The 56,775-nt window shown below is 72.1% G+C and carries 52 protein-coding genes and 1 tRNA gene (2 of these 53 running past the window's edge); 6 read left to right on the forward strand and 47 right to left on the reverse strand.

The features are described 5' to 3' along the window. Positions 1–1,838: the 5' portion of a DNA polymerase I gene (gene polA, locus ACZ6H8_RS11910; protein WP_464147291.1), read on the reverse strand. 790 nt of this gene lie to the left of the window's left edge; the window shows 1,838 of its 2,628 coding nt (coding positions 1–1,838); it begins with the start codon at positions 1,836–1,838; its stop codon lies beyond the left edge, outside the window. Positions 1,839–1,996: 158 nt separating this feature from the next. Here polA and ACZ6H8_RS11915 point away from each other — a divergent pair, with 158 nt between their 5' ends. After that, positions 1,997–2,386 (forward strand): PaaI family thioesterase, encoded by a 390-nt coding sequence (locus tag ACZ6H8_RS11915; protein ID WP_464147292.1) that lies wholly within the window; start codon positions 1,997–1,999, stop codon positions 2,384–2,386. A 122-nt stretch (positions 2,387–2,508) separates the two neighbouring features. On the opposite strand, the gene ACZ6H8_RS11920 is transcribed toward ACZ6H8_RS11915, so the two are convergent. Together ACZ6H8_RS11920 and ACZ6H8_RS11925 are read right to left on the reverse strand one after the other, a co-directional pair. Continuing rightward, positions 2,509–2,952, reverse strand: coding sequence for an endonuclease domain-containing protein (locus ACZ6H8_RS11920; RefSeq protein ID WP_464147056.1), 444 nt, complete (start codon positions 2,950–2,952; stop codon positions 2,509–2,511). 702 nt (positions 2,953–3,654) lie between these two features. After that, the gene (locus tag ACZ6H8_RS11925; protein ID WP_464147057.1) at positions 3,655–4,299 is read right to left on the reverse strand and encodes an ANTAR domain-containing response regulator; all 645 of its coding nucleotides are present in this window, start codon (positions 4,297–4,299) and stop codon (positions 3,655–3,657) included. Positions 4,300–4,339: 40 nt separating this feature from the next. Here ACZ6H8_RS11925 and ACZ6H8_RS11930 point away from each other — a divergent pair. Further along, positions 4,340–4,421 (forward strand) — tRNA-Leu (locus ACZ6H8_RS11930). Between the two features lie 80 nt (positions 4,422–4,501). Here ACZ6H8_RS11930 and pyk read toward each other — a convergent pair. The 35 genes from pyk to aroC all read right to left on the reverse strand — a co-directional run bounded on the left by pyk (position 4,502) and on the right by aroC (position 41,883). Beyond that, positions 4,502–6,010 carry a pyruvate kinase gene (pyk, locus tag ACZ6H8_RS11935; RefSeq protein WP_464147058.1) on the reverse strand — a complete coding sequence of 503 codons (1,509 nt, stop codon included), beginning with the start codon at positions 6,008–6,010 and terminating at the stop codon, positions 4,502–4,504. A 61-nt stretch (positions 6,011–6,071) separates the two neighbouring features. After that, positions 6,072–7,526, reverse strand: coding sequence for a glutamate synthase subunit beta (locus ACZ6H8_RS11940; protein ID WP_464147059.1), 1,455 nt, complete (start codon positions 7,524–7,526; stop codon positions 6,072–6,074). Continuing rightward, complete coding sequence (gltB, locus tag ACZ6H8_RS11945; protein WP_464147060.1) at positions 7,519–12,063, reverse strand: glutamate synthase large subunit; 4,545 nt, start codon at positions 12,061–12,063, stop codon at positions 7,519–7,521. Before gltB ends, ACZ6H8_RS11940 begins: the two co-directional genes overlap by 8 nt. 55 nt (positions 12,064–12,118) lie before the next feature. Continuing rightward, a complete protein-coding gene (gene lgt / locus ACZ6H8_RS11950) occupies positions 12,119–13,138 on the reverse strand; it encodes a prolipoprotein diacylglyceryl transferase (protein ID WP_464147061.1) in 1,020 nt (339 codons plus the stop codon). A 13-nt stretch (positions 13,139–13,151) separates the two neighbouring features. Further along, entirely contained in the window at positions 13,152–13,952 is an 801-nt protein-coding gene (gene trpA, locus ACZ6H8_RS11955) for a tryptophan synthase subunit alpha (protein WP_464147062.1), read from the reverse strand. After that, on the reverse strand, positions 13,949–15,160 hold the full coding sequence (gene trpB / locus ACZ6H8_RS11960) for a tryptophan synthase subunit beta (protein WP_464147063.1): 1,212 nt from the start codon (positions 15,158–15,160) through the stop codon (positions 13,949–13,951). The genes trpA and trpB overlap by 4 nt, the downstream gene beginning before the upstream one ends. After that, entirely contained in the window at positions 15,157–15,936 is a 780-nt protein-coding gene (trpC, locus tag ACZ6H8_RS11965) for an indole-3-glycerol phosphate synthase TrpC (RefSeq protein WP_464147064.1), read from the reverse strand. The genes trpB and trpC overlap by 4 nt, the downstream gene beginning before the upstream one ends. Next, on the reverse strand, positions 15,936–16,181 hold the full coding sequence (locus ACZ6H8_RS11970) for a DUF6704 family protein (RefSeq protein ID WP_464147065.1): 246 nt from the start codon (positions 16,179–16,181) through the stop codon (positions 15,936–15,938). The genes trpC and ACZ6H8_RS11970 overlap by 1 nt, the downstream gene beginning before the upstream one ends. A 31-nt stretch (positions 16,182–16,212) precedes the next feature. After that, positions 16,213–16,803 (reverse strand): Trp biosynthesis-associated membrane protein, encoded by a 591-nt coding sequence (locus ACZ6H8_RS11975; protein ID WP_464147066.1) that lies wholly within the window; start codon positions 16,801–16,803, stop codon positions 16,213–16,215. Then, complete coding sequence (locus ACZ6H8_RS11980) at positions 16,800–18,320, reverse strand: anthranilate synthase component I (RefSeq protein WP_464147068.1); 1,521 nt, start codon at positions 18,318–18,320, stop codon at positions 16,800–16,802. The genes ACZ6H8_RS11975 and ACZ6H8_RS11980 overlap by 4 nt, the downstream gene beginning before the upstream one ends. Continuing rightward, complete coding sequence (hisI, locus tag ACZ6H8_RS11985; RefSeq protein ID WP_464147069.1) at positions 18,317–18,640, reverse strand: phosphoribosyl-AMP cyclohydrolase; 324 nt, start codon at positions 18,638–18,640, stop codon at positions 18,317–18,319. Before hisI ends, ACZ6H8_RS11980 begins: the two co-directional genes overlap by 4 nt. Then, a complete protein-coding gene (gene hisF, locus ACZ6H8_RS11990) occupies positions 18,637–19,398 on the reverse strand; it encodes an imidazole glycerol phosphate synthase subunit HisF (protein ID WP_464147293.1) in 762 nt (253 codons plus the stop codon). Before hisF ends, hisI begins: the two co-directional genes overlap by 4 nt. Further along, on the reverse strand, positions 19,395–20,234 hold the full coding sequence (gene hisG, locus ACZ6H8_RS11995) for an ATP phosphoribosyltransferase (protein ID WP_464147070.1): 840 nt from the start codon (positions 20,232–20,234) through the stop codon (positions 19,395–19,397). The genes hisF and hisG overlap by 4 nt, the downstream gene beginning before the upstream one ends. Positions 20,235–20,295: 61 nt before the next feature. Then, entirely contained in the window at positions 20,296–20,556 is a 261-nt protein-coding gene (locus ACZ6H8_RS12000) for a phosphoribosyl-ATP diphosphatase (RefSeq protein WP_464147071.1), read from the reverse strand. Further along, positions 20,553–21,218 carry a ribulose-phosphate 3-epimerase gene (gene rpe / locus ACZ6H8_RS12005; protein WP_464147072.1) on the reverse strand — a complete coding sequence of 222 codons (666 nt, stop codon included), beginning with the start codon at positions 21,216–21,218 and terminating at the stop codon, positions 20,553–20,555. Before rpe ends, ACZ6H8_RS12000 begins: the two co-directional genes overlap by 4 nt. A gap of 10 nt (positions 21,219–21,228) precedes the next feature. Then, positions 21,229–22,653 carry an RsmB/NOP family class I SAM-dependent RNA methyltransferase gene (locus tag ACZ6H8_RS12010; protein WP_464147073.1) on the reverse strand — a complete coding sequence of 475 codons (1,425 nt, stop codon included), beginning with the start codon at positions 22,651–22,653 and terminating at the stop codon, positions 21,229–21,231. Next, positions 22,646–23,557 carry a methionyl-tRNA formyltransferase gene (locus tag ACZ6H8_RS12015; protein WP_464147075.1) on the reverse strand — a complete coding sequence of 304 codons (912 nt, stop codon included), beginning with the start codon at positions 23,555–23,557 and terminating at the stop codon, positions 22,646–22,648. Before ACZ6H8_RS12015 ends, ACZ6H8_RS12010 begins: the two co-directional genes overlap by 8 nt. Next, positions 23,557–25,452, reverse strand: a complete 1,896-nt coding sequence (locus tag ACZ6H8_RS12020; RefSeq protein WP_464147076.1) for a primosomal protein N' family DNA-binding protein — start codon at positions 25,450–25,452, stop codon at positions 23,557–23,559. Before ACZ6H8_RS12020 ends, ACZ6H8_RS12015 begins: the two co-directional genes overlap by 1 nt. Continuing rightward, on the reverse strand, positions 25,449–26,639 hold the full coding sequence (gene metK, locus ACZ6H8_RS12025) for a methionine adenosyltransferase (protein WP_464147077.1): 1,191 nt from the start codon (positions 26,637–26,639) through the stop codon (positions 25,449–25,451). Before metK ends, ACZ6H8_RS12020 begins: the two co-directional genes overlap by 4 nt. Further along, positions 26,636–27,832 (reverse strand): bifunctional phosphopantothenoylcysteine decarboxylase/phosphopantothenate--cysteine ligase CoaBC, encoded by a 1,197-nt coding sequence (gene coaBC, locus ACZ6H8_RS12030; protein ID WP_464147079.1) that lies wholly within the window; start codon positions 27,830–27,832, stop codon positions 26,636–26,638. The genes metK and coaBC overlap by 4 nt, the downstream gene beginning before the upstream one ends. Further along, the gene (gene rpoZ / locus ACZ6H8_RS12035) at positions 27,832–28,089 is read right to left on the reverse strand and encodes a DNA-directed RNA polymerase subunit omega (protein ID WP_464147081.1); all 258 of its coding nucleotides are present in this window, start codon (positions 28,087–28,089) and stop codon (positions 27,832–27,834) included. Before rpoZ ends, coaBC begins: the two co-directional genes overlap by 1 nt. 77 nt (positions 28,090–28,166) lie before the next feature. Then, positions 28,167–29,024: a guanylate kinase gene (gene gmk / locus ACZ6H8_RS12040; RefSeq protein WP_464147082.1), complete on the reverse strand. Its 858-nt coding sequence runs from the start codon at positions 29,022–29,024 to the stop codon at positions 28,167–28,169. After that, positions 29,021–29,833: an orotidine-5'-phosphate decarboxylase gene (gene pyrF / locus ACZ6H8_RS12045; protein ID WP_464147083.1), complete on the reverse strand. Its 813-nt coding sequence runs from the start codon at positions 29,831–29,833 to the stop codon at positions 29,021–29,023. The genes gmk and pyrF overlap by 4 nt, the downstream gene beginning before the upstream one ends. Further along, a complete protein-coding gene (carB, locus tag ACZ6H8_RS12050) occupies positions 29,830–33,105 on the reverse strand; it encodes a carbamoyl-phosphate synthase large subunit (RefSeq protein WP_464147084.1) in 3,276 nt (1,091 codons plus the stop codon). The genes pyrF and carB overlap by 4 nt, the downstream gene beginning before the upstream one ends. Further along, positions 33,105–34,229, reverse strand: coding sequence for a glutamine-hydrolyzing carbamoyl-phosphate synthase small subunit (carA, locus tag ACZ6H8_RS12055; protein ID WP_464147085.1), 1,125 nt, complete (start codon positions 34,227–34,229; stop codon positions 33,105–33,107). The genes carB and carA overlap by 1 nt, the downstream gene beginning before the upstream one ends. Then, on the reverse strand, positions 34,226–34,723 hold the full coding sequence (locus ACZ6H8_RS12060; protein WP_464147086.1) for a PH-like domain-containing protein: 498 nt from the start codon (positions 34,721–34,723) through the stop codon (positions 34,226–34,228). Before ACZ6H8_RS12060 ends, carA begins: the two co-directional genes overlap by 4 nt. Next, on the reverse strand, positions 34,720–36,003 hold the full coding sequence (locus tag ACZ6H8_RS12065) for a dihydroorotase (RefSeq protein WP_464147087.1): 1,284 nt from the start codon (positions 36,001–36,003) through the stop codon (positions 34,720–34,722). The genes ACZ6H8_RS12060 and ACZ6H8_RS12065 overlap by 4 nt, the downstream gene beginning before the upstream one ends. After that, positions 36,000–36,938, reverse strand: a complete 939-nt coding sequence (locus ACZ6H8_RS12070) for an aspartate carbamoyltransferase catalytic subunit (protein ID WP_464147088.1) — start codon at positions 36,936–36,938, stop codon at positions 36,000–36,002. Before ACZ6H8_RS12070 ends, ACZ6H8_RS12065 begins: the two co-directional genes overlap by 4 nt. After that, positions 36,935–37,483 carry a bifunctional pyr operon transcriptional regulator/uracil phosphoribosyltransferase PyrR gene (pyrR, locus tag ACZ6H8_RS12075; RefSeq protein ID WP_464147089.1) on the reverse strand — a complete coding sequence of 183 codons (549 nt, stop codon included), beginning with the start codon at positions 37,481–37,483 and terminating at the stop codon, positions 36,935–36,937. Before pyrR ends, ACZ6H8_RS12070 begins: the two co-directional genes overlap by 4 nt. Before the next feature lie 137 nt (positions 37,484–37,620). Further along, on the reverse strand, positions 37,621–38,040 hold the full coding sequence (nusB, locus tag ACZ6H8_RS12080; RefSeq protein ID WP_464147090.1) for a transcription antitermination factor NusB: 420 nt from the start codon (positions 38,038–38,040) through the stop codon (positions 37,621–37,623). A gap of 1 nt (position 38,041) precedes the next feature. After that, positions 38,042–38,605 carry an elongation factor P gene (gene efp / locus ACZ6H8_RS12085; RefSeq protein ID WP_464147091.1) on the reverse strand — a complete coding sequence of 188 codons (564 nt, stop codon included), beginning with the start codon at positions 38,603–38,605 and terminating at the stop codon, positions 38,042–38,044. Positions 38,606–38,655: 50 nt separating this feature from the next. Beyond that, complete coding sequence (gene aroQ, locus ACZ6H8_RS12090; RefSeq protein WP_464147092.1) at positions 38,656–39,114, reverse strand: type II 3-dehydroquinate dehydratase; 459 nt, start codon at positions 39,112–39,114, stop codon at positions 38,656–38,658. 23 nt (positions 39,115–39,137) lie between these two features. Then, a complete protein-coding gene (gene aroB, locus ACZ6H8_RS12095; RefSeq protein ID WP_464147093.1) occupies positions 39,138–40,205 on the reverse strand; it encodes a 3-dehydroquinate synthase in 1,068 nt (355 codons plus the stop codon). After that, positions 40,202–40,699, reverse strand: coding sequence for a shikimate kinase (locus ACZ6H8_RS12100; RefSeq protein ID WP_464147094.1), 498 nt, complete (start codon positions 40,697–40,699; stop codon positions 40,202–40,204). Before ACZ6H8_RS12100 ends, aroB begins: the two co-directional genes overlap by 4 nt. After that, complete coding sequence (gene aroC, locus ACZ6H8_RS12105) at positions 40,696–41,883, reverse strand: chorismate synthase (RefSeq protein WP_464147095.1); 1,188 nt, start codon at positions 41,881–41,883, stop codon at positions 40,696–40,698. Before aroC ends, ACZ6H8_RS12100 begins: the two co-directional genes overlap by 4 nt. A gap of 100 nt (positions 41,884–41,983) precedes the next feature. Here aroC and ACZ6H8_RS12110 point away from each other — a divergent pair, with 100 nt between their 5' ends. Continuing rightward, entirely contained in the window at positions 41,984–43,183 is a 1,200-nt protein-coding gene (locus ACZ6H8_RS12110; protein ID WP_464147096.1) for a CDP-alcohol phosphatidyltransferase family protein, read from the forward strand. A gap of 4 nt (positions 43,184–43,187) precedes the next feature. Here ACZ6H8_RS12110 and ACZ6H8_RS12115 read toward each other — a convergent pair whose 3' ends face one another. The 7 genes from ACZ6H8_RS12115 to ACZ6H8_RS12145 form a co-directional block, all read right to left on the reverse strand. Beyond that, positions 43,188–43,964 carry a shikimate dehydrogenase family protein gene (locus ACZ6H8_RS12115; protein WP_464147097.1) on the reverse strand — a complete coding sequence of 259 codons (777 nt, stop codon included), beginning with the start codon at positions 43,962–43,964 and terminating at the stop codon, positions 43,188–43,190. A gap of 34 nt (positions 43,965–43,998) precedes the next feature. Next, on the reverse strand, positions 43,999–45,528 hold the full coding sequence (gene mltG, locus ACZ6H8_RS12120; RefSeq protein ID WP_464147098.1) for an endolytic transglycosylase MltG: 1,530 nt from the start codon (positions 45,526–45,528) through the stop codon (positions 43,999–44,001). Then, entirely contained in the window at positions 45,528–45,983 is a 456-nt protein-coding gene (gene ruvX, locus ACZ6H8_RS12125) for a Holliday junction resolvase RuvX (protein ID WP_464147099.1), read from the reverse strand. The genes mltG and ruvX overlap by 1 nt, the downstream gene beginning before the upstream one ends. Continuing rightward, positions 45,983–48,637, reverse strand: coding sequence for an alanine--tRNA ligase (gene alaS / locus ACZ6H8_RS12130; RefSeq protein ID WP_464147101.1), 2,655 nt, complete (start codon positions 48,635–48,637; stop codon positions 45,983–45,985). The genes ruvX and alaS overlap by 1 nt, the downstream gene beginning before the upstream one ends. An 80-nt stretch (positions 48,638–48,717) precedes the next feature. Further along, the gene (locus ACZ6H8_RS12135) at positions 48,718–48,897 is read right to left on the reverse strand and encodes a hypothetical protein (RefSeq protein ID WP_464147102.1); all 180 of its coding nucleotides are present in this window, start codon (positions 48,895–48,897) and stop codon (positions 48,718–48,720) included. Between the two features lie 103 nt (positions 48,898–49,000). Further along, on the reverse strand, positions 49,001–49,621 hold the full coding sequence (gene rpsD / locus ACZ6H8_RS12140) for a 30S ribosomal protein S4 (RefSeq protein WP_464147103.1): 621 nt from the start codon (positions 49,619–49,621) through the stop codon (positions 49,001–49,003). Between the two features lie 149 nt (positions 49,622–49,770). After that, positions 49,771–51,114 (reverse strand): replication-associated recombination protein A, encoded by a 1,344-nt coding sequence (locus ACZ6H8_RS12145; protein ID WP_464147104.1) that lies wholly within the window; start codon positions 51,112–51,114, stop codon positions 49,771–49,773. Positions 51,115–51,206: 92 nt separating this feature from the next. Here ACZ6H8_RS12145 and ACZ6H8_RS12150 point away from each other — a divergent pair, with 92 nt between their 5' ends. The 3 genes from ACZ6H8_RS12150 (at position 51,207) to ACZ6H8_RS12160 (ending at position 53,854) form a co-directional block, all read left to right on the forward strand. After that, positions 51,207–51,995 (forward strand): peptidylprolyl isomerase, encoded by a 789-nt coding sequence (locus tag ACZ6H8_RS12150; protein WP_464147105.1) that lies wholly within the window; start codon positions 51,207–51,209, stop codon positions 51,993–51,995. Positions 51,996–52,023: 28 nt separating this feature from the next. Beyond that, positions 52,024–53,253: a DUF349 domain-containing protein gene (locus ACZ6H8_RS12155; RefSeq protein ID WP_464147106.1), complete on the forward strand. Its 1,230-nt coding sequence runs from the start codon at positions 52,024–52,026 to the stop codon at positions 53,251–53,253. Positions 53,254–53,344: 91 nt separating this feature from the next. Continuing rightward, positions 53,345–53,854 carry a hypothetical protein gene (locus tag ACZ6H8_RS12160; protein WP_464147107.1) on the forward strand — a complete coding sequence of 170 codons (510 nt, stop codon included), beginning with the start codon at positions 53,345–53,347 and terminating at the stop codon, positions 53,852–53,854. Here the strand turns inward: ACZ6H8_RS12160 and ACZ6H8_RS12165 are convergent. Continuing rightward, the gene (locus tag ACZ6H8_RS12165) at positions 53,841–56,063 is read right to left on the reverse strand and encodes a RelA/SpoT family protein (protein ID WP_464147109.1); all 2,223 of its coding nucleotides are present in this window, start codon (positions 56,061–56,063) and stop codon (positions 53,841–53,843) included. The genes ACZ6H8_RS12160 and ACZ6H8_RS12165 overlap by 14 nt on opposite strands. A 28-nt stretch (positions 56,064–56,091) precedes the next feature. Then, positions 56,092–56,775, reverse strand: partial view of a protein translocase subunit SecF gene (secF, locus tag ACZ6H8_RS12170; RefSeq protein WP_464147110.1) — the 3' portion only. The gene runs 291 nt beyond the window's last position; only the last 684 of its 975 coding nucleotides appear in the window; its start codon lies beyond the right edge, outside the window; the stop codon is at positions 56,092–56,094.

Consider the following 56,775-nt stretch of genomic DNA (forward strand, 5'->3'; position numbering starts at 1 on the left):
CGGCCGGTGTTCGAGCCCGTCTGGTCGTACGTGGTGTGGATGCGCGCGTCGGGTGCGATGCCCTTCTGCAGCGTCTCGATGATCTGCATGAGCTTCGACGCCTCGCGGTGCTGCAGCAGCAGCCCCAGGAACGGATGCGGGCTCGACTCCTGCAGATCGGCGAGCGCCTGCGCGTCGGTCGAGTAGCCCGTCTTCGTCGCTCGGGTCTTCTGCATGCCCAGCTCGTCGAAGAGCACGGTCTGCAGCTGCTTCGGGCTGCCGAGGTTGACCTCGTGCCCGATCTCCGCGAACGCGTCCTGCGCGTGGCCGTCTGCGCGCTCGCGCATCGTGGCGTGGATGCGCGCGAGCACCGTGGCGTCGATCGTGATGCCCGCGTTCTCCATGCGGGTGAGGACGGGCTGCAGCGGCAGCTCGATGTCGGTCTCGACGCCCTGCGTGCCCTCGTCGAGCTGCTCGCGCAGCGGGCCCGCGATGCGGGCGACGTACCAGGCGATCGTGGCGATGGCGCTCGGCTCGACGTCGGGCACGAGCTGCGAGGGGTCGGGCTTGGGCATCGTCTCGCCGAGGGTCGTGAAGACCTGGTGGTCGAGCTCATACGTCTTGGCGAGCGCCGTGGGCGCTGCGAGCCATGCGGCGATGCGCGTGTCGAGCACGACGCCGTCGAGCTCGAGCCCCGCCGCCCACAGCCATCGGCGCTGCAGCTTCGCGTCGTGGAGCACCTTCGGGTGATCGCCGGCGAGCCAGGTCGCCAACGCGTCGTAGTCGCCCGTGCCCGCCTGATAGGGCACGTAGACGCTGCCCACCTGCGTCGACAGCCCGATGCCGGACAGCGCGTCGCCGGTGCGCTCCACGTGCACCGCGACCTCGTCGGTCTGGCGCTCGAGCCACGTCGCGAGCTCCTCGTCGACCATCGTGTGCACGGCAGGAGCCTGCACGGCGTTCACGGCTGGGGCGATCTCCCCCTCGGCGCCAGAGCCCTCCTGCGCGAGCACACGGTCGAGCAGCGTGCGGAACTGCAGACGCTGCGAGAACATCTCGCGCACCTTCGCCTCGTCGATCGGCTGCCGCGCGAGGTCGGCGGGCGTGACGGGAAGCTCGACGTCGTCGACGAGCCGGTTGAGCCTGCGGTTGCGCACGGCGCGATCCTGCTGCTCGCGCAGGTTGTTGCCGACGACGCCCTTGATCTCGTCGGCGTGCGCGAGGATCTCGTCGACGGTGCCCCACTGCTGCACCCACTTGACGGCAGTCTTCTCGCCGACCTTGTCGATGCCCTGCAGGTTGTCGCTCGTCTCGCCGACGAGCGCCGCGATCTCGGGGTACTGGTGCGGCTCGACCCCGTAGCGCTCGAGCACCGTCTCGGGCGTGTAGCGCTTGAGCTCGGAGACGCCGCGTGCCGACGGATACAGCAGCGTGACGTCGCCGTTGACGAGCTGGATGGTGTCGCGGTCGCCGGAGACGACGAGCACGTCCATGCCGTCGGCCGAGCCGCGCTTGGCGAGCGTCGCGAGGATGTCGTCGGCCTCGAAGTCCTCCTTCGAGATCGTGCGGATGCCCATGGCCTGGAGCGCCTCCTCGAGGAGGGGGATCTGGCCCTTGAACTCCGGCGGCGTCTCGGCGCGCGTGCCCTTGTACTCGGCGTACTCGCGCGTGCGGAAGGAGAACCGCGAGATGTCGAACGCGACCGCGAGGTGCGTCGGCCGCTCGTTCTTGAGGATGAGCAGCAGCATCGACAGGAACCCGTGGATGGCGTTCGTGTGCTGCCCCTCGCTGTTGACGAAGTTGTCGAGCGGCAGCGCGTAGAACGCGCGGAACGCCAGCGAGTGGCCGTCGATGACCATGAGGGTAGGCTTCGTGTCCGGCACGCAGCCAGCCTAGCCAGCACCGCCGACACCCCCTTCGCACCCCTCGAGGAGCCCTCGTGTCCGACGCCGCAGCGCCCGCGACTCCCCCGCATCCCATCGCCTCCGACGTCGCCGCGAGCCCGGGCGCGTCGTCGCTGCTCGGCGAGCGCGGCCGCGGCGAGCTCGCCGAGCGCATGCAGATCGAGTTCCTCGAGCTGTCGGCCGAACGGGCCGTCGCGACGATGCCGGCGGAAGGCAATCGACAGCCGATCGGGCTCATCCACGGGGGCGCGTACTGCGTGCTGGCCGAGAGCCTCGGCTCGATGGCGGCGAACGCGCACGCGATCACGATGGGCCGCTACGCGGTCGGCGTCGACATTAACGCGACGCACACGCGATCGGTGCGCGAGGGCGTCGTGACCGGCACGTGCACCGCCGTGCACCTGGGCTCGACGATGACGGTGCACGAGATCGTCGTGACCGACGAGTCGGGTGCCCGCATCTCGACGGCTCGCATCACGAACCTGCTGCGCGACCGCCGCTGACCCTGCACCGGCGACTCCCGCCAACGATTGGCGACTCCCGCTGACGATTGGCGACTTGGGTGCGCGGATTGGCGGGGCCGGTAGACGATTGGCGGCTCCTGCGCGCGTGTCGTCGCCAATCCTCAGGCCGGCTCGACGCGCGCGTCGTACGCGGCGCGGATCACGGCGAGGATGCGTGCGCCCCCGTCACGCAGATCCCCCTTCGTCACGCGGATGACGTGCCAGCCGAGCTCCTGCAGCCGACGATGACGCTCGATGTCGATCGCGTACTGGCGATCGTCGAGGCGATGGTGCTCGCCGTCGTACTCGACCGCGAGGAGCAGCTCGGGCCAGGAGAGATCCAACCGTGCGACGACGAGACCCGCAGCATCGCGGACCACGTGCTGCAGCACGGGCTCCGGCATCCCCGCGTCCGCGATGAGCAGTCGCGTGCGGGTCTCGGCAGGCGACTCGGCGCCGAGGCGCACCCGCGCCATCGCACGCCGCAGCACGCCGTAGCCGTGCGCGCCCTTGTAGTGGAGCGAGCGCGACGCGAGCGCCTCGACGTCCAGGCGCGAGCGAAGCACGCTCTCGCACGCCTCCACGAGCTCGCCGACGTGAGCATCGTGCCGAGATGGATGAGCGTGTCGTCTCGGCTCTCGACGCGCAGCCCGGCGACCTCGACGACGTCGGACTTGATCCGATGCCCACGGACGCCTGGACGCACCATGCGACTCGTGAACGAGGGCGACGCGAGATGCACGTCGTCGTCGCGAAGCCTCCACGGAAGGGCGATGCCGTGGATGCGCGCGGCCGTCGTGTGCGAGAAGAACTGGTCGTCACGGGCGAGTGCGCGCAGCGCCTCGATCAGGTCGGCGCGCTGGTCGCCCAGCGATCCGACGACGCGCGCACCTCTGGCGGGCGCCTGCAGCTCGGGTGCGCGGAGTGCGGCGGTCGTCCAGCCGCGTTCGCGGGCATCGGCGACGGTGAAGGCTCGATCGGCATGCATGCCAGGAGTGTCACGTCACCCCGCCTCGCACGCGCGAGCAGCTGCGGACTGCACGCGTGCCCTGACCTGTTCGGGACGCGCATCCCGCGTCCTCGCGCGGTCGGCCGTTCCATCGTGGAGGCCGATGCTCGGACGACGGGGATTGGCGACGACCCGCGCGCACGAGACCCCAATCCCCTACCGAGGTCGCCAATCCGAGAGTGCGGAGGCGCCAATCGGCAGCCGGAGTCGCCAATCGACGACCGGAGTCGCCAATCGTGGTGGGGCCGGACGCCGCGCGTCAGGACTTCTTGCCGTCGCCCAGCTGCTCGATGACGGCACGGGCGACCTCGCCCATCGTGAGGCGACGATCCATCGACGCCTTCTGCACCCAGCGGAACGCCTCGGGCTCCGACAGCCCCATGCGCTGGCCGAGCAGGCCCTTCGCGCGGTCGACGAGCTTGCGCGTCTCGAACCGCTCCGCGAAGTCGGCGACCTCGGTCTCGAGCGCCTGGATCTGCTCGTAGCGGGCGAGCGCGATCTCGATCGCGGGCAGCAGGTCGTTGGGGGTGAACGGCTTCACGACGTACGCGAGCGCACCAGCCTCCGACGCACGCTCCACGAGCTCCTTCTGCGAGAACGCCGTCAGCAGCACGACCGGCGCGATCTTGCCCTCCGACAGCTTCTCGGCGGCGGAGATGCCATCCATCTTCGGCATCTTGACGTCCATGACGACGAGATCGGGTCGCAGCTCGGTCGCGAGCTCGACGGCACGCTCGCCGTCGCCGGCCTCGCCGACGATCTCGTAGCCGTTGTCCTGCAGCGTCTCGACGATGTCGAGGCGGATGAGCGACTCGTCCTCCGCGACGACGACGCGGCGCCGACGGCTGCTCGTGGCTGCCTCCGGCTCGGGGAGCTCGGGCTCCAGGAACGTGGCATCGGTCATGGCACTAGCCTATGGGATGCGCGCGCGGACCCCCGCCCGCGCCGGCATGGCGGAATTGGCAGACGCGGCGCACTCAAACTGCGCTTCCTCACGGAGTCAGGGTTCGAGTCCCTGTGCCGGCACGTGCCACGCAGACGCACGAGGCCCCCACCTTCGGAAGGGTGGGGGCCTCGTGCGTGCGCTCGGCTGGCGACGCGAGCCGTCAGTCGGCCGCGGGCACCGACGCGGCGGCGCGCTCGCGCGCCTTCGTCGGCACCTCGATGCGACGCATGCCGTGGTAGGCCTGCGCCGCCTCGTTGTGCGCGTCGCCGACGGTGTGCACGCGCAGGTCGTTCGTCGAGCCCGCGATGCCGGGAGGGGATCCGGAGATCACGACGACCTTCTCGCCCATCGCCACGATGCCGCGGCCGATGAGGATGTCGTCGGCGAGCGCCATCATCTCGTCGGTGTGCGTCACGCGGTCGACCAGGAACGTCTGCATGCCCCAGATGAGCTGCATGCGCGACTCGATCTCCGGGTCGGGCGTGAGCGCGATCGTCGGGATCGACGAGCGCAGACGCGACATGCGCCGTGCCGAGTCGCCCGACTCGGTGAAGACGACGATCGCCTTCGCCTCGACGAACTCCGCGACCTCGCGCGCCGCGAGCGTGATGGCGCCACCCTGCGTGCGGGGCTTCGTGCCCAGCGGCGGGATGCGGGTCAGCCCGTGCGCCTCGGTCGACTCGATGATGCGCGCCATCGTCTCGATCGTGACGATCGGGTACGCGCCGACGCTCGTCTCGCCGGAGAGCATGACCGCGTCGGCACCGTCGAGGATGGCGTTGGCGCAGTCGCTCGCCTCCGCACGGGTGGGCCGCGGTGCCTCGATCATCGACTCGAGCACCTGCGTCGCGACGATGACGGGCTTCGCCCACCTGCGCGACAGCTCGACGGCGCGCTTCTGCACGAGCGGCACCTGCTCGAGCGGCAGCTCGACGCCGAGGTCGCCTCGAGCGACCATGATCGCGTCGAACGCGTCGATGATGTCGGCGAGGTTGTCGACGGCCTGCGGCTTCTCGACCTTGGCGACGACGGGCAGTCGGCGCCCCTCCTCGTCCATGATCTCGTGCACGCGCGCGATGTCGGAGGCGTCGCGCACGAACGACAGCGCGATGATGTCGGCGCCCAGCTGCAGCGCCCACCGCAGGTCGGCCTCGTCCTTGTCGCTCAGCGCGGGGACGTTGACCGCGACGCCAGGCAGGTTGATGCCCTTGTTGTCGCTGACCTTGCCGCCCACGACGACCTTCGTGACGACGCGCACGCCGTCGGTCGAGACGACCTCCAGCACGACGCGACCGTCGTCGATGAGCAACGGGTCTCCGGCGGCGACGTCGTCCGGCAGACCCTTGAACGTCGTCGACACGAGGTCCTTGTCGCCAGGCACGTCCTCCGTCGTGATCGTGAAGGTGTCGCCGTCCGCCAGCACCTGCGGACCCGCGGCGATCTTGCCGAGGCGGATCTTCGGCCCCTGCAGGTCGACCAGGATGCCCACGGGCATGCCCAGCTCGTCGGACGCCCGCCTGATGTCCTCGTACACGGCCTCGTGCACCGGGTATGCGCCGTGGCTCAGGTTGAGCCTGGCCACGTTGACGCCCGCCGCGATCGCGGCCTTCGTCTGCTCGTATCCCGACAGCGCCGGCCCGAAGGTCGCGACGATCTTCGCTCGTCTCATGTGCTCTCTCTCACTTGGACCCCACGGCGACGTGGTCCGTCGCCGTCGAGTCTTCCACCTGTCAGGCGCGGATGGGCATGTCGGTCGCGCGCACCGGCGACGGCAGGGTCGTCGAACCCTCCAGGTACCGGTCCACGGCGGCCGCTGCCGCGCGCCCCTCTGCGATCGCCCACACGATGAGCGATGCACCTCGACCGGCGTCGCCAGCCACGAAGACGCCTTCCGTCGAGGTCGCGTAGTCCGCGTCGCGCGTGACGGCGCCGCGGGTGAACTCCGTGCCGAGCTGAGCCCCGAGGGTCTCCTGCTGGGCACCGGTGAAGCCGAGCGCGAGCAGCACGAGGTCGGCGGGGATCTCCCGCTCCGTGCCTGGCTTCGCGCGGCGGACGCCGTCGACGATCTCGGTCTCGGCGACCTTGAGCGCGCGCACCTCGCCGACGTCGTTCGCCATGAACTCGACCGTGGAGGCGAGGAACGTGCGCTCGCCGCCCTCCTCGTGGCTCGACTGCACCTCGAAGATCGCCGGATGCGTCGGCCACGGCTGGTGGTCGGGCCGGTCGGTGGGCGGCTGCACGCCGATCGCGAGATTCGTGACCGACAGCGCACCCTGGCGGTGCGCCGTGCCGATGCAGTCGGCGCCGGTGTCGCCGCCGCCGAGGACGACGACGTGCTTGCCCTCCGCGGTGATCTGGCTCGACACCGCCGTGCCCGCCACGGCACGGTTCTGCTGCGTCAGGTACTCCATGGCGTAGTGCACGCCCGCGAGGTCGCGGCCGGGGATCGCGAGGTCCCGCGGCACCATGGCGCCCGTCGCGACCACGATGGCGTCGAAGCGCTGCCGCAGCGCGTCCCACGTGACGTCGCGACCGATGTCGACGCCTGCGCGGAAGCGCGTGCCCTCGGCCTGCATCTGCGCGAGCCGCTGGTCGATGGTGCGCTTCTCGAGCTTGAAGTCGGGGATGCCGTACCGCAGCAGGCCGCCGATGCGGTCGTCGCGCTCGTACACCGCGACGGTGTGGCCCGCGCGCGTCAGCTGCTGCGCGGCGGCGAGGCCTGCGGGCCCCGAGCCCACGACGGCCACCGTCTTGCCCGTGAGGCGAGCCGGCGGGTGCGGCTCGATCCAGCCGTGCTGGAACGCGTCGGCGGCGATGGCCTGCTCGACCTGCTTGATCGTGACGGCCGGCTGGTTGATGCCGAGCACGCACGACGACTCGCACGGCGCGGGGCACAGCTTGCCCGTGAGCTCCGGGAAGTTGTTCGTCGCGTGCAGCCGATCGCTCGCGGCACGGCCCTCGCCGCGCCACGTGAGGTCGTTGAACTCGGGGATGAGGTTGCCGAGCGGGCAGCCCTGGTGGCAGAACGGCACGCCGCAGTCCATGCAGCGTCCGGCCTGGCGGCGCAGCACGGCCTTGTCGCCGAGCTCGCCGATCTCCTTCCAGTCCATGATGCGCACCGAGACGGGGCGCTTCGGCGCGAGCTCTCGCTGCGTCGTCTTCAGGAATCCGCGGGGATCAGCCACCGGTCACCTCCAGGATGCGCGTCCAGATCTGGTCGGAGTCGGGGTCGATCCCCGCATCCTCGGCCTGCTTGCGGATGTCCCGCACGGCAGCCCAGTCGCGGGGCACGATCTTCGTGAACCCTGCGAGTCCGCCACGCCCGTCGAGGAGACGCGCGGCGACGGTGGAGCCGGTCAGCTCGACGTGGCGCTCGAGGATCGCGCGCAGCTCGATCTCGTCCTCCTCGCTGAGCCGTTCGAGCAGCAGCTCGCCCGCGTGCAGCGACTCGCGGTTGATGCGAGCGGCGTCGAGGTCGAGCACGTACGCGACGCCGCCGGACATGCCTGCGCCGAGGTTGCGGCCCGTGTGCCCGAGGATCACGGCGATGCCGCCGGTCATGTACTCGAGGGCGTGGTCGCCGGTGCCCTCGCACACGGCCGTCGCGCCGGAGTTGCGCACGAGGAAGCGCTCGCCGACGATGCCGCGGATGTGCAGCGAGCCGGACGTGGCGCCGTAGCCGATGACGTTGCCCGCGATGACGTTGCGCTCCGGCACGAACGGTGCCGCAGGGTCGGGCTGCACGGTGATGAGGCCGCCGGAGAGCCCCTTGCCGACGTAGTCGTTCGCGTCGCCGACGAGCCGCAGCGTGATGCCGCGCGGGATGAACGCGCCGAGGGACTGCCCGGCGGAGCCGCGCAGCGTGATGTCGATCGAGTCCGGCGGCATGCCCGCCTCGCCGTGCCGCTTCGTCACCTCGTTGCCGAGCATCGTGCCGACGGCACGGTCGGTGTTCGCGATCGGGATGTCGAGGCGCACCGTCTCACCCGCCTCGTGGGCCCGCAGCACCTCGTCGAGCAGCCGCATGTCGAGCTGGTCGTCGAGCTCGTGGTCCTGCGTCGTCATGTTGCGGCGCGCCCCTGCCGCCTGCGGCACGTCGAGCACCCTCTGCAGGTCGAGCCCGTCGGCCTTCCAGTGGTGGATCGCGTCGTCGACGTCGAGCAGCTCGGAGCGGCCGATGGCCTCGTCGATCGAGCGCAGGCCGAGCGATGCGAGCAGCTCCCGCACCTCCTGGGCGACGTACTCGAAGAACGTGACGACGAACTCGGGCTTGCCGGTGAAGCGCTCGCGGAGCGTCGGGTTCTGCGTCGCCACCCCGACGGGGCACGTGTCGAGGTGGCACACGCGCATCATGATGCATCCGGAGACGACGAGCGGCGCGGTGGCGAAGCCGTACTCCTCCGCACCCAGCAGCGCGCCGACGAGCACGTCGCGGCCCGTCTTCAGCTGACCGTCCACCTGCACGACCACGCGCTCGCGCAGCCCGTTGACCATGAGGGTGTGCTGCGCCTCGGCGAGCCCGATCTCCCACGGCGTGCCCGCATGCTTCAGCGAGTTCAGCGGGCTCGCGCCCGTGCCGCCGTCGTGACCGGAGACGAGCACGACGTCGGCCTTCGCCTTCGCGACGCCTGCGGCGACCGCGCCGATGCCGGACTGCGACACGAGCTTGACGTGGACGCGCGCCTCGCGATTGGCACGCTTCAGGTCGAAGATGAGCTGCTTGAGGTCCTCGATCGAGTAGATGTCGTGGTGCGGGGGCGGCGAGATGAGTCCCACGCCGCTCGTGGCGTGGCGCGTGCGCGCGACCCACGGGTACACCTTGCCAGGGGGCAGCTGGCCGCCCTCGCCGGGCTTGGCACCCTGCGCCATCTTGATCTGGATGTCGTCGGCGTGCGTCAGGTACATGCTCGTGACGCCGAAGCGTCCCGACGCGACCTGCTTGATCGACGAGCGCCGCTCGGGGTCGAGCAGGCGGTCGACGTCCTCGCCGCCCTCCCCGGTGTTCGACTTGCCGCCGAGCCGGTTCATCGCGATCGCGAGGGTCTCGTGCGCCTCCTTCGAGATGGAGCCGTACGACATCGCACCGGTCGAGAAGCGCTTGACGATCTCGGAGATCGGCTCGACCTCCTCGATCGGGATGGGCGTGACGTCCTCGGTCTTCAGCCGGAACATGCCGCGCAGCGTCTTCAGCTCGCGCGACTGCTCGTCGACGGCGCTCGAGTACTCCCGGAACACGTCGTACTGGCGCGTGCGCGTGGAGTGCTGCAGCCGGAAGACCGTCTCGGGGTTGAACAGGTGGGGCGTCGAGTCGCGACGCCACTGGTACTCGCCGCCGGTCGGCAGCCCCTCGTGCGCGAAGGGCGCCTTCTCGGGCGGGTAGGCGATGGCGTGGCGCTGCGCGGACTCGGAGGCGAGCACGCCGACGCCGACGCCGCCGAGCCTCGTCGGGGTGCCCTCGAAGTAGCGTGCGACGAGCTCCTCGGAGAGCCCGACCGCCTCGAACGCCTGCGCGCCCGCGTAGGATCCGACGGTCGAGATGCCCATCTTCGACATGATCTTCGTGACGCCCTTGCCGAGCGCCTTGATGACGTTGTGCACGGCATCCTCGGGGCTGATGCCGGGGATGCGGCCCGTGATGGCGAGCTGCTCGGCCGTCTCCATCGCGAGGTACGGGTTCACGGCCGATGCGCCGTAGCCGATGAGCAGCGCGACGTGATGCACCTCGCGCACGTCGCCCGTCTCGGCGACGAGGCCGACGCGCATGCGCGTCTCGGCGTCGATGAGGTGGTGGTGCACCGCCGACACGGCGAGCAGGCTCGGGATGGGGGCGAGCTGCTCGTTCGAGTCGCGGTCGGAGATGACGACGTACTGCGCGCCGTCCGCGATGGCCTCGTCGACCTCCGCGCACATCGCGTCGAGCCGCGCGACCATCGACGCCTCGCCGCCCTCGACGGGGTAGAGCGCCGAGATCGTGACGGTGCGTCGCGAGCCCGGCGTGCGGTCGATGTGGCGGATCTTCGCGAGCTCGTCGTTGTCGATGACGGGGAAGTCGAGGATGACCTGGCTCGCGTGCGCCGCCGAGGCGGTGAGCAGGTTGCGCACGGGGCCGAGGCCGAGGCGCATCGACGTCACGACCGACTCGCGGATGGAGTCGAGCGGAGGGTTCGTCACCTGCGCGAACGCCTGCGCGAAGTAGTCGAACAGCAGCCGCGGACGCTCCGAGAGCACCGCGATGGGCGTGTCGGAGCCCATGGCCCCCAGGGGCTCCGCGCCCGTGGCAGCCATGGGGGTGAGCAGGATGCGCACCTCCTCCTCCGTGTACCCGAAGGTGCGCTGGCGGCGCTCCACGGAGGCGGGCGTGTGGATGACGTGCTCGCGGTCGGGCAGCTCGCTGAGGTGGATGCGGCTCGACTCGAGCCACTCCCCCCACGGCTGGGAGCGTGCGAGCTCCATCTTCGTCTGGAAGTTGTCGAGCAGACGCCCCTGCTCGGTGTCGACGAGGAACAGCCGGCCCGGCTGCAGGCGTCCGCGCTGCACGACGCGTGCCGGATCGATCGGCAGCACGCCCGTCTCGCTCGCGACGACGACGAGGCCGTCGTCGGTCACGAGCCAGCGGCCGGGGCGCAGCCCGTTGCGGTCGAGGGTGGCTCCGACGATCGTGCCGTCGGTGAACGAGATCGCGGCGGGGCCGTCCCACGCCTCGAGCAGCAGCGAGTGGTACTCGTAGAAGGCGCGCAGCTCGTCTGGCAGGTCGGTGGCGTTCTCCCACGCCTCCGGCACCATCATCATCATCGCGTGGGGCAGGCTGCGACCGGACAGCGTCAGCAGCTCGAGCACCTCGTCGAACGATCCCGAGTCGGAGATGCCGGGCGTGACGATGGGATAGAGCGGCTTGAGGTCGCCGAGCAGCTCGCTGCGCAGCTGCGACTGGCGTGCGCGCATCCAGTTGCGGTTGCCCTCGACCGTGTTGATCTCGCCGTTGTGCGCGATCATGCGCAGCGGCTGCGCGAGCGGCCACGACGGGAACGTGTTCGTCGAGTAGCGCGAGTGCACGATCGCGAGCCTCGTCGCGAAGCGCTCGTCCGACAGGTCGGGGTAGAACGGCTCGAGCTGCAGGGTCGTGACCATGCCCTTGTAGGTGATGGTGCGTGCCGACAGCGACGGCAGGTAGTCGCCGACCTCGCGCTCGATGCGCTTGCGCAGTCGGAACGTCATGCGATCGAGGTCGATGCCGCTGGCCTGCGTGCCTGCCGACGAGACGAACACCTGCTCGATCGCGGGCATCGAGGCGCGAGCGAGGTCGCCGAGCGTCTCGGGACGCACGGGCACGTCGCGCCAGCCGAGCACCGTGAGGCGCTCCTCGCCCGCGATGCGCTCGATCGCGCGCTTCGCGCTCGCGCGCTCTGCGTCGTCGACCGGCAGGAACGTGAGACCGGCCGCGTACGCACCCGCAGGGGGCAGCGTGAAGCCTGCGACGGCGCGCAGGAACGCGTCGGGCATCTGGGTGAGGATGCCCGCGCCGTCGCCGGTGCCGGCGTCGGAGCCGACGGCGCCGCGATGCTCGAGGTTGCGGAGCGCGTCGAGCGCCGCGACGACGATGTCGTGACCGTCGCTGCCGCGCAGCGTGGCGACCATCGCGAGCCCGCAGGAGTCGCGGTCGAGCGTCGGGTCGTACATCCCTGCTGCTGGATGGCCACCGAGGTGGCGGAGCATGGGTGCCATGTCGGACCTCCGAGTCGAGAGGGCGGCACGGAGCGTCATCGGCCCGTGTGGCGGATCAGGTGGTGGTCGACGCGGTTCCCGCGGCCACTGCCGGCTCTGCCGTTGTGTCGGCGTCGTCGAGCTCGGAGTACACCTCGGAGTCTACCTCGTCATCCTCGGGCTCCCTGCCAGGCTGCCACGGTGCCGGCTCGAGGCCCGGGTGCCTGCGGCTCTGCACGAGCCAGATGATGACGCCGACCGCGACGGCGCCGATCGCGGCCCACACGTTGACGCGGATGCCGAAGATGACCTCGGACGGGTTGATGCGGATGGTCTCCCACACCGCGCGACCCACGCCGTACCAGATGAGGTACAGGCCTGCGACCTTGCCCCAGTGGATCTGGCGGCGTCGGTCGAGCCACAGGATGAGGGCTGCGCCCAGCAGGTTCCAGACGATCTCGTAGAGGAACGTCGGGTGGAAGAGCGTGCCCTCCGGGAGGCCGACGGGGAAGGCGGGGTTGGTCGCCTCGACCTCGAGGCCCCAGGGCAGCCCGGTCGGCTGGCCGAAGAGCTCGTGGTTCAGGTAGTTGCCGACGCGTCCTGCCGCCTGGGCGATGAGCATGCCCGGTGCGAGGGCGTCGATGAAGGTCGTGAACCGCAGGCCGGTGAGTCGGCACCCGATCCAGATGCCGATGGCGCCGAAGATGATGGCGCCGAAGATGGCCACGCCGCCGTTCCAGACGGCGATCACGTTCCAGAAGTCGTAGTTCTCCCCGAGGTACTCGTCGGGATACGTGAGCACGTGGAAGACGCGCGCGCCGACGATGCCCAGCAGCACGGCCCACACGGCGACGTCGATGACGAGGCCGCCGTCGACGCCCCGCTGCCGCAGCCGCCGCGCGGTGAGCCAGGCGGCGAGGAGGATGCCGATGAGGATGCACAGCGCGTAGGTGCGGATCTCGAAGCTCGCGAACGAGACCGTCGCGCCCCACGGCAGCGTGAAGGGGTTGCCGAGGATCGGGAAGACCGTCGTCAGCCACTCCCCGATGGGGATGCCCTGAAGGTCGGGCGAGGGGCTCGGGATGCTCTGCAGCACGGATCCTCCGTGGTCAGTGGGACTGGACGAGTGTAGTGCCGGAGGCGAGGTCGGCGGCGACGGTGCGCAGCCCGGCGATGCCGCCATCGCGCAGCGCGTTCACGAGCGCGGAGCCGGAGATGGCTCCCTCGGCGTACGAGAGCACGTCGGCGACCTGGGCGCCCGTGGAGATGCCGAGACCGACGCAGCGGGGAAGGTCGACGTCGATCGCGGCGCGGCGCTCGCCGATGCGGGCTGCGAGCGTGCGTGCAGCGTCGTCCATCGAGCCGCGCGCGCCGGTCGTGCCCATCGTCGAGACCGTGTAGACGAAGCCGCGCGACGCGCGCAGCACGGCGTCGATGCGGGCGTCGGACGACGACGGCGCGGACAGGAAGATGCGATCGAGGTCGTGCTCGTCGGCAGCGGCGATCCACTCGGCGCCGTTCTCTGGCACGAGGTCGGGCGTGATGAGCCCCGCTCCCCCTGCCTCGGCGAGGCTGCCTGCGAAGCGGTCGACGCCCCAGCGCAGCACGGGGTTCCAGTACGTCATGATCACGACGGGCACGTGCGTGCGGCGCGTGACCTCCGCGATCGTCTCGAACGCCTCCTCGATGCGGAAGCCGCGGTCGAGCGTCGCCTGCGTCGCCGCCTGGATGGCAGGGCCGTCGAGGCTCGGGTCCGAGTACGGCAGGCCGAGCTCGATGGCGGTGAAGCCGGCCTCCGCGAGCGTGACGCACGCCTCGACGCACGTGGCCTGGTCCGGCCACCCGGCCGGGAGGTAGCCGATGAGGGCTCGGCCACCGGAGGCGTCGATCGCGTCCTTGACGGCGCTCATGACTGCGTCGCTCCCTCGTCGAGCACGTCGAACCAGTGCGCCGCGGTCGCGACGTCCTTGTCGCCACGTCCGGAGAGGGAGACGAGCAGCACGGCGTCGGGGCCGAGCTGCGGCGCGAGGCGCAGCGCACCCGCGATGGCGTGCGCGGACTCGATCGCAGGCATGATGCCCTCGAGCCTCGTCAGCTCGCGGAAGGCGTGCATGGCCTCTGCGTCGGTCACCGGCTGGTACTCGGCGCGACCGATGTCGTGCAGCCACGCATGCTCGGGGCCGACGCCCGGGTAGTCGAGGCCCGCGGAGATCGAGTGCGAGTCGCGCGTCTGCCCGTCGGCGTCCTGCAGCATGTACGAGCGCGAGCCGTGCAGCACGCCGGGCGTGCCGTGGCCGATCGTCAGCGCGTGCCGCTCGGTGTCGGCACCGTCGCCGCCTGCCTCGAGCCCGATGAGGCGCACGTCGGCGTCGTCGAGGAACGCGTGGAAGATGCCCATGGCGTTCGAGCCACCGCCGACGCACGCGAGCACGGCATCCGGCAGCCTGCCGACCTGCTCGAGCATCTGCGCGCGCGCCTCCTCGCCGATCTGCGCGTGGAAGTCGCGCACCATGACCGGGTACGGGTGGGGACCGGCCACCGTGCCCATGAGGTAGTGGCTCGTGTCGACGGTGCGCACCCAGTCGCGCAAGCCCTCGTTGATCGCGTCCTTGAGCGTGCGCGCACCCGTCGTGACGGGCACGACCGTGGCGCCGAGCAGGCGCATGCGGGCCACGTTGAGCGCCTGGCGCTCGGTGTCGACCTCGCCCATGTAGATCGTGCACTCCATGCCGAAGAGCGCGGCTGCCGTCGCGGTCGCGACGCCGTGCTGGCCCGCGCCCGTCTCGGCGACGAGTCGCGTCTTGCCGAGCCGCTGCGCGAGCAGCGCCTGGCCGAGCACGTTGTTGATCTTGTGGCTGCCGGTGTGGTTGAGGTCCTCGCGCTTCAGCAGGATGCGCGCGCCGCCGACGGAGGCCGCGAGCCGCGGTGCCTCGGTGAGCAGCGACGGCCGACCCGTGTACTCGCGACCGAGACGCGCGAGCTCCTCGCCGAACGCGGGGTCCTCGCGGGCCTCCTCGTAGGCTGCCGCGAGCTCGTCGATCGCGGCGATGAGGGGCTCGGGCATGTGGATGCCGCCGAACGCGCCGAAGTCGGGCCCGCGCTCGTCGCGGAGGCTCACGATGCGCTCCGGAACGCTGCGACGCGCTCGGCGGGTGCGCCGTCGCGCACGAGCGCCTCGCCGACGAGCACGGCGTGCGCGCCCGCTGCGCGGTACGCGGCGACGTCGGCGACCGACTGCACGCCCGACTCGGCGACCGCGACGACGCCCTCGGGGATGAGGGGGCGCAGCTCGGCGAAGCGCTCGGGGTGCATCTGGAACGTCTGCAGGTCGCGCGTGTTCACGCCGACGATGCGCGCACCGACCGCGAGGGCGCGACGCACCTCGTCGGCGTCGTGGACCTCCACGAGCACCGACAGGCCGAGCTCCTGCGCGAACGCGTGGAGGTCTGCGAGGGTGTCGTCGTCGAGCGCGGCGACGATGAGCAGCACGAGGTCGGCACCCGCGGCGCGCGCCTCGAGCAGCTGGTAGCGCGTCGACAGGAAGTCCTTGCGCAGCACGGCGACGTCGACGGCGTCGCGCACGGCGCGCAGGTCGTCGAGCGTGCCGAGGAAGCGCCGGCCCTCCGTGAGCACGCTGATGACGCTCGCGCCGCCCGCGGCGTACGCGGCGGCGAGCGCGGCGGGCTCGGGGATGTCGGCGATGCGGCCCTTCGAGGGGCTCGCCCGCTTCACCTCGGCGATGACGTGCACGCCGTCGACCGGCTGCGAGAGCAGGGCGACGACGTCGATGGGCGCTCGGGATGCGCGCGCGAGGGCGTCGAGCTCGTCGTACGGCAGCGAGCCGCGACGTGCCTCGGCATCCTCGAGCGCCCCGGTGGTGAGGGCGTCGAGCATCAGTGCTCCTTCGGCGTGTACTTCGGTCCGTCGACGCCGTAGCCGGCCTTCTTCAGGATGAGGCCGGTGAGCGCGCCGATCGGGATGAACGCGGCGGAGATCCAGACGAAGAGCGGCATGTCGAGCCAGAAGAAGAGCGTGCCCACGGCGATGGCCACGAGCATGATGATCACAGCCGTCCAGGCGGCCGGCGAGTGGCCCTCGCCAGGCTCGACGTGCACTTCGGTGGCGGTCTGCTCGGTCACGATGCTCCTCGGATCCATGGGTGTCGTCAGTCTACCGGTCGGTCGCGGCGGGACCGGACGCTGCCTCGTCGGCGTCGGCGTCGGCGGTCCGCGTCGTCGGGTCGACGCCGTCGTCGAGCGCATCCCATGCCAGGCCCGACTCCGCCCGCTCGAACCGCTGCGCGGCCTGCCTGCGCTGCCATGCGCCCGCGGTCGCGAACGTCCACACCGCTGCGGCGAGCGCGAGCACGAGCCCGACGACCGCGAGCGTCGGCGCCGCGGTCGTCGCCGACGCGGCGTCGAGGGTCGTGACGCCCGTCGCGGCGCTCGCAGCGTCGGCGATCGTGGCGTCGAGCCCCGCCACCCGCTGCACGAGATGCGCGGCGCCGACGCCGACGATCGCGACGCCCACGACGGCGAGCACGCGAGCGACGAGCGGCCGTGCGAGCGTGAGGGCGAGGCCGAGCGCGCCGATCGTGAGCGCGACGGGCGCGAGCGCGGGTGCGACGGTCGTGCCGTCGAGCTCGACGGTCGGCGTCCCCTCCGGCGAGACCGTGGCCCACGTCACGACGGAGCCTGCGAGGATCGCGGCACCGGCGGCGAGATGCGCGAGCACCGCCAGCAGCCTGCCCCTCGCCCTCATCGCACGATCCTGCGCATCGCATCGGCCCGCGCCGTGGCACGCAGCGGCGCCGCCGCCTTGCTGCGCACCTCCGCGTGCTCCGTCTCGGGCACGCTGTCGGCGACGAGCCCGGCCCCCGCCTGCACGTGCGCCATGCCGTCGACGATCGTGACGGTGCGGATCGCGATCGCCAGGTCCGCGTCGCCGGCGAAGTCGAAGTAGCCCACGACGCCGCCGTACACGCCGCGCTGCGCGGGCTCGAGCGCATCGATGATCTCCAGCGCCCGAGGCTTCGGCGCACCCGAGAGCGTGCCTGCCGGGAAGGTCGCGCGGAACGCGTCGACGGCGGAGGCGTCGGCGCGCATCCGTCCCTCGACGGTCGACACGATGTGCATGATGTGGCTGAAGCGCTCCACGACCATGAACTCGGTCACGGCGACCGTGCCCGCCTGGCACACCTTCGCGAGGTCGTTGCGGGCCAGGTCGACGAGCATGACGTGCTCCGAGCGCTCCTTCGGGTCTGCGAGCAGCTCGTCGGCGAGCGCGTTGTCGGCGGCCGTGTCGGCGCCGCGCGGCCTCGAGCCTGCGATGGGATGCATCGTCGCGCCACCCTCGTGCACCGTCACGAGCGCCTCCGGGCTCGATCCGACGACCTGGTACGGCTTGCCCGCGGCGTCCTCGAGGGTCAGCAGGTACAGGTAGGGCGATGGATTGAGCAGCCGCAGCACGCGGTAGACGTCGAGCGGATGCGCGTCCAGCGGCACGTCGAAGCGGCTGGAGAGCACGACCTGGAACACGTCGCCGTCGACGATGTGCTCCTTCGCGCGCTCGACCATCGCGCCGAAGCCCTCGGCAGACACCGATGCCGTCGGATCGGGCTCGATCGAGACGTCGAGCGGCTCGGCGAGCCACGTCGGCGCGTCCTCGGCGAGGCGCGCCTGCATGTCGTCGAGCTGTCGCTGCGCGCCGGCCCACAGGCGGTCGGGCTCCTCCACGCCGTCGGCGAGCGCCGTCGCGATGAGCAGCGCCGTGCCGGTGCGGTGGTCGAGCACGACGAGCTCGGCGACGAACGACAGCCCGATCGCGGGCACGTCGACCTGCCGCTGAGGAGGATTCGGCAGGTGCTCCAGCTCGCGCACCGTCTCCCAGCCGATGTGGCCGACGAGCCCTCCGGTGAGGCGCGGCAGCCCTGGCACGCGAGGCGTCCTCCACCGCTCGAGCACGTGCGCGACCGTCTCGAGCGGCGTGCGCTCCACGTCGTCGCCCAGCAGCCGCTCGAGGCTGAGGCCGTGGCTGCGCCACGAGACGTCGCCCTCGTCGGCCGTGAGCTGGCCGAAGGACGACACGCCCACGAACGAGAAGCGGTTCCACACGCCCTGCTCGGCGGACTCGAGCAGGAACGAGCCCGGGCGGTCGACGGCGAGCTTGCGGTAGACGCCGACGGGCGTCTCGGTGTCGGCGAGGATCTCGCGCACGACCGGCACGACGCGGTGCGTCGGCAGCAGGGCGTCGAACTGCTCGCGCGTCGTCGTCGTCACGAGGTCACCTCGATGGGCGTGAAGAAGCACGAGCGGTTGCCGGTGTGGCACGCCGGGCCCGTCTGCTCGACGCGCACGAGCAGCGTGTCGGCGTCGCAGTCGATCGCGATCGACACCGGCACCTGCACGTTGCCGGACGTGTCGCCCTTGCGCCAGTACTCCTGTCGCGAGCGCGACCAGAACGTCACGCGACCCTCGGTCGCGGTGCGGCGCAGCGCCTCGTCGTCCATGTAGCCGACCATGAGCACGTCGCCGGTCGCGTCGTCCTGGATGACGGCGGGCACGAGGCCGTCCGCGTCGGTCGTCAGCTGCGGGATCATCGCACCGTCACCCCCGCCGCCAGCATGGCGGCCTTCACGTCGTCGATCGTGCACTGCTGCGAGTGGAAGATGCTCGCTGCGAGCACGGCGTCGGCACCCGCCGCCACGGCGGGCGCGAAGTGCTCGGGACCGCCTGCGCCCCCGCTCGCGACGACCGGCACGCTCGTCGCAGCGCGGACGGCCTCGATGAGGCCGAGGTCGAAGCCGGTCTTCGTGCCGTCGGCGTCGATGGAGTTCACGAGCAGCTCCCCAGCGCCGCGTCGGTCGACCTCGGCAGCCCACGCGATCGCGTCGATGCCCGTGCGACGCCTGCCGCCGTGCGTCGTGACCTCGAAGCCGCTGTCGGTGTCGGCCGAGCGCAGCACGTCGAGCGAGACGACGAGCACCTGGGCGCCGAACGCGTCCGAGATCTCGTCGACGACCTCCGGCCTCGCGATCGCCGCGGAGTTCACGCCCACCTTGTCGGCACCGTGCGCCAGCAGGCGCGAGACGTCCGCGACCGTGCGCACGCCTCCCCCGACCGTCAACGGGATGAAGATCTGCTCCGCGCAGCGCTCGACGACCTCGAGGATCGTGTCCGCCCCCTCGACGGTCGCCGTGACGTCGAGGAACGTCAGCTCGTCCGCTCCCTGCTGCGCGTAGCGTGCGGCGAGCTCGACGGGGTCGCCCTGGTCGGCGAGGTCCTGGAAGTTCACGCCCTTCACGACGCGGCCGCCCGCCACGTCGAGGCATGGGATGACGCGCGTCGTGAGCATCAGACCCTCGCTGCGTGGATGCGCGTGACGATGATCGCCTTCGCGCCGACGGCCTCGAGGGAGTCCATGATGCGGTTGACGTCGTGCGACTCGGTCATGACCCGCACGGCGACCCAGTCGTCGTCGCGCAGCGGCGAGATCGTCGCCGACTCCTTGCCTGGGCACACCCGCACGGCGGCGTCGAGGTCGTCGCGGCGCACGTCGTAGTCGACCATGACGTAGCGGCGAGCCACCAGCACGCCCTCGAGCCTGCGGCGCAACGTGTGGAGGCCGTCGCTCGCGCGACCGGAGGAGATGAGCACGGCCTCCGACGACAGGATGGGGTCGCCGAACGTCTCGAGCCCCTGCTTCCGCAGCGTCGCGCCCGTCTCGACGACGTCGGCGATCGCGTCGGCGACCCCGAGCCGCACGGCCGACTCGACGGCGCCGTCGAGGTGCACGAGCGTCGCGTCGATGCCGCGTGCCGCGAGCCACGACTGCAGGAGCCCGGTGTAGCTCGTCGCGATGCGCATGCCCGAGAGCTGCTCCTGCGACGAGAAGGCGCCGACGGGGCCCGCGAAGCGGAACGTGGAGCGGCCGAAGCCGAGACCCTGCACCTCGACGGCGGGCGAGCCCGAGTCCAGCAGCAGGTCGCGACCCGTGACGCCCGCGTCGATGACGCCGGAGCCGACGTAGGTCGCGATGTCTCGCGGTCGCAGGTAGAAGAACTCGACGTCGTTCGCCGGATCGGCGACGATGAGCTCCTTGCCGTCGCGGCGGCCGTGGTAGCCGGCCTCCGCGAGCATGTCGGCGGCGGTCTCGGACAGCGCGCCCTTGTTGGGCACGGCGATCTTCAGCATGAGGCTCTCTCTGCGGGTCGAGGCGACCCTGGTGTCTGCGGACGACGGGTGAGCGGCAGGCTCAGAGATGTCGGTAGACGTCCTGCAGGCTGATGCCCTTCGCGAGCATCAGCACCTGCAGGTGGTACAGCAGCTGCGAGATCTCGAGCGCGGTCTGCTCGTCGCCCTCGTGCTCGGCGGCCATCCACACCTCGGCGGCCTCCTCGACGATCTTCTTGCCGATGGAGTGCACGCCGCCCTCGACGCGTGCGAGCGTGTTGCCCTCGCGTCGCTCTGCCACCGTCTGCTCGAGCTCGGCGAACAGGGAGTCGAAGTCCTTCACGGCTCCAGGGTAGTCGTCTCGGCGAGCACGTCGCGCAGCGCCTGGATGCGCCCGGCGGGGTCGCCGTGCCCGTAGACGGCGCTGCCTGCCACGAACGTGTCGGCACCGGCGGCCGCGGCCTCGGCGATCGTCGCCGTCGAGATGCCGCCGTCGACCTGCAGCCGCACCTGCACGCCTGCGTCGTCGGCGGCTCGGCGCAGGACGCCGAGCCTCGGCAGCACCTCCGGCATGAACGACTGGCCGCCGAAGCCGGGCTCGACCGTCATGACGAGCACCATGTCGAAGGCGTCGATGCGGTCGGCGAACGGCGTGACGTCGGTGCCGGGCTTCAGCGCGACCGACGCGGCGACCCCCGCGTCACGCAGCACCGCGGCGAGGGCGAAGGGATCGCGGCTCGCCTCGGCGTGGAACGTGACGCTCGTGACGCCGGGCAGCACGTACTGCGGCGCCCACCGGTCGGCGTCCTCGACCATGAGGTGCACGTCCAGCGGCACGGGCGAGACCTGTCCGATGCGCTCCACGACGGGCAGGCCGATCGTGAGGTTCGGCACGAAGTGGCCGTCCATGACGTCGACGTGCACGCCGTCGGCCGTCGCGATCGCCGTGAGGTCGCGCTCGAGGTTGACGAAGTCGGCGGACAGGATGCTCGGATGGATGCGCACGACGACGAGGCTATCGAGCGGCGGCGGCGGCCGAGTCCGGCGCCTCCGGCCTGCGCAGCAGCTGCACGAACATCGCGTCGGTGCCCGCACGGTGCGGCCACAGCTGCACGGCGTCGCCCGTGCCGCCGAGCTCGGCGTCGGGAGCGATGCGAGCGAGCACGGCGCGCGTGTCGACGGGCTCCGCGCCCTCGGCCAGCGCACCCTGCACGATCGCGCGGGTCTCGGCCAGGTGCGGCGAGCACGTCACGTACGCCACGAGGCCTCCCGGCCGCACCGCCAGCATCGCCGCGCGCAGCAGCTCGGCCTGCAGGCGCGCGAGCTCCGGCACGTCGCCCGGCTGCTTGCGCCACCGCGCCTCGGGCCGCCGTCGCAACGCGCCGAGCCCCGTGCAGGGTGCGTCGAGCAGGATGCGGTCGTAGACGCCCTCGCGGTCGCCGTAGCGGCGGCCGTCGCCGACGGCGACGTGCACGGACGGGTCGACGGCGGCGAGCGCCTGCCGCACGAGACCCGCGCGCGTGGGCACGAGCTCGTTGGCCTCGAGGTGCGCCCCGCCCGCCCGCGCCTCGGCCGCGAGCAGGGCCGCCTTGCCACCGGGGCCCGCGCACAGGTCGAGCCACCGCTCCCCTGCCGTCACGGGCAGCGCTCGCGTGAGCGCGAGCGCTGCGAGCTGGCTGCCTGCGTCCTGCACGCGCGCGCGGCCCTCGCGGACGGCGGGCACGCGCCACGGGTCGCCGGCGGGCGCGAGCCTGCCCACGGGCGACGCGGTGCGCTCGTCGCCGAGCTCGTCGGGGCCCGCGAGGCCGGGCAGGGCGACGAGCTGCACGCGCGGCGCGTCGTTGTCGGCTGCGAGCAGCGCCTCGAGCTGCCCTGCCGCGCCCTCGGCGTCGAGCGATCGCCGCAGCGCACGCACGATCCACGTCGGATGCGCGGTGCGCAGGCCGATGGCGTCGTCGGTGGAGAGGTCGGCGGCCAGTCGCTCGACCTGCTCGTCGACGGGCGTCGCGGCGATGCGTCGCAGCACGGCGTTCGCGAAGCCGCGGCGACCCCGATGGTCGCCGAGCAGCTCGATCGACGCGTGCACGGCTGCGTGAGCGGGCACGCGCATGTGCGAGAGCTGGTGCACGGCGATGCGCAGCACCGACAGCGTCGTCGGGTCGATCTCGTCGATCGGCCTGCCTGCCGCGGCGACGATGACGGCGTCGAGCTGGCCCTGCCACCGCAACGTGCCGTAGGCGAGCTCCGTCGCGAACGCGGCGTCCTGCGCATCGAGCCCGGCATCGCGGATGCGGGTCGGCAGCAGCAGGTTCGCGTACGCGTCGTCGACGTCGACGTCGCGCACGACCTCCTGCGCGACGCGGCGTGCGCTCGCTCGCTCGCCAGCGGGCCGGCGCTGGCCGCTGCGACCGCGAGGCGACTGCTGGCGACGATCAGGCATCGAGCACGACCTCTCCTCCGCGACCGCGCAGCCAGTCCGCTGCCGCCATGGGCTTCCTGCCCGCGGGCTGCACGTCGCCGAGCGCGAGCGCCGCGGTGCCCGTGCCCAGCACGGCATCCCTGCCGACGAGCCGCGCGGTGCCCGATGGCAGCGGATCGGCGGCGCTGCGGGCGAGTCCGAGCACCTTGACGCGCTCGCCGGCGAGCAGCACGTGCGCACCGGGCTCCGGCGTGACGCCGCGGAAGCGGTCGAGCACGCGAGGTGCGCTCTCGTCGAGACGCAGCCTGCCGTCGGCGAGGGCGAGCTTCGGCGCGAACGATGCCGTGCCGACCTGGTCGACGAACGTCGCCGAGCCGTCGGCGATCGCGTCGACGGCGTCGACGAGCACGCCGGAGCCGGAGGCGGCGAGCTGCGCCAGCAGGTCGCCTGCCGTCGCCAGCGGCGGGACCGGCGAGGGCACGACCGCCACGAGCGGCCCCGCGTCGAGCTCGGGCACGAGGCGGAACACGCTCACGCCCGTCTCGTGCGCGCCGTCGACGAGCGCGCGCTGCACGGGGGCCGCGCCACGGTACGCAGGCAGCACCGAGAAGTGCAGGTTGATCCACCCGTGCTCGGGTGCGGACAGCAGCGGCTCGCGCACGAGCCCGCCGTACGCGACGACGACGCCGAGCGCCGCTCCGACCTCGACGATGCGCTGCGTCGCGGCCTCGTCGAGGCGGTTGGCCTCGAGCACGGGCAGCCCGAGCCGCTCGGCCGCCGCGGCCACGGGCGTGGGCGTCACGACGCGCCTGCGGCCCTGCGGCGAGGCGGCGCGCGTGACGACGAGCGCGACCTCGTGGCGGGCGGCGAGGGCCTCGAGGCTCGGCACGGCGGCCTCCGGGCTCCCGGCGAAGACGATGCGCATCAGATCCCCTCGAACGGCTCATGGTCGTCGACGTGCACGCGCACGGGCGCGCCCTTGGCCACGCGCGAGCGCGACTGCGTCGCAGCGCGCACGACCTCGGCACGCAATGCCAGCGCGACGTCGACGCCCGCTCCGTAGTCGAAGCGGACGATCGACCGTACCGCGCCGTCGCCGACGTCGACGGGTCCGAGCGCGTCGGTCGCGCCGATCCCCTGCACGGCGCGCACGACCCGCTCGACCTCGTCGGGGCCTCCGACGACCGATGCGACACGGACGGCGGGCGGGAACCGCAGCGCGCGACGGTCGGCGAGCTCCGCAGCGGCGAAGCCGCCGGGGTCGCGCGCGGTCATCGCGGTCGCGACGCGCCCCACCGCCCCCGTGACGACGATCGTTGCATCGTCGCGCGCCAGCGCACGCGCGCTCGACCAGGCCCGCACGGCGTCCTCCGCGACGCGCAGGCTCTCGCGTGCGAGCAGCCGCTCGCCGTCGAGCAGCAGCACGGCGCGGTAGCCGCCGGCCGCGATGGGCTCGGCGCCGCGGGTCGCGACCACGAGCCTCGGTGCGTCGTCGACGTCGAGGCGCTCGTGCTGCCCGTCGGCGACGACGACGGGCACGCCGGGGAAGGCGCGACCGAGCTCGTCGGCCGTGCGCACCGAGCCGCGACCGAGCTCCGCGAGCCCTCGGCCGCCGCACGACGTGCACGCCCATGCCGCGTGCACCGCGCCGCACCACGCGCACGACGGCGAGGCGTCCGCTCGCGCGCGCCGCAGCGGCCCGCGGCAGCGCCTGCAGCGCGCTCGCTCGCCGCATCGTGCGCACGCGAGCGCCGGCGCATGCCCGGGCTGGGCGACCTGCACGAGCACGGGCCCGTGCGCGATCGCCTCCTTCGCGACCTGGAACGCCATCGCGGGGATGCGGGCCGTCTGCCCGGCGGCGAGGGCGGCGGGCAGCGTCCGCGGCGGCCGCCCGCGCGAGACGGCCTCGAGGTAGCCGAGCTCGACGAGCCGCTGCGCCTCGGTCGAGCGCGCGTGTCCCGCGAGCACGAGGGCGCACCCCGACTGCTGCTGGCGGACGAGCGCGACGTCGCGCGTCGTCGCATACGGCGAGAGGGGCTCGTCGTGCAGCGGGTCGCCGTCCTCCCACACCGCGAGGAGCCCGAGGTTCGCTGCAGGTGCGTAGACGGCGCTGCGGGGTCCGACGATCGCGATGGGTCCGCCGTCGAGGGTGCGCAGGAACCCGCGATAGCGGTCCGGGGTCGACTGCCGACGATCGAGCTCGACGACGCGGTCGCCCACGACCGCGCGCAGCGCCGCCACGAGCTGCCGCTGGTCTCGGTGATCGGGCACGACGAGGATCGCCTGCTCCCCGCGAGCGAGCGCGTCGCGCGCGAGCCCCGCGAGCTCCACCGCCCACCTGCCGACCCACGCATCGCCGCCGTCACCCCCGCCTGCCACCTGCTCGACGCCGGGCTCGGGTCGCAGCGCGATGCGCCCGCGGCGCTCGACGAGGCTCGGCAGGATGCTCGCCGCTGCCTCCGGCGGCGTCGGCTGCGCACGCTCCGCCTTCAGCCACGCCGTCTCGGGGCGCGCCTGCCTGCTGGGGATCGCGACGCGCAGCACGTCGGCCGCCGTGCCGCCCGCGCGGTCGGCGACGGCGCGCACGAGCTCCCACACCTCCGGCTGCAGCACCGGCACCTGCGACAGCACGCGCTCGACGCGATGCAGCTCACCGGCGAACTCGCTCTGCTCGACGACCTCCACGACGTACCCGGGCAGCATGCGTCCGCCGAAGGGCACGCGCACGCGCACGCCGACCGGCGCGTCGTCGGCGACGAAGTCGAAGCGTCGGTCGAGCTGCGGCAGCCGCGACTCGACGACGACGCGGACGACGCTCATGCCACGCCGGCAGCCTTGCGCAGCGCGTCGACGCGGGGGGTGTGCTCCCACGTGAAGTCGGGCAGCTCGCGGCCGAAGTGGCCGTACGCCGCCGTCTGCGCGTAGATGGGCCTGCGCAGGTCGAGGTCTCGGATGATCGCCTCCGGACGCAGGTCGAACACGCTGAGGATCGCGTCGGTGAGCGTGCCGTCGTCGACCGTGCCGGTGCCGAACGAGTCGACGTAGAGCCCGACGGGCGTCGCGCGGCCGATCGCGTACGCGACCTGCACCTCGACGCGGCGTGCGAGCCCTGCGGCGACGACGTGCTTCGCGACCCAGCGCAGCGCGTAGGCGGCCGAGCGGTCGACCTTCGAGGGGTCCTTGCCGCTGAACGCGCCGCCGCCGTGCCTGGCAGCGCCGCCGTAGGTGTCGACGATGATCTTGCGGCCGGTGAGGCCCGCGTCGCCCTTCGGCCCACCGACGATGAACGAGCCCGACGGGTTGACGAACGTCGTCATGTCGTCGTGGGGCAGGCCGAGCTGCGCGAGCACGGGCGCGATGACGTGCTGCATGACGTCGGCGCGCAGCACCTCCTGGTCGACGTCCTCGGCGTGCTGCGTCGAGACGACGACGGCGTCGACGCGCACGGGCTCGTGGTCCACGTACTCGATCGTCACCTGCGTCTTGCCGTCGGGGCGCAGGTACGGGATCGTGCCGTCGCGGCGCACGGCCGTGAGGCGCTCCGCGAGGCGGTGCGCCGCCCAGGCCGTCGCGGGCATGAGCGACGGCGTCTCGTCGGTCGCGTAGCCGAACATGATGCCCTGGTCGCCCGCGCCGAGCTGCGACAGCGCGTCGGTCTCGCCGCCGCGCGCCTCGAGGCCCGTGTCGACGCCCGTGGCGATCTCGAGCGACTGCTCGCCGATCGAGACGGTGACGCCGCACGAGTTGCCGTCGAACGACACCTGCGACGAGTCGTAGCCGATCGCGACGATCGTGTCGCGCACGAGCTTCGGGATCTCGACGTAGCCCTCGGTGCGCACCTCGCCGGCGACGTGCACGAGCCCCGTGGTGACGAGCGTCTCGACGGCGACGCGCGAGTGCGCGTCCTGCGCGAGCATCGCGTCGAGGATCCTGTCGGAGATCTGGTCGCAGATCTTGTCTGGGTGGCCCTCGGTGACGGACTCGGAGGTGAACAGCCGGGAGGTCATGCGTGCTCCTGCAGTGTGGTTCGGACGGAGTCGAGGATGGCATCGGCCACCGACGCCTTGGCGCCGGAGGCGGTCGCGACGACGCCGGAGGCGTCGAGGATCTCGACGGCCGTCTCGACGTCGCCGAATCCCAGGTCCACGCCGACCTGGTTCAGCACGAGGAGGTCGCAGCCCTTGCGGGCGAGCTTCGCCTGCGCGATCGCGCGGCGAGCGTCGGCATCCGGCTCGGTCTCGGCGGCGAAGCCCACGACGACGCCGCGCGGGGCATGCGCCGAGAGCTCGGCGAGGATGTCGGGGTTCTCGGCGAGGCGCAGCGTGGGCGTCGGGCCCCACGCGTCCTTCTTGAGCTTCGCGTCGCTGACCTCGGCGACGCGATAGTCGGCGACGGCGGCGGCCATGATCGTCGCGTGCGCGTCGCGGCTCGCGAGCAGCATGGCCTCGCGCAGCTCGGTGGTGGTCGACACCTCGATCAGGCGCACGCCCGACGGCACCGGCACCTGCAGGTTCGCGCCCACGAGCGTCACGTCGGCGCCGCGCGCAGCCGCACGGGCTGCGAGTGCGACGCCATGCGCACCCGAGGAGCGGTTGCCGAGGAATCGCACGGGGTCGATGGGCTCGCGGGTGCCGCCCGCGCTCACCGCGATGCGCATGCCCTCGAGGTCGCGCGTCGGCGCGACGGCCGCGTAGGCCGCCTCGACGACGTCGTCGGGCTCGACCATGCGGCCAGGACCGGAGTCGTGGCCGGTGAGCAGGCCGTCCGCCGGCCCGACGATCGTGACGCCGCGCTCGCGCAGCGTCGCGACGTTCGCCTGCGTCGCCGCGTTGCGCCACATCTCGGTGTGCATCGCGGGCGCGACGACGAGCGGCGCCTCGGAGGCGAGGATCGTCGTGCCCAGCAGGTCGTCGGCGATGCCGTGCGCGATGCGCGCGAGCGTCGACGCCGTCGCCGGCAGCACGACGATGAGGTCGGCTGCCTGCCCGAGGGCGACGTGCCGCACCTCGGCGACGTCGTCGAACAGGTCGGTCGTCACGGGGTTGCGGCTGAGCGCCTCGAAGGTGGGGATGCCGACGAACCGCACGGCTGCGGCCGTGGGCACGACGTGCACGTCGTGCCCATCCCGAACGAGACGTCGGATGGCGTGCGCGGCCTTGTAGGCCGCGATCCCGCCGGCGACGCCGACGACGACGCGCACTACGCGGAGGGCTGCGCCGGCTTGAGGAGGAGCTTGTCCTCGTGGATCTCGTGGAGCGCCACCGACAGCGGCTTGTCCTCGAGCGTCGAGTCGACGAGCGGCCCGACGTTGTCGAACATGCTGCCCTCGTGGAGGTCGGTGTAGTAGTCGTTGATCTGGCGTGCGCGCTTCGACGCGAAGATCACGAGCTGGTACTTCGAGTCGACCTTCGAGAGCAGCTCGTCGATCGGCGGGTTGATGATGCCCTTGTCGGCCATGGGTCCTCCTTGGGAAGCGTGAGCGCGCGAGCCTCGATGCGGAGGCGGCCTCGTGCGAGACGGCGCAGTGGAACAGTCTAGCGTCCGATGAGCCCGACGACCTCGGCTGCGGCCTCGGCCACGTCGCGGTTCACGACGATCGCGTCGAACTCGTCCTGGCTGGCGAGCTCGACCCGTGCGGTGGCGAGGCGGCGCGAGCGCTCCTCCTCGTCCTCCGTGCCCCGCCCGACGAGCCTGCGCACGAGCTCCTCCCACGACGGCGGTGCGAGGAAGACCAGCAGGGCCTCAGGCATGCGCTCGCGGATCTGGCGGGCGCCCTGCAGGTCGATCTCGAGCAGCACGGAGTCGCCGGTGTCGAGCACCTGCTGCACCTGTCCGCGCGGCGTGCCGTACCGATGCGAGTTGTGCACCGTCGCCCACTCGAGGAACGCGTCGTCGGCGAGTCCCTCGTCGAACTCGGCGTCGGAGACGAACGTGTAGTGCACGCCGTCGATCTCGCCCGGGCGTGCCGCGCGCGTCGTCCACGACACGGAGTGGCGGATCCACGGGTAGTGCTCGCGCACGTGCTGCGCGACGGTGCCCTTGCCGACGGCGGTGGGGCCGGCGAGCACGATGAGCCGCGCGGGCGCGGGGTCGACGTCGAGCCACTCGCGCAGGCGCTCGCGCTGGCGCGCGCCGAGACCGCCGACGCGCTTGCGCGGCGAGATCTCGAGGCGTTCGAGCGTCCGCTGGGCACGGTGCTGCCCGATGCCGGGGATCGCGTCGAGCAGCTCGGTGACGCGCAGGCGCGCCTCGATCGAATCGGGATGCTCCCACGCGTGCTCGGCGACCTGCAGGGCGGTGCGCTCGCGGGCGTGCACGGCGCGCTTCACCTCGGCGCGTGCGCGGCGCGCGCGCAGCGCCGCCTCGGCGCCCAGCGCGGGGTCGAGCGTCATCGCAGCTCCCGCACGGCAGCATCGATCGCGTCGGCGACGCCCGTCGGCGACGCGGTGATGCTGCGCGAGGCGGAGGCGACGACGAGCGCGCCCTCCGGGTACAGGGTGCGCAGGTCGCCGAGCGCGGCACCCTGGTGGCCGAAGCCGGGGGCGAGGATGGGCGCGGAGCCGTCGAGCGCGAGCCCGAAGTCCTCGCGGGCGACGGTGGCGCCCACGACGAGGCCGATCGAGCCGACGGCTCGGCCGTGGGCTGCGTTCCACGCGGCCACGTCGGCCTCGATGCCGGCGGCGAGCGTCCGGCCGGCGGCGTCGACGCGCAGCTGCGTCGCCCGCGCCTCGGGGTTCGACGTCGCGCACAGCACGAACGCGCCCTTGCCATGTGCCTCGGCCCGTTCGAGCAGCGCGTCGAGCGAGCCGAGGCCCTGGAATGCGCTCACGGTCATCGCGTCGACCTCGAGGGGCGAGCCAGGCGTCAGCCACGCCTCCCCGTATGCGGCGACCGAGGTGCCCATGTCGCCGCGCTTCACATCCGCGATCACGATGAGGCCGGCGTCGCGCGCCGCGGCGAGCACGCGCTCGAGCGCGAGGTAGCCGGCTGCCGCGTGCCGTTCGAAGAACGCGACCTGCGGCTTGACGACCGCTGCGCGACCCGCAGCGGCGGCCACGACCTCCAGCGCGAACGCCTCGGCGCCCGCGGCGGTGTCCGGCAGGCCCCACTGCTCGAGCAGGTGCGCGTGCGGGTCGATCCCGACGCACAGCGCACCACGCCCGGCGACGGCGGCGCTCAGGCGCTCGCCGAAGCCGCTCACGCGGTCCTCCGCGCGTGGTACTCCTGCAGGCTCGTGACCTCGAACGGCACGCGCGCGGCCTCGATCGCCGCGACGGCGGCACCCAGCTGCGACACGGTCGTGAACAGCGCCTTGTCGGCGCCGACGGTCGCCGCGCGGATCTCGTAGCCGTCGAGTCGTGCAGCGGGGCCCGTGGGGGTGTTGATGACGATGTCGATCTCGCCGCGGTGGATCGCGCCGATGATCGAGTCGTCGACGCCGACCTCCGAGTGCTTCGCGATCGTCTCGACCTCGATGCCGTTGCGCACGAGGATCTCGGCCGTGCCCTCGGTCGCGAGCACCCGGAAGCCCAGCTGGCGCAGGCGATGGATGGGCAGCACGGCCTGACGCTTGTCGCGGTCCGACAGCGACACGAACACCGTGCCCGAGGTCGGCAGCCCACCGTAGGCTGCGACCTGGCTCTTCGCGAAGGCGCGGGGGAAGTCACGGTCGATGCCCATGACCTCGCCGGTCGAGCGCATCTCGGGTCCGAGCAGGCTGTCGACGAGCGCGCCCTCGCGGGTGCGGAAGCGGCGGAAGGGCAGCACGGCCTCCTTCACCGCGACCGGCGCGTCCAGCGGCAGGCGCGAGCCGTCCTGCGCGGGCAGGAAGCCGTCGTCGAGCAGCTGCCGGATCGTCCAGCCTGCCATCACGAGGGCGTTGGCCTTCGCGATGGGCGAGCCGAGCGCCTTGGCCACGAACGGCACGGTGCGGCTCGCGCGCGGGTTCGCCTCGATGACGTGCAGGCGTCCTGCCGAGATCGCGAACTGCACGTTGAGCGGGCCGCGCACGTCGAGGCCACGTGCGATCGCGAGCGTCGCGTCGCGCACCTCGTCGATCTGCGAGCGGCCGAGGCCCACCGGCGGCAGCGTGCACGACGAGTCGCCCGAGTGGATGCCCGCCTCCTCGATGTGCTCGAGGATGCCCCCGACGTAGAGGTCGGTGCCGTCGTAGATGGCGTCGACGTCGATCTCCACGGCGTCGTCGAGGAAGTGGTCGACGAGCAGCGGCTTGCCCGGCCCGATGATGGCGGTGTCCGCCATGCGCTCGAAGTAGCCGTGCAGCGTCTCGCGGTCGTAGACGATCTCCATGCCGCGGCCGCCGAGCACGTACGAGGGGCGCACGAGCACGGGGTAGCCGATGCGCTCGGCGACCTCGAGGGCTGCCTCCTCGGTCGTCGCGGTGCCGTTGCGCGGCGCGACGAGGCCCGCGGCGTCGAGGATGTCCTGGAACAGGCCGCGCTCCTCGGCGCGGTCGATCGCATCGGGCTGCGTGCCGAGGATCGGGATGCCGTGGCGCTCGAGGCCGCGCGCGAGGCCGAGGGGGGTCTGGCCGCCGAGCTGCACGATGACGCCGACGAGCTCGCCCGACTGCGACTCGGCGTGGATGACCTCGAGCACGTCCTCGAGCGTGAGGGGCTCGAAGTACAGCCGGTCGCTCGTGTCGTAGTCGGTCGAGACGGTCTCGGGGTTGCAGTTGACCATGATGGTCTCGAACCCGGCGTCGCGCAGCGCGAACGATGCGTGGACGCACGAGTAGTCGAACTCGATGCCCTGGCCGATGCGGTTGGGGCCAGAGCCGAGGATGACGACCTTGCGGCGGTCGGACGGCACGACCTCGGTCTCCTGGTCGTACGACGAGTAGTGGTACGGGGTGAGGGCGGGGAACTCCCCTGCGCACGTGTCGACGGTCTTGAACACGGGCCGCAGGCCCATGTCCCAGCGCGCAGCGCGCACCTCGTCCTCGCCGACTCCGCGCAGCTCGGCGATCTGCGCGTCGGAGAAGCCGTGCTCCTTCGCCAGGCCGACGATGTCCTCGTCGAGCGCTGCGGCCGCGCGGATCTGCTGCGCGACCTCCTCGATGAGGACGATCTGGTCGATGAACCAGGGGTCGATCTTCGTGGCCTCGAACGCCTCCTCGACGGTCGCGCCGGCACGGATCGCCTGCTGCAGCGTCACGATGCGCCCGTCGGTGGGCGTGCGCGATGCCTCGAGCAGCGCGGCCTTGTCGCCGACCTCGCCCGACCAGTGGAACGACGAGCCCCTGCGCTCCATCGAGCGCAGCGCCTTCTGCAGCGCCTGCGCGTAGGTGCGGCCCATCGCCATCGCCTCGCCGACGGACTTCATGGTCGTCGTGAGCGTGGGGTCGGCAGCCGGGAACTTCTCGAACGTGAACCGCGGCACCTTCACGACGACGTAGTCGAGCGTCGGCTCGAACGACGCGGGCGTGACGCCCGTGATGTCGTTGGGGATCTCGTCGAGGCGGTACCCGATCGCGAGCTTCGCGGCGATCTTCGCGATCGGGAAGCCCGTGGCCTTCGATGCGAGGGCGCTGGAGCGCGACACGCGCGGGTTCATCTCGATGACGATGATGCGGCCCGTCGCGGGGTCGACGGCGAACTGCACGTTGCAGCCGCCCGTGTCGACGCCGACGTCGCGGATGATGCGGATGCCGATGTCGCGCATGTCCTGGTACTCGCGGTCGGTGAGGGTGAGCGCGGGTGCGACGGTGATGGAGTCGCCCGTGTGGACGCCGACGGGGTCGACGTTCTCGATCGAGCAGATGACGACGGTGTTGTCGGCCGTGTCGCGCATGAGCTCGAGCTCGTACTCCTTCCACCCGAGGATCGACTCCTCGAGCAGCACCTCGCCGATCGTCGACGAGTGGAGGCCGTCGGCGACGAAGCGCCGCAGCTCGGGCTCGTCGTGCGCGAAGCCCGAGCCGAGGCCGCCCATCGTGAACGACGGGCGCACGACCACGGGGTAGCCGAACTCCTCCGCGAAGGCGAGCGCCTCGTCGACGGTCTTCGCGATGGCGCTCGAGGCGACGTCGGCGCCGGCGTCGAGCACGAGCTGCTTGAAGAGCTGGCGGTCCTCCGCACGGTGGATCGCGTCGACGCGAGCGCCGATGAGCTCGACGCCGTGCCGCTCGAGGATGCCCCGCTCGTGCAGCGCGATCGCCGCGTTGAGGGCGGTCTGGCCGCCGAGCGTCGGCAGGATCGCATCCGGCCGCTCCTTCGCGATGATCGTCTCGAGCACCTCGGGCGTGATGGGCTCGATGTACGTCGCGTCGGCGAAGTCCGGGTCGGTCATGATCGTCGCGGGGTTCGAGTTGACGAGGATGACGCGGATGCCGTCCTCCCGCAGCACGCGGCACGCCTGGGTGCCGGAGTAGTCGAACTCGGCCGCCTGGCCGATGACGATCGGCCCGGAGCCGATGACGAGGACGGAGGTGATGTCGTCGCGCTTGGGCATCAGGCGTCCTTCTGCTCGCGCACGAGGGCCGCGAACCGGTCGAAGAGGTACATGGAGTCGTGGGGGCCGGCAGCGGCCTCCGGGTGGTACTGCACGCTGAAGGCAGGCAGGTCGAGCGCGCGCAGCCCCTCGACGACGTGGTCGTTGAGCGAGAAGTGGCTCACCTCGACGCGACCGAAGCCCGCGGGGCTCTCGACGATCTCGCCGATGGGCGCGTCGACGGCGAAGCCGTGGTTCTGGCTCGTGATCTCGACGGTGCCGGTGGCGACGTCGAGCACGGGCTGGTTGATGCCGCGGTGGCCGAACGGCAGCTTGTACGTGCCGAAGCCGAGGGCGCGACCGAGCAGCTGGTTGCCGAAGCAGATGCCGAAGAACGGCAGGCCGGCGCGCAGCAGGGCCTGCAGCAGCTCGACGTACTGGTCGGAGGCCGCGGGGTCGCCCGGCCCGTTGGAGTAGAAGGCGGCGTCGACGTCGAGGGCCAGGACCTCCTCGGCCGTGACCGAGTGGGGCAGCACCGTGAGGTCGAAGCCCTTCCCCTGCAGGTATCGCAGCGTCGACGTCTTCACGCCGAGGTCGAGCACCGCGACGTGGCCGATGCGCTCGGCCGTCGCCTGCAGCGTGTAGGCCTCGGGCGTGGAGACGACGTCGGCGAGCCGCCGACCCTCCATCCGCGGGCTCTGCAGCACCTGCTCGAGCATCTCTGCCTCGGTGCCGACGGCGTCGCCGGAGAAGATGCCTGCGCGCATGCTGCCGGCATCCCGGAGTCGACGCGTGAGGGCGCGCGTGTCGAGCCCGGAGATGCCGACGACGCCGTCGCGCTCGAGGCGCGTCTCGAGGCTCTCGGTCGCGCGCCAGCTCGACGCGATGCGGCTCGCCTGACGCACGGCGTAGCCCGCGACCCAGATGCGCCGCGACTCGGGGTCCTCGTCGTTGACGCCGGTGTTGCCGATGTGCGGCGCCGTCTGCACGACGATCTGTCCGGCGTACGACGGGTCGGTGATCGTCTCCTGGTATCCGGTCATGCCGGTGGCGAAGACGGCCTCGCCGAGCGTGCGGCCGGTGGCGCCGTAGGCGCGGCCGCGGTAGATGGTGCCGTCCTCCAGCACGAGGTGGGCGATGGTCATGCTGCAGCTCCTGAAGCGGTCGGATGCGGCTGGATGTCTTGGATGGCGGCGAGCACGGGGGCGTCGTCACCGGTCACGCGGACGTAGGTCTCGAGGGGTCGCTCCCCCAGTCGCCATGCGATGCGGAGGAGGCCGCCGGGCTCGACGACGCGGTCGATCGTCCACGTGGCGCGCTCGACGCCGTCGAGGTCGGCCGTCGGCACGAGCACGGCGGTGCCCGGCAGGTCGAGCACGATGCCTGCGGGGCCGACGGCGACGCGGCCGCGGGCGCGGAAGCCGAGCCCGTGCACCGCGACGCGGTCGTACGGGTCGCCGGCCGTGGTCGTGGCGACGTACAGGATGGGAGCGTCGAGCACGGCCTGGAAGCCGTCCGGCGCCTGCGGCGCCTGCAGGTCGCGATGGCGACGCCTGCGCGAACGCCATCCGAGGATGCCTGCGGTCAGCAGCACCGCGACGAGCGCGATGCTCAGCAGGATGAAGGACTCGTAGCTCATGCGACCACTCCATCCTGCACCGTCGCGCGGCCCCGGTAGACCGTGTGGACGACGCGGCCGGGCAGCGACCGGCCGAGGAACGGGGAGTTCGTCGAGCGGCCGTGCAGGTGGGCGGTCCCGATGGGGGTGCGGCCGGCGGGGTCGACGAGCGCGAGGTGTGCCTGGGCGCCGACCTCGATCGCGGCGCCGAAGCCGTCGAGGCGTCCGATGCGCGCGGGCGTCGTGGAGAGCACGCGTGCCACGCCTGCCCAGTCGAGCAGGCCCGTCTCGACCATGGACTCCTGGACGACGGCGAGCGCCGTCTCGAGGCCGACCATGCCCATCGCCGCATCCGCCCATGCGGCCTGCTTCGCCTCGACGGGGTGGGGTGCGTGGTCGGTGGCGACGACGTCGATCGTGCCGTCGGCGAGCGCTGCGCGCAGCGCCTCGACGTCGGAGGCGGCGCGCAGCGGCGGGTTCACCTTGAAGCGCGCGTCGTAGCCGCGCACCTCCTCCTGCGTGAGCACGAGGTGATGGGGCGTGACCTCTGCGGTCACGCGGATGCCGCGAGCCTTCGCCCAGCGCAGCACGTCGACGGTCTCGGCGGTGGAGACGTGGCACACGTGCAGGCGCGCGCCCGCCGCCTCGGCGAGCAGCACGTCGCGGGCGACGATCGCCGACTCGGCGACGGAGGGCCAGCCTGCGAGGCCGAGCTCGCCTGCGAGCGGCGACTCGTGCATCTGCGCGCCGACCGTGAGGGTCGGCTCCTGCGCGTGCTGCGCGATGACGCCGTCGAAGGGGGCGACGTACTCGAGCGCGCGACGCATGAGCTGCGCGTCGTGCACGCAGTGGCCGTCGTCGGAGAACACGCGCACCTTGGCGGCCGAGCGGGCCATGAGCCCCAGGTCGGCGAGCCGCTCGCCCGCGAGGCCGACCGTGACGGCGCCGATGGGCTGCACGTGCGCGAGCCCCGCGCGTCTGCCGAGCTCGGCGACCTGCTCGACGACCGCGACGGTGTCGGCGACCGGGCGCGTGTTCGCCATCGCGAACACGGCGGCGAAGCCGCCTGCTGCCGCGGCGCGCACGCCCGTCGCGACCGTCTCGGACTGCTCGAAGCCAGGCTCGCGCAGGTGCGTGTGCAGGTCGACGAGGCCGGGAAGGGCGACGAGGCCGTCGGCGTCGAGCACCGTGGCGCCTGCGGAGGCGGACGCGGAGCCGACGTCGGTGATGACGCCGTCCTCGATCGTGAGGTCGGCGGCGTCGCCGCCGAGGATGCGCGCACCGCGCACGATGAGGGTCACGAGTCGGTCCTTCCTGCCAGGAGTCGGTAGAGCACGGCCATGCGCACCGACACGCCCGCACGCACCTGCTCGAGCACGAGGGAGGCGGCGGCGTCGGCGGCGACCGACGAGATCTCGAGGCCGCGGTTCATGGGCCCGGGGTGCATGACGAGCGTCTCGCCGCCGAGCCGTGCGAAGCGCTCGGGGCTCAGCGACCATCCGCCGATGTACTCGGCGGCGCTCGGCACGAACGCGCCGGTCTGCCGCTCGAGCTGCACTCGCAGCATCATGAGCGCGTCGGGGCGGCTGTCGACGACGGCATCGAGGTCGGTCGTGTGCTGCGCATCCCACGTCTCGATGCCCGGCGGCAGCATCGACGGCGGGCCGACGATCGTCACCTCGGCGCCGAGCGCAGGCAGCAGCAGCGCGTTCGAGCGTGCGACGCGGCTGTGCAGCACGTCGCCTGCGATCGCGACGCGCACGCCGTCGAGGCCCTTGCCGCGCGAGGCGTCGCCGTGGATGCGGCGGCGCAGCGCGAACGCGTCGAGCAGCGCCTGGGTGGGGTGCTCGTGCGTGCCGTCGCCGGCGTTGACGACGATCTGCGGGATCCACGAGGCGACGAGGTGCGGCGCACCCGACGAGCCGTGGCGCATGACGATGCCGTCGACGCCCATCGCGGCGATCGTCGTGACCGTGTCGCGCAGGTCCTCGCCCTTCGACACGCTCGAGCCCTTGCCGGAGACGTTGATGACGTCGGCGGAGAGCCACTTGCCTGCGATCTCGAAGGACGAGCGCGTGCGCGTGGAGTCCTCGAAGAACAGGTTCACGACCGTGCGACCGCGCAGCGCTGGCAGCTTCTTCTGGTCGCGGTCGTGGATCTGGTCCATGTCCTCGGCGATGTCGAGCAGCTCGATCGCCTCGTCGCGCGCGAGCGCGGCAGTCAGCAGGTTCCTCATCGCTCGCTCCCCTCCTGGATGGTCACGGCGTCCTGGCCGTCGACCTCCCGCATGAGGATCGACACGTGCTCGCTCGCGGCGCTCGGCAGGTTCTTGCCGACGAAGTCCGCGCGGATGGGCAGCTGCCGGTGTCCGCGGTCGACGAGGACCGCCAGGCGCACGGCCGCGGGACGACCGAGGTCCGTGAGAGCGTCGAGCGCTGCCCTGATGGTGCGGCCCGAGTACAGCACGTCGTCGACGAGCACGACGGTCTGGCCATCGATGCCGGACGCGGGGATGCGCGTGGGATGCGTGGGCCGGGTGCCGGTGCGCGCGAGATCGTCGCGGTGCATCGTCACGTCGAGCGTGCCGGTGCGAGCGGCGAAGTCGGTGCCGGTGATCTCGCCGAGCCTCGTGGCGATGCGCTCGGCGAGGAGCGCGCCGCGCGTGGGGATCCCCAGCAGCACGAGCGAGGCGTCGCCCCGATTCGCCTCGAGGATCTCGTGGGCGATGCGCGTGAGCGCGCGGGCGATGTCGGCCTCCTGCAGCACGGTGCGCGCAGGCATGCAGACCCCCTTCCTGCCTCTCAGGGCGTCGCGGCCGCCTCGCAGGACGGCTCGAAAAGGTTGTCGGTGCCCTCATCGTAGCGCGCGCGGGCCGCGCATCCGGACTCGACGCGGTCGGCGCCTGGGCGCCGGAGGGGTCAGCCGACCTGGCCGGCGACCTTCGCGAGCACGCCGTTGACGAACGGTGCCGAGCGATCGGTCGACAGCTCGCCTGCGAGCGTCACCGCCTCCGAGATCGCGACCTCGTCGGGCACGTCGGCGTTGTAGGCGAGCTCCCACGCGGCGACGCGCAGGATCGCGAGGTCGATGCGCGCCATGCGCTCGAGGCTCCAGTGCTCGCTCGACTGCTCGATCAGCTCGTCGAGCTCGTCCGCGTGGTGCGCGACGCCCGTGACGAGCTCCTCGCAGTACGCGAACCACCCGTGCCTCGACCAGCCCTGGTCGAGCGTCGTGACGCGCAGGAGCTCGACGGGGTCGTCGCGGCGCACGATCGCGCTGTAGCCGACCTCCACCGCGTGCTTGCGAGCCTTGCGCCTCGAGGGATAGACCTGCGCCACGTCAGTCGGTGACGCGGCCGAGGTAGGAGCCGTCTGCCGTGTTGACCTTGACGCGCGTGCCCTGCTCGACGAACAGCGGCACCTGGATCTCGGCGCCGGTCTCGACGGTCGCGGGCTTCGTGCCCGCGCTCGACCGGTCGCCCTGCAGGCCGGGCTCGGTGTAGGTGATCTCGAGCACGACCGAGCCGGGCAGCTCGACCTGGAGCGCCTCCGACTCGTGCATCGTGATCTGCGCCGTGGCGCCGTCGAGCAGGTACTTCGCGGCGTCGCCGACGATCTCCGGGCTCACCTGGAACTGCTCGTACGTGTCGTTGTCCATGAACACGTAGTCGGTGCCGTCGTTGTAGAGGAACTGGTAGTCGCGGCGGTCGACCGTGGCGAAGTCCATCTTCGTGCCGGCGTTGAAGGTCTTGTCGACGACCTTGAGGCTGCGGACGTTGCGGAGCTTCGTGCGCACGAACGCGCCACCCTTGCCTGGCTTGACGTGCTGGAACTCGATCACGCTCCAGAGCTGTCCGTCGATGCTGAGCACCGCGCCGTTCTTGATGTCGTTCGTCGTCGCCATGGATCCCTCGGAAGAAGTCGTCGGCAGCGATGCGCAGCCGACAGACGATGCTACCCGACGGTCGTCGAGCCGCCGGGAGGCGGGCTCTGGCGAGCGAGGATCGCGAGGGCCGCGAGCCGGTACCCGTCGAGGCCGAGCCCTGCGACGACGCCGGTCGCGACGCCCGAGATCGTCGAGGTGTGCCGGAACGTCTCGCGGGCGTGCGGGTTGGTGATGTGCACCTCGATCAGCGGGATGCCCGCCGTCGTCACGAGGGCGCACGCATCCCGCAGCGCGTACGAGTAGTGGGTGAACGCGGCGGGGTTCAGCACGACGGGCGTGACGGTGTCGACGGCCTCGTGGATCCAGTGCACGAGCTCCGCCTCGGAGTCGGTCTGGCGCAGGTCGACCTCGACGCCGGTCGACGCCACGACCCGCTCGACCTCGTCGAGGCCTGCGGAGCCGTAGACGTCGGGCTCGCGGGAGCCGAGCCTGCCCAGGTTGGGGCCGTTGAGCACGAGGATGCGCATGGGGCAAGCCTAGGGTCGCGGCGTCAGTCGGCGAGCGACTGGTACGCCGTGAAGAGCATCGAGTCGTCGGGGCCCTCGAGCACGCGCGGGCGGCCGACGTCGTCGAGCACGATGAAGCGCAGCATGGCACCGCGCGCCTTCTTGTCGCGTCGCATCGTGGCGAGCAGCGTCTGCCATCTGCCCATCGGGTACGACGTGGGCAGCTCGAGCGACTCGAGGATCGCGCGGTGCCGGTCGACGACCGACTCGGGCAGGCGCCCTGCGAGCCTGCCGAGCTCGGCGGCGTACATGAGGCCGATGGCGACGGCGGCGCCGTGGCGCCAGCGGTAGCGCTCGGTGTGCTCGATCGCGTGCGCGAGCGTGTGGCCGTAGTTGAGGATCTCGCGCAGACCCTGCTCGGTGAAGTCCTCGGCCACGACGTCGGCCTTCACCCGGATGGCGCGGGCGACGATCTCGGCGAACTCCGGCGTCGCAGGGTCGGTCGCCGCATCCAGGTGGTCCTCGAGCAGCGCGAGGATCGCGGGGTCGGCGATGAAGCCCGCCTTCACGATCTCCGCGAAGCCCGTGAGCAGCTCGTTGCGCGGCAGCGTGTCGAGCAGCGCCACGTCGCACACGACGTGCGCAGGATGGTGGAACGCCCCCACGAGGTTCTTGCCCTGCTCGGTGTTGATGCCGGTCTTGCCGCCGACGGCCGCGTCGACCATGCCGAGCACGCTCGAGGGAGCGAGGACGACGCCGACGCCGCGCAGCCACGTCGCCGCGACGAAGCCAGCGAGGTCGGTGACGGCGCCGCCGCCGAGCCCCACGACCATGTCGGTGCGGGTGAAGTCGGCCTGGCCCATGATCTGCCACAGGAACTGCGCGACCTCGATGCGCTTCGCGGCCTCGGCATCCGGCACCTCGGCCAGCAGCACGTGGTCGCCGAGCTCGGCCTTCAGCGCGTCGGCCTGGCGCGCCATGGCGGGCTGGTGCACGACGAGCACCTGCGCGGCGCCTGCGACGGCCTCGGCGACCTGCGGCAGCAGGATGTCGCGGCCGACGACGACGTCGTAGGGGCGGTCGGTGCGGACGGCGATGGTGGTGGTGGTCACGCGTTGGCCTCCAGCCAGGTGGCGATCTCGGCGACGATGTCGCTCATGCGGCGGCGCGATGCGTCGACCTCGAGGTCGGCGAGCGCTCGGTAGGTGGGCTCGCGCTCGGCGAGGATCCGACGCCACGCGTCGATGCCTCCGTCGGCGAGCAGGGGGCGATTCGATCCTGCGATGCGACGCTCGGCCTGCCGGTCGTCGATCATGAGCAGCACCACGTGCGCGTCGGCGAGCAGCGTCTGCGTGCCGGCGTCGAGCGGCGCTCCGCCGCCGAGCGAGACGATGGCGCCGTCCACGAGCGAGGCGGCGACGACGTCGGCCTCGATGCGGCGGAAGGCGGGCTCGCCCTCGCGGGCGAACAGCTCCGGGATGGGTCCGTGCGCGCGTGCGATCTCGCGGTCGGTGTCGACGAACGTCGCACCGACGCTGCTCGCGAGCTTGCGGCCCACGCTCGACTTGCCCGCCGCCATCGGCCCGATGAGCGCGACGGGTCTCACGCGGTCGTGACCAGCGTCTCTGGGATCGCAGCGAGGTAGGCGTCGAGGTTGCGGCGCACCTCGCCGACGGAGTCGCCACCGAGCTTCTCGAGCATGGCGTCGGCGAGCACGAGCGCGACCATCGCCTCGGCGACGACGCCCGAGGCGGGCACGGCGCACACGTCGCTGCGCTGGTGGTGGGCGGCTGCGGCGTCGCCCGTGGTGGTGTCGATGGTGCGCAGCGCGCGCGGCACCGTCGCGATGGGCTTCATCCCCGCACGGACGCGCAGCACCGTGCCGGTCGACATGCCGCCCTCGGTGCCGCCTGCGCGGTCGGTGACGCGCTCGATGCCGTCGGCTCCGGGCACGAGCTCGTCGTGGGCGACGCTGCCACGGCGGCGCGTCGTCTCGAAGCCGTCCCCGACCTCGACGCCCTTGATGGCCTGGATGCCCATGAGCGCGCCTGCCAGCCGCGCGTCGAGACGTCGATCCCAGTGCACGTACGAGCCGAGCCCGGGCGGCAGGCCGTACGCGCAGACCTCGACGACGCCGCCGAGCGTGTCGCCGGCCGACTTCGCGTCGTCGACCTCGGCGAGCATCGCGGCGCTCGTCTCGGCGTCGTGGCAGCGCAGCGGATCGGCATCGAGGGCGTCGACGTCGTCCGGCGTCGGGATGGGGGCGCCGTCAGGCACGCGCACGGGCCCGATCGCGAGCGTGTGGCTCACGAGCCGCACGCCCAGCTCGCCGAGGAACGCCTTCGCGACGGCGCCGAGGGCGACGCGGGCCGCGGTCTCGCGCGCGCTGGCCCGCTCGAGCACGGGACGGGCCTCGTCGAAGCCGTACTTCTGCATGCCGACGAGGTCGGCGTGACCGGGGCGCGGACGCGTGAGCGCTGCTGCACGCGCGCCCGTGGGCGCCTCGTCGAGCGGCGCGGGGCTCATGACCTCGGTCCACTTCGGCCACTCGGTGTTGCCGATGCGCAGCGCGACGGGCGAGCCCATCGACCGTCCGTGCCGCACGCCGCCGGAGATCGACAGCGCGTCCTGCTCGAACTTCATGCGCGCGCCCCTGCCCGCGCCGAGCTTGCGCCGCTGCAGATCGGCCTGGATGGCCTCCGCCGTCACGGGCACGTCGGCAGGGAGCCCCTCGAGGATCGCGAGGAGCTCGGGGCCATGGCTCTCGCCTGCGGTCAGCCATCGAAGCATGGGGTCCATCCTTCCACCTCCGGTACGACGATCCGCGCACCCCGGTACGACGACGCCCGCGCGACGTGCGGATAGCGTCGAAGGTCGAGAGGGAGGTCGCATGGACGTCGTCGACTGGGTGCTCGGCATCGCGGAGTCGGTGCCACCGCACGTCACGTGGATGCTCGCCGGCGTCTTCGCGCTGCTCGAGTCCGGCCTCGGCCTCGGGTTCGTCGTGCCCGGCGAGACGATCGTGCTGCTGCTGGCCGCGACGATGCCGTCGCCGCTCGCAGCGCTCGGCATGCTGGGCGCCGTCGTCGTCGGGGCGAGCGCCGGCGACCACGTCGGCTACCTGCTGGGCCGTCGGATGGGGCCGCGGCTGCGCGAGACGGCGCTCGTGCGCAGGCTCGGCCAGCAGCACTGGGATCGGGCGGTCGACGTGCTCGAGCGTCGCGGTGCCGCTGCCGTCTTCCTCACGCGGCTCGTGCCCGTCGTCCGAACCCTCACCCCGGCTGCGGCGGGCACGGCGCAGCTGGCCTATCCGCGCTTCCTCGCGGCGTCGCTCGCCGGCGCCGCGACGTGGGCGGCGCTGTACGTCGGCGTCGGCTACGCGCTGCGGGGCGCGCTCGACATCGCGCAGGAGGTGCTCGGCGACGCCGTGCTCGTGCTGCTGATCGTCGCGGCGTCGGTCGTCGTCGTCGTGGTCGCGGGCCGAGCCGTGCTGCGGCGCGACTCGGTGCGCGCGTGGCTCGCGGACGCCGACGCGGACGTCGGCTGGCGCACGCTGCCGAACGCCGTGTCCGCCTCGCGTGTCGTGCTCGCCGTCGTCGCCGCCCTGCTGCTCGCGAACGGCCTGTGGCTCGCCGCCGTCATCGTCGTCGGCGTCGCCTGGGCGACGGATGCCGCCGACGGCCTGCTCGCCCGCGCGCGCGGCGCGACCTCGACGCTCGGGCGCCTGCTCGACCCCGTCGCCGACCACCTGCTCGTGCTGGGCATCGTGGTCGGCATGGCGATCGGGCAGGTGCTCTCGATCCAGATCGCGGTCATCCTCGTCGTCGTCGACGTCTTCTGCGTCGTGCTCGCGGTCGTGCGCAGCCACGCGCTGCGCGCGCTCGCGCCGACGCGGCTCGGCAGGGCGCGCACGGTCGTGCAGCTCGCCGGGCTGGCGGCGATGGCAGGAGGCCTCGCGGCGCAGGACGCCAGCGGTCTCGCGTACCGCATCCTCGTCGGCGTGGGGTTCCTCGTGCTGCTCGCAGGCCTCGTGCTGCACGTCGTCGCCGCGGCGCGACTCGCGGCACGCCTCGCCGCTGCCTCCCGCTAGGGCGTCAGGCGGCGGCGCGCATCGCTGCCCAGACCTCGGGCTCGCGATCGACGGCGACATCCGGGTCGCCGTGCACGAAGATGCGCACCTGCCGCAGCGCCTGGTGCAGCAGCATCGACAGGCCCGGCACGAGCGGTGCGACGCCCTCGTAGCGGCTCGCACCCGAGGCGTAGTCGGCGTCGAGGATCGCGCGCGGTCCCGCGAGCGCGGGCGCGGCATCCGCCGATGCAGGCAGGGTGCTCACGACGACGTCGCCGACGAGCGGCGCGGCTCCTGGGCCGACGATGCGCACCTCGACGTCGAGCTCGGCGCCGAGGGCGACGAGCCGCTCGCCCTTCGCCGGCGTACGCAGCCACGCGTCGACCCGGTCGGCACCCATCGTCGACAGCGCGCACAGCGCCGAGATCGCCGTCGCTCCCCCGCCGACGATCGCGCCGCGCTCGACGCCCGCCACCCCGACCTCCGCGAACGCGTCGACGATGCCTGCGACGTCGGTGTTCCACCCGGCACGCAGGTCGAGCCGCAGCGTGTTCGCCGCTCCCGTGCGCGTCACGAGCGCATCGCGCTCGAGCGCCCACGCGGCCGCCGCCTCCTTGAGGGGGGCGGTGACCGAGACGCCGCGCCACTCCTCGCCGAGCGCGTCGAGGTGCGCGTGCAGCGCCGAGGCTGCCACGCGGTCGCGACCGTACGTCCAGTCGAGGCCCAGCACGGCGTAGGCGGCGGCGTGGATGCGCGGCGACCGCGAGTGCTCGACGGGGTCGCCAAGCACGCTCAGCCGCACGCGACGCTCCTGCTCGCTCGGAGCGCCGCGAGCATCAGCTGCCGTAGTCCGGGTTGTCGCGCAGCCACGCCTGGAAGCGCAGCACGGCCTGGTTGTGCTCCGCGAGCGTGTTCGAGAACACCGTCTCCCCCGTCGACGGGTCGACCGTGACGAAGTACAGCCAGTCACCCTCCGTCGGCGCCAGGACGGCGTCGAGCGCCGCGTCTCCCGGCGCGCCGATGGGGCCCGCAGGCAGTCCGGCGTAGACGTACGTGTTGTAGACGTTGCCGGCGTCGGCGCGCTCCTCGTCGGTCGTCGTGATGACGCCGAAGTCGCCGATGCCGTAGTGCACCGTCGCGTCCGACTGCATGAGCATGCCGATGTCGAGGCGGTTCTGGAACACCCGCGCGACCTTGCCGAAGTTCTCCACCGGCCCGCCTTCGCGCTCGACGAGCGACGCGAACGTCACGACCGTCTGCCACTGGTCCTCCGGCACGCCGCGGTCGGTGAGCGCCTGCCGCATGCGGTCGACCATGGTCTGCAGCATCTGCTGCGCCGTGGCGCCGTCGTCGAACGTGTACGTGGCGGGGAAGAGCCATCCCTCGAGGTTGAGTCCCGTGACGCCGTACGCGGCTGGATCGCTCGCGGCCTGCACGATCTCGGCCTCCGGCACGCCCGTCTGCTCGGCGAGGCGGGCGAAGACCTGCTGCAGCACGAAGCCCTCCGGGATCGTGACCTGCAGCACGAGGCGGTTCGCACCGTCCTGCAGCGCGTCGAGCGCCGCCTGCGACGACATCTCGAGCGCGAGTCGGTAGGAGCCGGGCTGGAAGCCGATGCTCGAGTCGGCGACGAGGAGCTCGTAGAACGCCTCCTGGTCGGCGATGACGCCCTCCTCCTCGAGCATCGTCGCGACCTGCGCGCCCGACCATCCCTGCTCGATGCGCACGACGACCTCGCCGGTGCCTGCGCCCTCGAAGTCCTCCGTCTCGGCGAAGCGGTCGACGATCGCCGGACCGAACAGCGCCCAGCCGCCGCCGACGATGCCACCGAGGATCGCGAGGACCAGCACGATGATGACGATGCCGCCCGCGATGCCGCGGCGGGGCTTCGCCTTCCTGCCCTGCCTCGCCGCGCGGGCAGGCTTCGCAGCGCGCTCGCGCGGCGAGGCCGTCTCCGAGGCGGGCGCGCTCGTGGCGGTCGCCCACGGCGTCTGCGACGTCGTCGCGCCGACCGCGTCGGCGAGGGCGTCCACGGGCGAGGGCCCGGCTGCGACCGGATCGCGCTGCGTCGAGGCGACGGGCTCCGAGGGTCGTGCCGTCGGCGCGGCGTCGGGGGTGGATGCGGGCTCCGGCGCGTCGGTCGTCGGCGTGCCGAAGATCTCCTCGAACGTCGGCTGCCCAGCGTCGTCGGCAGGCGTCGATGCCTGCTGCTCGCGCGCGTCGGAGGGCTGCTCGGCGGCAGGCTGCTGCCCAGCCCCCGGCTGCCCCGCGTCAGGCTGCGAGCCCTCAGGCTGCCCTGGCTCGAACGGCAGCTCGGGCTCCTGGCCCGATCCCGGCGTCCCCGGCGGTCTCCCCCGACGTCCCATCAGACCTCCTCGTGGTCCACCATGATGCCCGGAATCCGACCGGATCGCTCGGCGTCGAGCGCGTGCTGCAGGATCACGACGGCCGCTGCCTGGTCGATGACGCCCTTCTGCCTGCGCGTCGAACGACCGGCCTGACGCATGCCCGCCTGCGCGGTGACGGTCGAGAGCCGCTCGTCGACGAGGCGCACCGGCGCGACGACGGCGAGCGCCGCCGCCACGTCGCGCGCATCCTGCGTGCTCGGGGTGTCGCCGCCCGAGAGCGACAGCGGCAGCCCCACGACCAGCTCCACGGCGTCGACCTCGGCGACGAGCTCGCGCATCCGCCGCACGAGTCCGTCGAGGTCCGCCCGCTGGATCGTCTCCACGGGCATCGCGAGCAGTCCATCGCGATCCGACCTGGCGACGCCGACGCGCACCCTGCCCACGTCGACGCCGAGCCGGACGCCCTGCCGCATCAGGCCAGGCTCTCCGCGATCGTGCGCAGCGCATCCGGCATCCGCGCCGCATCCGTGCCTCCGCCCTGGGCGAGGTCGGGCTTGCCACCGCCACCGCCACCGAGCACGCCGGCCGCGGCCTTGGCGAGCGCGCCGGCCTGCACGCCTGCGTCGCGAGCCGCCTGGTTCGTCGCCACGACGACGACCGGCTTCTCGCCCACCGTCGCGCCGAGCGCGACCGTCGCGGCGTCGGCACCGAGGCGCTCGCGCACCTGCAGCACGAGCGAGCGCACGTCGTCGGCCGAGGCGAGCACGCCGAGGTCGGCTGCGACGAGGCGCGAGCGACCCTCGCGCGACGCGGTCTGCGAGAGCTCGGGCACGCGCAGCGTCAGACGCTGCGCCTCGAACTCGGCGACCTTGCGCTCGGCCGCCTTCAGCGAGGCGACGAGGTCGTCGATCCTGCCTGGCAGCTGGTCCTTCGGCGTCTTGAGGCTCTGCGAGATCGACTGCACGAGGGCGCGCTCGGCCGCGAGCTCGCGGAAGGCGTCCTGGCCGACGATCGCCTCGATGCGACGGTTCGTCGCACCGACGCTCGACTCGCCCGTGATGGCGACGAGCCCGATCTGGCCGGACGACGACACGTGCGTGCCTGCGCACAGCTCGCGCGACCAGGGGCCGCCGATGTCGACCATGCGCACGCTGTCGCCGTACTTCTCGCCGAACAGCGCCATCGCACCGGCCTCGCGCGCCTCGTCGAGCGGCATGACGCGCGTGGAGACCTCGAGGTCGTCTGCGATCGCGCTCGAGGCGATCTCCTCGAGCTCCGAGCGCGTGTCGGCGCTCAGCGCACTCGACCACGAGAAGTCCAGGCGCATGTAGCCGGCCTTGTTGTACGACCCCGACTGGTGCGCATCCTGACCGAGGACCTGCCGCAGCGCGGCGTGGATGACGTGGGTGGCCGAGTGCGCCTGCGTCGCGCCGCGACGGTACGCCGCGTCGACGACGGAGCGCGCACGGTCGCCGACCCCGACCTCGCCGCTCACGACCGTCACGGTGTGGCTCGTGAGGCCCGGCACGGGACGCTGCACGTCGATGACGTCCGCCTCGAACGCGTCGCCGACGAGGCGCCCCTGGTCGGAGTCCTGGCCGCCGGACTCGGCGTAGAGGGCCGTCGCGGTGAGGATGACCTCGACCTCGTCGCCGACGGCGGCGCGCTGCACGCTCACGCCGTCCTTGAGGATGCCGACGACCTCGCCGTCCGCCTCGAGCTCCTCGTAGCCGAGGAACGCCGTCTCGCCCACGGCGCGGAAGGCACCGTAGACCGAGCGGTCGGCGAGCGCGCCGCGCTTCGCCTTCGCGTCGGCCTTCGCACGCGAGCGCTGCTCGCCCATGAGGCGGTCGAACGCGGCGCGGTCGACCGTGAGGCCCTGCTCCTCCGCGATCTCCAACGTCAGGTCGATGGGGAAGCCGTACGTGTCGTGCAGCAGGAAGGCCGTGTCGCCCGCGAGCTGCACGCGACCGTCTCCGCGCGTCGTCTCGAGCGCGCCGTCGAGCACGGTCGAGCCTGCCTCGAGCGTCTTGAGGAAGGTCTCCTCCTCTGCCACGGCGAAGCGCGACAGCCGCGACCAGTCGGTCGCGAGCTCGGGGTAGGCCGACTGCATCGCGTCGCGCGAGGCGGCGAACAGCGTGGGGAACGTGGGCTCGTGCACGCCGAGCAGGCGCATGGCGCGGATCGCGCGGCGCATGAGGCGGCGCAGGATGTAGCCGCGGCCCTCGTTGCCGGGCGTGACGCCGTCCGACAGGAGCATGAGCGACGAGCGCACGTGGTCGGCGACGACGCGCATGCGCACGTCGTCCTCGTGGTCCGCGCCGTACGCGCGGCCCGAGAGCTCCGCCGCCAGGTCGAGCACGGGGCGCACCTGGTCGATCTCGTACATGTTCTCGACGCCCTGCTTGAGGAACGCGATGCGCTCGAGGCCCATGCCGGTGTCGATGTTCTTCGCGGGCAGGTCGCCGACGATGCGGAAGTCGGTCTTCGAGCGCACGTCGGCGATCTGGTCCTGCATGAACACGAGGTTCCAGATCTCGACGTACCGGTCGTCGTCGGTCGCAGGACCACCGTCGATGCCGTAGGCGGGGCCGCGGTCGAAGAAGATCTCCGAGCAGGGGCCCGCAGGCCCCGGCTGACCCGTCGACCAGTAGTTCGTGTCGCGGCCGAGGCGCTGGATGCGCTCGAGCGGCAGCCCCGCGATCTCCTGCCACAGCGCGACGGCCTCGTCGTCGGTCTCGAACACCGTGACCCACAGGTCGTCGGGCGAGAAGCCGAGGTTGCCGTGGTCCTCGGCACCGGTGAGGAACTCCCACGCGTAGGCGATGGCCTCGCGCTTGAAGTAGTCGCCGAACGACCAGTTGCCGGTCATCTGGAAGAAGGTGCCGTGCCGCGGCGTGCGGCCGACCTCCTCGATGTCGTTGGTGCGGATGCACTTCTGCACGTCGGCGGCCCGCGCGAACGGCGCAGGCTCCTGGCCGGTGAGGTACGGGATGAACGGCACCATGCCCGCGATCGTGAACATGATCGTCGGGTCGTCGCTCACGAGCGACGCGGACGGCACGATCGTGTGGTCCTTGCGCTCGAAGTAGCGCAGGAAGCGGTCATGGATCTCAGCGGTCTGCATGCGTCACGTCTCTTCCGCCCAGGCGGGCGCTGCGACCTCCGTGCGGAGGCGAGGGGGTTCGGTCCTGTGGGCTGGTGCGGCTACTCGCCGCGCAGCTCGCGGTCGCGGCTCGAGTAGCCGTCCTTGACGGCGTCGGTGAACTCGCGCACTCGCGCATCCGCGCCGTCGAGGATCTCCTTGCCCTTGGCCGTCTGCTGCATGCGCGTCACGGCCACGGCGCCGATGACGGCGCCGAGCGCGATCAGGACGATGCTCCTCATTGCGATCCCCTCGTGGATTGGACGGCCAGTCTATCGAGCACGGCCGCACGAACGAACGAGGGCCGCCCGGGAGTCCCGGACGGCCCTCGCGCTGCCAGATGGGTCAGCGCGCTGCGTAGTACTCGACGACGAGCTGCACGTCGCAGACGACGGGCACCTCGGCGCGCTTGGGGCGACGCACGAGGCGCGCCTGCAGGCGGTCGAGGGTCACGTCGAGGTACGGCGGCACGGGCGGGAGCACCTGTGCGTGACCGCCTGCGGCCGCGACCTGGAAGGGCTCCATGCCCTCGGAGCGCTCGTGCACGCCGATGACCTGGCCCTCCTTCACGCGGAACGAGGGGCGGTCGACGCGCTGGCCGTCGACGGTGATGTGGCGGTGCACGACGAGCTGGCGAGCCTGCGCGGTCGAGCGGGCGAAGCCTGCGCGCACGACGAGCGCGTCGAGACGCATCTCGAGCAGCTCGACGAGGTTCTCACCGGTCAGGCCGGCCTGGCGGCGGGCCTCGTTGAACGTGAGGCGCAGCTGCTTCTCGCGGATGCCGTACTGGGCCCGCAGACGCTGCTTCTCGCGCAGACGGACGGCGTAGTCGCTGTCGGCCTTGCGCTTGGTGCGCCCGTGCTGGCCGGGGCCGTAGGGGCGCTTCTCGAGGTACTTGGCAGCCTTCGGGGTGAGGGCGATGCCGAGCGCACGCGACTTGCGCGTGATGCTGGTCCTGGTGGTCATGCGTGTCTTCCTTCGCATCGCAGCCGCGTGAGCGGCCAGCCGTCACGTTGGACGGCTCAAGGATTTCTGGATGGTGGTCCGAAGTGGACCGTCGTCCAGGCTACCAGACGCTCGACTCCGGGCACCCGCACGACGGCTCGCCGCGCTCCTCAGTCTCCGCGCAGGATGGCGCGGATGCGCTCGAGCCGAGCGGCGACGTCGCGCTCGTACCCGTGCGCGCCCGGGTCGTAGTAGGTCGTGCCGACGAGCTCGTCAGGCAGGTACTGCTGCGTGGCGACGCCGTGCGGCGCATCGTGCGCGTAGCGATATCCCTTGCCGTGACCGAGCCGCTTGGCGCCCGGGTAGTGCGCGTCGCGCAGATGCGTCGGCACACGCCCGAAGGCGCCGCGCCGGACGTCGGCGATCGCGGCGTCGACGCCCTTGTACGACCGGTTCGACTTCGGCGCCGTCGCGAGGTAGACGGTCGCCTCCGCGAGCGGGATCCGCCCCTCCGGCATGCCGATGAGCTGTACGGCCTGCGCTGCCGCCGTCGCGATCACGAGCCCCTGCGGGTCGGCCATGCCGACGTCCTCCGACGCGAGGATGATGAGGCGCCTGCCGATGAACCTCGCGTCCTCCCCCGCCTCGATCATGCGGGCGAGCCAGTGCAGGGCGCCGTCGGGATCCGAGCCGCGCACCGACTTGATGAACGCGCTGATGACGTCGTAGTGCTCGTCGCCCTGCCGGTCGTAGCGCAGCAGCGCCGCATCGACGCTCTCGGCGACGACCTCGTCGGTGACGAGCGGTGCCTCGACCTCGTCGTCCGCGACGGCGTCGCGCTCCGCGAGCGACAGGACGTGCGACCCGGCCGCCTCGAGCACGGTCAGCGCGCGCCGCGCGTCGCCGGACGCGAGGCGCACGATCGCTGCTCGCGCGGGGTCGTCGAGGCGCACGCGGCCGCCGAACCCCCTCGGGTCGGCGACGGCGCGGTCGAGCAGGCCGCCGAGCTCGTCGTCCGGCAGCTGCTCGAGCGTGAGCAGCAGCGACCGCGACAGCAGCGGGCTGATGACGCTGAACGACGGATTCTCGGTCGTCGCCGCGATGAGGGTGACCCAGCCGTTCTCGACGCCGGGCAGCAGCGCATCCTGCTGCGCCTTCGTGAAGCGGTGGATCTCGTCGAGGAACAGCACCGTCTGCGAGTCGTAGAGGTCGCGCGTCGACAGCGACTCCTCCATGACCTGCCTGACGTCCTTCACGCCGGCGGTCACGGCGCTGAGCTCGACGAATCGGCGATCGCTCGAGGCGGCGATCGCCTGCGCGATCGTCGTCTTGCCCGTGCCTGGCGGACCCCACAGGATGACGGACTGCCCGCTGCGCGCCCCGGGCGTCGCGAGCCGCCGCAGCGGAGAGCCGTCGCGCAGCAGATGCCGCTGCCCGACGACCTCGTCGAGCGATCGTGGTCGCATGCGAACCGCGAGCGGCGCCGTCGACGATCCGAGCCCCGCGTTCGCCATGCCCCCATCGTACGGTCGGCCACCGACGCGGCGGCGTCCGCCACAGACGGAGCACGTATGCTCATCCGAGCGATCCAGACGGGAGACCATCGGTGACGAGCACCAAGGAGCAGCAGCGGCGGGTCCGCGACTACCGCGCGCGCCGCACCGTGCACGAGCGCAAGCAGCGCAGGCTGCGTCGCGACAACGTCATCGCCATCGCCGCGGTCGTCGTCGTCGGCACCCTCGCCGGCCTCGGCCAGTGGTGGTACGTCGACTCCACGGCGACCGACGACGCAGCGGCGTCGGAGTCCCCCGCCCCCTCGGCCACCGACGAGCCCGTCGTGTCCGAGGCCGTGCCGGACGCCTCGCTCGCCGAGGGTCGCGCATGGACGGGCTCGCTCACGATCAACGGCGTGGAGCTCGGCATCGAGCTCGACGGCGAGCTGGCGCCGCAGGCGGTCTCCGCCGTCATCAACGACATCCAGACCGGCTACTACGCAGGCAAGTCGTGCCATCGCCTCACCACCGCCGAGCGGTTCGAGGTGCTGCAGTGCGGCTCCATCGACGGCACGGGTGCCGGCGACCCGAGCTACCAGTACGGGCCGATCGAGAACGCCCCGAGCGACGACGTCTACGCCGCCGGCACCATCGCGATGGCCCGTGCCAGCGGCGACGGCAACTCCAACGGCCACCAGTTCTTCATCGTCTACGGCGAGACCGACATCCCCAGCGACGCCGCAGGCGGCTACTCGGTCGTCGGCACCGTCACGAGCGGGCTCGACCAGCTCGTCGACGACGTGATCTCGGCTGGCACGGCGCCCGATCCGGCGACCGGAGCAGCGCCGCAGGACGGCGCGCCGCTGAACCCGGTGACGATCGAGGCCGCGACCGTCGAATGACGCGCCTCGCGTGAAGTAGCCTGAACCCATGGACGCGAACCCGTGGGGCCGCGTCGACGAGCATGGCACCGTCTCCGTCCGTGAGGGCGAGCAGTGGCGTGAGGTCGGCCAGTACCCCGACGCGAGCCCCGATGAGGCGCTCGCCTACTTCCAGCGCAAGTACGCAGATCTCGAAGGGCAGGTGCGCCTGCTCGAGCAGCGATCGCGCGCAGGCGCCTCCGCGAGCGACGTGCAGAAGGCCTCCCGCCATCTGCGCGAGTCGATCGTGGGCGCCAACGCCGTCGGCGACCTCGAGGCTCTGCTGACGCGGATCGATGCCCTCGCAGGCAAGCTCGAGGAGCTGAGCGCCGAGCAGCGGGCCGAGGCGCTCAAGGAGACGGAGGCGGCGGTCGCAGACCGCGAGGCCATCGTCGCCGCAGCAGAGGCGCTCGCCGCGCGCGACCCGAAGCAGGTGCAGTGGAAGCAGGCGAGCCAGGAGCTCGATGCCCTCTTCCAGCGCTGGCAGACGGCGCAGAAGGACGGGCCCCGCATCCCGAAGCCCGTCGCCGACGCGCTGTGGCGTCGCTTCCGCGACGCGCGGCAGACCGTCGAGCAGGGTCGCAGGGCGTTCTTCTCCGAGCTCGACTCGCAGCACAAGGACGCGCGCACGCGCAAGCAGGCGCTCGTCGAGCGCGCGCAGGCGCTGGCTCCCAAGGGCGCAGACGGCATCCCCGCGTACCGGTCGCTGCTCGACGAGTGGAAGGCGGCAGGACGAGCCGGTCGCAAGGTCGACGACGCGCTCTGGGCCGACTTCAAGGCCGCAGGCGACGTGCTCTTCCAGGCGAAGTCCGAGGCCAGCGCCGTCGTCGACGGCGAGCAGGGCGAGAACCTCGAGGCCAAGCGCGCCATCCTCGCGGAGGCGCAGCCGCTGCTGCAGGCCACCGATCGGGTCAAGGCTCGCGACACGCTCACCGCCCTGCAGCGTCGGTGGGACGAGATCGGTCGCGTCCCGCGTGAGGCGGTGCGCGAGGTCGAGGACGGCATGCGCCGCATCGAGGCGCACGTGCGCAAGCTCGACGACGACCACTGGGACCGCACGAACCCCGAGCGCAAGGCACGCTCCGAGGGGCTCGCCGGTCAGCTCGAGGAGTCGATCGAGCAGCTCGAGGCAGCCCTCGAGGCCGCGAGGGCCTCGAAGGACGCCGCGAAGGTCACGAGCCTCGAGGCGGAGCTCGCCACGAAGCGCGAGTGGCTCGCCGTGGTCGCCTCCGCGCGCTGACGCGCTCGGCGACGACACCACAGGGCGCCGTTCTCCACAGCAGTGGGGATCGGCGCCCTGTGGCATGCGCGGCGTGCGGCACGCTGCGCGCATGCTCTCCGACGCCGAACGCTCCGCGATGCGCCTCGATGGCGATCTCGTCGACCTCGCCGCCTCCGCGCGCCACCTCGACCGCGTCATCTCCCCCGCCGATCGCCTCCGTGCGCTGCGGCTGCCGCTGGGCCCTGCGCACATCGTGTCGGGGCTCGCGGCCGCGTGGGTGCACGGCGCAGCACCGCTGCCTGCGGTCGTCGACGTGGCGACGCTGCGCCATCGCCGCGCCGACGTGCCCGCCGGCTGCCGGGCGGTCATCCGCCGCGTCGCGCTCGACACGTGCCTCGACGTCGATGGCGCACGCGTGACGGGCAGGCTGCGCACCGCGGTGGACCTGCTCGCCGACGAGCCCTACGACGACACGGCGCGCACCGCGATCCGACTGCTCGTCGACGACGAGCGCGAGGCGCGCTGGGCGATCCCCGTCTCGGGACGCAGGGGCGTCGCGCGCTCGCTCGCACGCCTCGAGGAGCTCGCGCTGCGCGCTCCCGGCGTCAGCCGCCCGTGACGCGGTAGACGTCGTAGACGGCGTCGATGCGACGCACGGCGTTGAGCACGCGGTCGAGATGCGTCGTGTCGCCCATCTCGAAGACGAACCTGCTGATCGCGAGGCGGTCGGTGCCGGTCTGCACCGACGCCGAGAGGATGTTGACATGGTGCTCGCTCAGCACGCGCGTGACGTCCGAGAGCAGGCCGGAGCGGTCGAGCGCCTCGACCTGGATGTGCACGAGGAACACGCTCTTCACGTTGTCCGCCCACGACACCTCGATCATGCGCTCGGGCTCGGCGAGCAGGCCCTGCACGTTCGGGCATGACCGCTGGTGCACGCTGACGCCCTGGCCGCGCGTGACGAAGCCGACGATGTCGTCCCCTGGCACGGGCGTGCAGCACTTCGACAGCTTCACGAGGATGTCGTCGGCGCCGCGCACGAGCACGCCAGACGACGACGTGCGAGTCTGCGCGCTGCGCGAGGGGCTGACGGGGATGAACTCGTCCTCGTCGACGGCCCCCTGCAGGCCTGCCACGACCTTCTCGAGCACCGACTGCGTCGAGACGTGGCCCTCGCCGACGGCGGCGTAGAGCCCGTTGACGTCGTCGTAGCCCATCGCGGAGGCGACCTCGACGAACGACTCGCGACTCATGAGCTGCTGCAGCGGCAGGTTGTGCCTGCGCATGGCCTTCGCGATCGCGTCGCGCCCCTGCTCGATCGCCTCGTCGCGACGTTCGCGGGTGAACCACTGACGGATCTTGTTGCGCGCCCTCGCGCTCTGCACGAACGACAGCCAGTCCTGGCTGGGGCCCGCGTCGGGGTTCTTCGAGGTGAACACCTCGACGACGTCACCGGTCTGCACGCGCGTGTCGAGCGGCACGAGCCTGCCGTTGACCTTCGACCCCATCGTGCGGTGGCCGACCTCGGTGTGCACGGCGTACGCGAAGTCGACGGGCGTCGCACCGGCAGGCAGCCCCACGACCTTGCCCTTCGGCGTGAAGACGTACACCTCCTTCGCACCGATCTCGAAGCGCAGCGAGTCGAGGAACTCCCCCGGGTCCTGCGTGTCCGCCTGCCAGTCGTTGAGGTGGGCGAGCCACGCCATGTCCTCGCCTGTGACCGCCTGGCCGCCGCCCTGCTTGTACTTCCAGTGCGCCGCGACGCCGTACTCGGCGCGGCGATGCATCTCCTCCGTGCGGATCTGGATCTCGACGTGCCGCCCCTCCGGGCCGACGACCGTCGTGTGCAGCGACTGGTACAGGTTGAACTTCGGCGTCGCGATGTAGTCCTTCATGCGGCCGGGCATCGGCTTCCATCGCGCGTGGATCTGCCCGAGCACCGCGTAGCAGTCGCGCACGCTCGGCACGATGACCCGCACGCCCACGAGGTCGTAGATGTCGGCGAACTCGTGGCCGCGCACCTGCATCTTCGTGTAGATCGAGTAGTACTGCTTCGGCCGACCCGTGACGCGGCCCTTGATGCGTGCGCCGCGCATGTCGTCGACGAGCGCCTGCACGACCTCCTCCATGTAGCGGTCGCGCTCTGGCGCCCGCCCCTCGACGAGGTTCTTGATCTCGACGTAGACCTTCGGGTTGAGGACGGCGAACGACAGGTCCTCGAGCTCGGTCTTCATCGCCTGGATGCCGAGGCGATGCGCGAGCGGCGCGTAGATCTCGATCGTCTCGCGCGCCTTGCGCTGCGCGGACTCGCTCGAGACGAAGCCCCACGTGCGTGCGTTGTGCAGGCGATCGGCGAGCTTGATGACGAGGACGCGGATGTCCTTCGCCATCGCGACGACCATCTTGCGCATCGTCTCGGCCTGCGCGGCCTCGCCGTACTGCAGCTTGTCGAGCTTCGTGACGCCGTCGACGAGCATCGCGACCTCGTCGCCGAAGTCGGCACGGCACTGGTCGAGCGTGTACTCGGTGTCCTCCACGGTGTCGTGGAGCAGCGCGGCTGCGATCGTCACCGGCCCGATGCCGAGGTCGGCGAGGATCTGCGCGACCGCGACGGGGTGGGTGATGTACGGCTCGCCCGACTTGCGGAACTGGCCCTGGTGGGCGCGCTCGGCGACGATGTAGGCACGCTGGATGAGGCCGGTGTCGGCCTTCGGATGGTGTCCCTTGACCGTGCGGATCAGGTCGTCGATCGCGCCAGCGCGGTTCGACCGCGAGAACAGGAATGGCAGCAGGGTGCGAAACGCGCCTGTGGTCTGCGTCTCGCTCATGCGTCCATCCTGCCCCCGCGCGCGATCGTCAGACGACCGCGCCGCGCTCCGAGGGCCGCTTGGCCTTCGCCTCGCCGATCTCGTCGCCCTGGCGCATTTGCCCGTAGAGCGGTGCCGCGACGAACAGCGTCGCCCACGCGCCCACGAGCGTGCCGATGAGCAGCGCGAGCGAGATGTCGCGCAGCGTGCCGGCGCCCAGCAGGAACGAGCCGATGAACAGGATCGACGCCGTCGGCAGCGCCGCGATCACCGAGGTGTTGATCGAGCGCACGAGGGTCTGGTTCACCGCGAGGTTGATGTTGTCGAGGAACGAGCCCGACGTGCCTGGCGCCGTCTGCTCCCTGACCTTGTCGAACACGACCACGACGTCGTACAGCGAGTACGACAGGATCGTGAGGAAGCCGATCACGGCGGCCGGCGTGATCTCGAATCCGACGGTGCCGTAGATGCCGAGCGTCACGACGAGCGTGAAGACGAGCGACGCGAGGGCAGCGATCGACATCTTCCAGGTGCGGAAGTAGAACGCCATGATCACGGCTGCGAGCAGGACGAACGCGATGAGGCCGATGATGGCCTGGCGCGTGATGTCCTGCCCCCACGACGGACCGACGAACGACGACGTGATCTCGCTCGCGTCGACGTCGAGCGCCGCGGCGAGGGCGTCGCGGATCTCGACGGTGTCGCCGTCCGAGAGCTGCTCGGTCTGCACGCG

Source organism: Agrococcus sp. AC640b, assembly GCF_979255995.1.

What these genes read in the sequence shown, in the direction of transcription:
- ACZ6H8_RS11925 (WP_464147057.1), bottom strand. Translation starts at nt 4,299, where the DNA reads ATGACCGATGCCACGTTCCTGGAGCCCGAGCTCCCCGAGCCGGAGGCA.
- efp (WP_464147091.1), bottom strand. Translation starts at nt 38,605, where the DNA reads ATGGCGACGACGAACGACATCAAGAACGGCGCGGTGCTCAGCATCGAC.
- ACZ6H8_RS12070 (WP_464147088.1), bottom strand. Translation starts at nt 36,938, where the DNA reads ATGAGGAACCTGCTGACTGCCGCGCTCGCGCGCGACGAGGCGATCGAG.
- hisI (WP_464147069.1), bottom strand. Translation starts at nt 18,640, where the DNA reads ATGATCCCGCAGCTGACGACCGACGCGGACGGCCTCGTGCCCGCCGTC.
- ACZ6H8_RS12015 (WP_464147075.1), bottom strand. Translation starts at nt 23,557, where the DNA reads ATGCGCATCGTCTTCGCCGGGAGCCCGGAGGCCGCCGTGCCGAGCCTC.
- trpA (WP_464147062.1), bottom strand. Translation starts at nt 13,952, where the DNA reads ATGAGCGCCGTCAAGGACGCGATCGACGCCTCCGGTGGCCGAGCCCTC.
- pyrR (WP_464147089.1), bottom strand. Translation starts at nt 37,483, where the DNA reads ATGCCTGCGCGCACCGTGCTGCAGGAGGCCGACATCGCCCGCGCGCTC.
- rpoZ (WP_464147081.1), bottom strand. Translation starts at nt 28,089, where the DNA reads ATGGCCGACAAGGGCATCATCAACCCGCCGATCGACGAGCTGCTCTCG.
- carA (WP_464147085.1), bottom strand. Translation starts at nt 34,229, where the DNA reads ATGACCATCGCCCACCTCGTGCTGGAGGACGGCACCATCTACCGCGGC.
- metK (WP_464147077.1), bottom strand. Translation starts at nt 26,639, where the DNA reads ATGACCTCCCGGCTGTTCACCTCCGAGTCCGTCACCGAGGGCCACCCA.
- ACZ6H8_RS12020 (WP_464147076.1), bottom strand. Translation starts at nt 25,452, where the DNA reads ATGAGCGTCGTCCGCGTCGTCGTCGAGTCGCGGCTGCCGCAGCTCGAC.
- trpC (WP_464147064.1), bottom strand. Translation starts at nt 15,936, where the DNA reads ATGCTCGACGCCCTCACCACCGGGGCGCTCGAGGATGCCGAGGCACGT.
- ACZ6H8_RS12165 (WP_464147109.1), bottom strand. Translation starts at nt 56,063, where the DNA reads ATGAGCGAGACGCAGACCACAGGCGCGTTTCGCACCCTGCTGCCATTC.
- ACZ6H8_RS12155 (WP_464147106.1), top strand. Translation starts at nt 52,024, where the DNA reads ATGGACGCGAACCCGTGGGGCCGCGTCGACGAGCATGGCACCGTCTCC.
- pyk (WP_464147058.1), bottom strand. Translation starts at nt 6,010, where the DNA reads ATGAGACGAGCGAAGATCGTCGCGACCTTCGGGCCGGCGCTGTCGGGA.
- hisG (WP_464147070.1), bottom strand. Translation starts at nt 20,234, where the DNA reads ATGCTGAAGATCGCCGTGCCCAACAAGGGCGCGCTGTCCGAGACCGCC.
- ACZ6H8_RS12060 (WP_464147086.1), bottom strand. Translation starts at nt 34,723, where the DNA reads ATGAGCTACGAGTCCTTCATCCTGCTGAGCATCGCGCTCGTCGCGGTG.
- aroQ (WP_464147092.1), bottom strand. Translation starts at nt 39,114, where the DNA reads ATGCGCATCCTCGTGCTCAACGGCCCCAACCTGGGCAGGCTCGGCTCC.
- rpsD (WP_464147103.1), bottom strand. Translation starts at nt 49,621, where the DNA reads ATGACCACCAGGACCAGCATCACGCGCAAGTCGCGTGCGCTCGGCATC.
- mltG (WP_464147098.1), bottom strand. Translation starts at nt 45,528, where the DNA reads ATGGGACGTCGGGGGAGACCGCCGGGGACGCCGGGATCGGGCCAGGAG.
- gltB (WP_464147060.1), bottom strand. Translation starts at nt 12,063, where the DNA reads ATGGCACCCATGCTCCGCCACCTCGGTGGCCATCCAGCAGCAGGGATG.
- ACZ6H8_RS12160 (WP_464147107.1), top strand. Translation starts at nt 53,345, where the DNA reads ATGCTCTCCGACGCCGAACGCTCCGCGATGCGCCTCGATGGCGATCTC.
- ACZ6H8_RS12135 (WP_464147102.1), bottom strand. Translation starts at nt 48,897, where the DNA reads ATGAGGAGCATCGTCCTGATCGCGCTCGGCGCCGTCATCGGCGCCGTG.
- alaS (WP_464147101.1), bottom strand. Translation starts at nt 48,637, where the DNA reads ATGCAGACCGCTGAGATCCATGACCGCTTCCTGCGCTACTTCGAGCGC.
- aroC (WP_464147095.1), bottom strand. Translation starts at nt 41,883, where the DNA reads ATGCTTCGATGGCTGACCGCAGGCGAGAGCCATGGCCCCGAGCTCCTC.
- ruvX (WP_464147099.1), bottom strand. Translation starts at nt 45,983, where the DNA reads ATGCGGCAGGGCGTCCGGCTCGGCGTCGACGTGGGCAGGGTGCGCGTC.
- carB (WP_464147084.1), bottom strand. Translation starts at nt 33,105, where the DNA reads ATGCCCAAGCGCGACGACATCACCTCCGTCCTCGTCATCGGCTCCGGG.
- gmk (WP_464147082.1), bottom strand. Translation starts at nt 29,024, where the DNA reads ATGACGCTCGACCCCGCGCTGGGCGCCGAGGCGGCGCTGCGCGCGCGC.
- ACZ6H8_RS12145 (WP_464147104.1), bottom strand. Translation starts at nt 51,114, where the DNA reads ATGGCGAACGCGGGGCTCGGATCGTCGACGGCGCCGCTCGCGGTTCGC.
- ACZ6H8_RS11975 (WP_464147066.1), bottom strand. Translation starts at nt 16,803, where the DNA reads ATGAGGGCGAGGGGCAGGCTGCTGGCGGTGCTCGCGCATCTCGCCGCC.
- ACZ6H8_RS12110 (WP_464147096.1), top strand. Translation starts at nt 41,984, where the DNA reads ATGGACGTCGTCGACTGGGTGCTCGGCATCGCGGAGTCGGTGCCACCG.
- ACZ6H8_RS12010 (WP_464147073.1), bottom strand. Translation starts at nt 22,653, where the DNA reads ATGCCTGATCGTCGCCAGCAGTCGCCTCGCGGTCGCAGCGGCCAGCGC.